The 54159-nt window shown below is 63.6% G+C and carries 57 protein-coding genes, 1 pseudogene and 1 riboswitch (2 of these 59 only partly in view); of the genes and pseudogenes, 29 read left to right on the plus strand and 29 right to left on the minus strand.

The window, feature by feature from the left end:
• The 4 genes in view from OHD62_RS20275 to OHD62_RS20290 are tightly spaced (at most 35 nt apart) and all read right to left on the minus strand, a layout consistent with a single transcriptional unit that may run on beyond the window.
• On the minus strand, positions 1–711 hold the 5' portion of the coding sequence (locus tag OHD62_RS20275; protein ID WP_263786821.1) for a FecCD family ABC transporter permease. Its footprint begins 276 nt before the window's first position; only the first 711 of its 987 coding nucleotides appear in the window; the start codon lies at positions 709–711; its stop codon lies off the left edge, out of view.
• 35 nt (positions 712–746) lie between these two features.
• Positions 747–1694, minus strand: coding sequence for an ABC transporter substrate-binding protein (locus OHD62_RS20280; RefSeq protein ID WP_263785342.1), 948 nt, complete (start codon positions 1692–1694; stop codon positions 747–749).
• A gap of 30 nt (positions 1695–1724) precedes the next feature.
• The gene (locus tag OHD62_RS20285) at positions 1725–2513 is read right to left on the minus strand and encodes an ABC transporter ATP-binding protein (RefSeq protein ID WP_263785344.1); all 789 of its coding nucleotides are present in this window, start codon (positions 2511–2513) and stop codon (positions 1725–1727) included.
• Complete coding sequence (locus tag OHD62_RS20290) at positions 2513–2905, minus strand: DUF1636 family protein (RefSeq protein ID WP_263785346.1); 393 nt, start codon at positions 2903–2905, stop codon at positions 2513–2515. The genes OHD62_RS20285 and OHD62_RS20290 overlap by 1 nt, the downstream gene beginning before the upstream one ends.
• 93 nt (positions 2906–2998) lie before the next feature.
• A riboswitch (cobalamin riboswitch) is annotated at positions 2999–3204 on the minus strand.
• 366 nt (positions 3205–3570) lie between these two features.
• Here OHD62_RS20290 and OHD62_RS20295 point away from each other — a divergent pair.
• The 5 genes from OHD62_RS20295 to OHD62_RS20315 all read left to right on the plus strand — a co-directional run bounded on the left by OHD62_RS20295 (position 3571) and on the right by OHD62_RS20315 (position 10355).
• The gene (locus OHD62_RS20295) at positions 3571–4710 is read left to right on the plus strand and encodes an efflux RND transporter periplasmic adaptor subunit (RefSeq protein WP_263785348.1); all 1140 of its coding nucleotides are present in this window, start codon (positions 3571–3573) and stop codon (positions 4708–4710) included.
• Positions 4707–6281 carry an FAD-dependent monooxygenase gene (locus OHD62_RS20300; protein ID WP_263785350.1) on the plus strand — a complete coding sequence of 525 codons (1575 nt, stop codon included), beginning with the start codon at positions 4707–4709 and terminating at the stop codon, positions 6279–6281. The genes OHD62_RS20295 and OHD62_RS20300 overlap by 4 nt, the downstream gene beginning before the upstream one ends.
• A gap of 116 nt (positions 6282–6397) precedes the next feature.
• Complete coding sequence (locus OHD62_RS20305; RefSeq protein WP_318528642.1) at positions 6398–9499, plus strand: efflux RND transporter permease subunit; 3102 nt, start codon at positions 6398–6400, stop codon at positions 9497–9499.
• An 84-nt stretch (positions 9500–9583) separates the two neighbouring features.
• Positions 9584–9994, plus strand: a complete 411-nt coding sequence (locus tag OHD62_RS20310; RefSeq protein WP_263785354.1) for a hypothetical protein — start codon at positions 9584–9586, stop codon at positions 9992–9994.
• A 28-nt stretch (positions 9995–10022) separates the two neighbouring features.
• Positions 10023–10355: a hypothetical protein gene (locus tag OHD62_RS20315; RefSeq protein WP_263785356.1), complete on the plus strand. Its 333-nt coding sequence runs from the start codon at positions 10023–10025 to the stop codon at positions 10353–10355.
• Here the strand turns inward: OHD62_RS20315 and OHD62_RS20320 are convergent.
• Positions 10331–11863: a winged helix-turn-helix domain-containing tetratricopeptide repeat protein gene (locus OHD62_RS20320; RefSeq protein WP_263785358.1), complete on the minus strand. Its 1533-nt coding sequence runs from the start codon at positions 11861–11863 to the stop codon at positions 10331–10333. The two genes, OHD62_RS20315 and OHD62_RS20320, sit on opposite strands and share 25 nt — an antisense overlap.
• A gap of 156 nt (positions 11864–12019) precedes the next feature.
• Between OHD62_RS20320 and OHD62_RS20325 the strand changes: the two genes are divergently transcribed.
• Positions 12020–12853, plus strand: a complete 834-nt coding sequence (locus tag OHD62_RS20325; protein ID WP_263786825.1) for an AraC family transcriptional regulator — start codon at positions 12020–12022, stop codon at positions 12851–12853.
• Here the strand turns inward: OHD62_RS20325 and OHD62_RS20330 are convergent.
• The gene (locus tag OHD62_RS20330; RefSeq protein ID WP_263785360.1) at positions 12850–13788 is read right to left on the minus strand and encodes a helix-turn-helix domain-containing GNAT family N-acetyltransferase; all 939 of its coding nucleotides are present in this window, start codon (positions 13786–13788) and stop codon (positions 12850–12852) included. The two genes, OHD62_RS20325 and OHD62_RS20330, sit on opposite strands and share 4 nt — an antisense overlap.
• An 87-nt stretch (positions 13789–13875) precedes the next feature.
• Entirely contained in the window at positions 13876–14727 is an 852-nt protein-coding gene (locus OHD62_RS20335) for a hypothetical protein (protein ID WP_263785362.1), read from the minus strand.
• An 86-nt stretch (positions 14728–14813) separates the two neighbouring features.
• On the opposite strand from OHD62_RS20335, the gene OHD62_RS20340 reads away from it, so the two are divergent.
• From OHD62_RS20340 to groL, 3 genes are all read left to right on the plus strand, one after another.
• Positions 14814–15611, plus strand: coding sequence for a class I SAM-dependent methyltransferase (locus OHD62_RS20340; RefSeq protein WP_263785364.1), 798 nt, complete (start codon positions 14814–14816; stop codon positions 15609–15611).
• Between the two features lie 204 nt (positions 15612–15815).
• The gene (groES, locus tag OHD62_RS20345) at positions 15816–16112 is read left to right on the plus strand and encodes a co-chaperone GroES (protein WP_006203049.1); all 297 of its coding nucleotides are present in this window, start codon (positions 15816–15818) and stop codon (positions 16110–16112) included.
• Between the two features lie 62 nt (positions 16113–16174).
• The gene (gene groL, locus OHD62_RS20350) at positions 16175–17827 is read left to right on the plus strand and encodes a chaperonin GroEL (protein ID WP_263785604.1); all 1653 of its coding nucleotides are present in this window, start codon (positions 16175–16177) and stop codon (positions 17825–17827) included.
• Between the two features lie 210 nt (positions 17828–18037).
• Here groL and OHD62_RS20355 read toward each other — a convergent pair whose 3' ends face one another.
• Positions 18038–18640, minus strand: a complete 603-nt coding sequence (locus tag OHD62_RS20355) for a TetR/AcrR family transcriptional regulator (RefSeq protein WP_263785606.1) — start codon at positions 18638–18640, stop codon at positions 18038–18040.
• Between the two features lie 103 nt (positions 18641–18743).
• Between OHD62_RS20355 and OHD62_RS20360 the strand changes: the two genes are divergently transcribed.
• Together OHD62_RS20360 and OHD62_RS20365 are read left to right on the plus strand one after the other, a co-directional pair.
• The gene (locus OHD62_RS20360) at positions 18744–19181 is read left to right on the plus strand and encodes an OsmC family protein (protein ID WP_263785608.1); all 438 of its coding nucleotides are present in this window, start codon (positions 18744–18746) and stop codon (positions 19179–19181) included.
• 15 nt (positions 19182–19196) lie between these two features.
• Positions 19197–19583, plus strand: coding sequence for a nuclear transport factor 2 family protein (locus OHD62_RS20365; RefSeq protein ID WP_263785610.1), 387 nt, complete (start codon positions 19197–19199; stop codon positions 19581–19583).
• A gap of 11 nt (positions 19584–19594) precedes the next feature.
• Here OHD62_RS20365 and OHD62_RS20370 read toward each other — a convergent pair whose 3' ends face one another.
• The 10 genes from OHD62_RS20370 to OHD62_RS20415 form a co-directional block, all read right to left on the minus strand.
• Positions 19595–20206, minus strand: coding sequence for a LysE family translocator (locus OHD62_RS20370; protein WP_263785612.1), 612 nt, complete (start codon positions 20204–20206; stop codon positions 19595–19597).
• Between the two features lie 78 nt (positions 20207–20284).
• Positions 20285–20668 carry a YkgJ family cysteine cluster protein gene (locus OHD62_RS20375; protein ID WP_263785615.1) on the minus strand — a complete coding sequence of 128 codons (384 nt, stop codon included), beginning with the start codon at positions 20666–20668 and terminating at the stop codon, positions 20285–20287.
• A gap of 5 nt (positions 20669–20673) precedes the next feature.
• Positions 20674–20841, minus strand: a complete 168-nt coding sequence (locus OHD62_RS20380; RefSeq protein WP_263785617.1) for a hypothetical protein — start codon at positions 20839–20841, stop codon at positions 20674–20676.
• Position 20842: 1 nt separating this feature from the next.
• Positions 20843–21250: a hypothetical protein gene (locus OHD62_RS20385; protein ID WP_263785619.1), complete on the minus strand. Its 408-nt coding sequence runs from the start codon at positions 21248–21250 to the stop codon at positions 20843–20845.
• The gene (locus OHD62_RS20390; protein ID WP_263785621.1) at positions 21250–21477 is read right to left on the minus strand and encodes a hypothetical protein; all 228 of its coding nucleotides are present in this window, start codon (positions 21475–21477) and stop codon (positions 21250–21252) included. The genes OHD62_RS20385 and OHD62_RS20390 overlap by 1 nt, the downstream gene beginning before the upstream one ends.
• A 241-nt stretch (positions 21478–21718) precedes the next feature.
• Positions 21719–21928, minus strand: a complete 210-nt coding sequence (locus tag OHD62_RS20395) for a cold-shock protein (RefSeq protein ID WP_010915421.1) — start codon at positions 21926–21928, stop codon at positions 21719–21721.
• Between the two features lie 86 nt (positions 21929–22014).
• Positions 22015–22218: a hypothetical protein gene (locus OHD62_RS20400; protein WP_263785797.1), complete on the minus strand. Its 204-nt coding sequence runs from the start codon at positions 22216–22218 to the stop codon at positions 22015–22017.
• A gap of 148 nt (positions 22219–22366) precedes the next feature.
• The gene (locus OHD62_RS20405) at positions 22367–23122 is read right to left on the minus strand and encodes an SDR family NAD(P)-dependent oxidoreductase (RefSeq protein WP_263785799.1); all 756 of its coding nucleotides are present in this window, start codon (positions 23120–23122) and stop codon (positions 22367–22369) included.
• 68 nt (positions 23123–23190) lie between these two features.
• Positions 23191–23865: a glutathione S-transferase family protein gene (locus OHD62_RS20410; RefSeq protein WP_263785801.1), complete on the minus strand. Its 675-nt coding sequence runs from the start codon at positions 23863–23865 to the stop codon at positions 23191–23193.
• Between the two features lie 84 nt (positions 23866–23949).
• Positions 23950–25392: a patatin-like phospholipase family protein gene (locus OHD62_RS20415; protein WP_263785802.1), complete on the minus strand. Its 1443-nt coding sequence runs from the start codon at positions 25390–25392 to the stop codon at positions 23950–23952.
• 162 nt (positions 25393–25554) lie between these two features.
• Here OHD62_RS20415 and OHD62_RS20420 point away from each other — a divergent pair, with 162 nt between their 5' ends.
• The gene (locus OHD62_RS20420) at positions 25555–25743 is read left to right on the plus strand and encodes a CsbD family protein (protein WP_263785804.1); all 189 of its coding nucleotides are present in this window, start codon (positions 25555–25557) and stop codon (positions 25741–25743) included.
• Between the two features lie 117 nt (positions 25744–25860).
• Here the strand turns inward: OHD62_RS20420 and OHD62_RS20425 are convergent, their stop codons facing one another.
• The gene (locus OHD62_RS20425; protein WP_263785806.1) at positions 25861–26988 is read right to left on the minus strand and encodes a metallophosphoesterase; all 1128 of its coding nucleotides are present in this window, start codon (positions 26986–26988) and stop codon (positions 25861–25863) included.
• A 132-nt stretch (positions 26989–27120) separates the two neighbouring features.
• Here OHD62_RS20425 and OHD62_RS20430 point away from each other — a divergent pair, with 132 nt between their 5' ends.
• Positions 27121–27714, plus strand: coding sequence for a hypothetical protein (locus OHD62_RS20430; RefSeq protein WP_263785808.1), 594 nt, complete (start codon positions 27121–27123; stop codon positions 27712–27714).
• Positions 27715–27761: 47 nt separating this feature from the next.
• Here OHD62_RS20430 and OHD62_RS20435 read toward each other — a convergent pair whose 3' ends face one another.
• On the minus strand, positions 27762–28382 hold the full coding sequence (locus tag OHD62_RS20435) for a TetR/AcrR family transcriptional regulator (protein ID WP_263785812.1): 621 nt from the start codon (positions 28380–28382) through the stop codon (positions 27762–27764).
• Between the two features lie 148 nt (positions 28383–28530).
• Between OHD62_RS20435 and OHD62_RS20440 the strand changes: the two genes are divergently transcribed.
• The 4 genes from OHD62_RS20440 (at position 28531) to OHD62_RS20455 (ending at position 32360) form a co-directional block, all read left to right on the plus strand.
• Complete coding sequence (locus tag OHD62_RS20440) at positions 28531–29298, plus strand: NIPSNAP family protein (RefSeq protein ID WP_263785814.1); 768 nt, start codon at positions 28531–28533, stop codon at positions 29296–29298.
• Positions 29299–29860: 562 nt separating this feature from the next.
• The gene (gene fumC, locus OHD62_RS20445) at positions 29861–31258 is read left to right on the plus strand and encodes a class II fumarate hydratase (protein ID WP_263785816.1); all 1398 of its coding nucleotides are present in this window, start codon (positions 29861–29863) and stop codon (positions 31256–31258) included.
• A 113-nt stretch (positions 31259–31371) separates the two neighbouring features.
• The gene (locus tag OHD62_RS20450; RefSeq protein ID WP_263785818.1) at positions 31372–31794 is read left to right on the plus strand and encodes a DoxX family protein; all 423 of its coding nucleotides are present in this window, start codon (positions 31372–31374) and stop codon (positions 31792–31794) included.
• A 143-nt stretch (positions 31795–31937) separates the two neighbouring features.
• A complete protein-coding gene (locus OHD62_RS20455; RefSeq protein ID WP_263785820.1) occupies positions 31938–32360 on the plus strand; it encodes a DoxX family protein in 423 nt (140 codons plus the stop codon).
• A gap of 10 nt (positions 32361–32370) precedes the next feature.
• On the opposite strand, the gene ppx is transcribed toward OHD62_RS20455, so the two are convergent.
• A complete protein-coding gene (gene ppx, locus OHD62_RS20460; RefSeq protein WP_263785822.1) occupies positions 32371–33906 on the minus strand; it encodes an exopolyphosphatase in 1536 nt (511 codons plus the stop codon).
• Positions 33906–36107 (minus strand): RNA degradosome polyphosphate kinase, encoded by a 2202-nt coding sequence (locus OHD62_RS20465; protein ID WP_263785824.1) that lies wholly within the window; start codon positions 36105–36107, stop codon positions 33906–33908. Before OHD62_RS20465 ends, ppx begins: the two co-directional genes overlap by 1 nt.
• 247 nt (positions 36108–36354) lie before the next feature.
• On the opposite strand from OHD62_RS20465, the gene OHD62_RS20470 reads away from it, so the two are divergent.
• Together OHD62_RS20470 and OHD62_RS20475 are read left to right on the plus strand one after the other, a co-directional pair.
• Positions 36355–36600, plus strand: coding sequence for a zinc-finger domain-containing protein (locus OHD62_RS20470; protein WP_140755724.1), 246 nt, complete (start codon positions 36355–36357; stop codon positions 36598–36600).
• Positions 36601–36631: 31 nt separating this feature from the next.
• Positions 36632–37888 carry an FAD-dependent monooxygenase gene (locus tag OHD62_RS20475; protein WP_263785830.1) on the plus strand — a complete coding sequence of 419 codons (1257 nt, stop codon included), beginning with the start codon at positions 36632–36634 and terminating at the stop codon, positions 37886–37888.
• Between the two features lie 77 nt (positions 37889–37965).
• Here OHD62_RS20475 and OHD62_RS20480 read toward each other — a convergent pair whose 3' ends face one another.
• The 5 genes from OHD62_RS20480 to OHD62_RS20500 form a co-directional block, all read right to left on the minus strand.
• Entirely contained in the window at positions 37966–38634 is a 669-nt protein-coding gene (locus OHD62_RS20480; RefSeq protein ID WP_263785832.1) for a TIGR02117 family protein, read from the minus strand.
• Between the two features lie 118 nt (positions 38635–38752).
• Complete coding sequence (locus OHD62_RS20485) at positions 38753–39502, minus strand: amino acid ABC transporter ATP-binding protein (RefSeq protein ID WP_263786827.1); 750 nt, start codon at positions 39500–39502, stop codon at positions 38753–38755.
• A 78-nt stretch (positions 39503–39580) separates the two neighbouring features.
• A complete protein-coding gene (locus OHD62_RS20490; RefSeq protein WP_263785834.1) occupies positions 39581–40738 on the minus strand; it encodes an amino acid ABC transporter permease in 1158 nt (385 codons plus the stop codon).
• Positions 40739–40742: 4 nt separating this feature from the next.
• Positions 40743–41930 carry an amino acid ABC transporter permease gene (locus OHD62_RS20495; RefSeq protein ID WP_263785836.1) on the minus strand — a complete coding sequence of 396 codons (1188 nt, stop codon included), beginning with the start codon at positions 41928–41930 and terminating at the stop codon, positions 40743–40745.
• A gap of 75 nt (positions 41931–42005) precedes the next feature.
• Positions 42006–43034 (minus strand): amino acid ABC transporter substrate-binding protein, encoded by a 1029-nt coding sequence (locus OHD62_RS20500; protein ID WP_263785838.1) that lies wholly within the window; start codon positions 43032–43034, stop codon positions 42006–42008.
• Between the two features lie 443 nt (positions 43035–43477).
• Between OHD62_RS20500 and OHD62_RS20505 the strand changes: the two genes are divergently transcribed.
• The 5 genes and pseudogenes from OHD62_RS20505 (at position 43478) to OHD62_RS20525 (ending at position 46947) form a co-directional block, all read left to right on the plus strand.
• On the plus strand, positions 43478–44647 hold the full coding sequence (locus OHD62_RS20505) for a cystathionine beta-lyase (protein WP_263785839.1): 1170 nt from the start codon (positions 43478–43480) through the stop codon (positions 44645–44647).
• A 94-nt stretch (positions 44648–44741) separates the two neighbouring features.
• Positions 44742–45236 (plus strand): annotated as a pseudogene (locus OHD62_RS20510) (HPP family protein); the annotation flags it as partial.
• Positions 45237–45339: 103 nt separating this feature from the next.
• On the plus strand, positions 45340–46008 hold the full coding sequence (locus tag OHD62_RS20515; RefSeq protein ID WP_263785841.1) for an RNA polymerase sigma factor: 669 nt from the start codon (positions 45340–45342) through the stop codon (positions 46006–46008).
• Positions 46009–46099: 91 nt separating this feature from the next.
• Positions 46100–46624, plus strand: a complete 525-nt coding sequence (locus OHD62_RS20520; RefSeq protein WP_263785843.1) for a DUF4142 domain-containing protein — start codon at positions 46100–46102, stop codon at positions 46622–46624.
• Positions 46621–46947 (plus strand): cupredoxin family copper-binding protein, encoded by a 327-nt coding sequence (locus OHD62_RS20525; protein ID WP_263785845.1) that lies wholly within the window; start codon positions 46621–46623, stop codon positions 46945–46947. Before OHD62_RS20520 ends, OHD62_RS20525 begins: the two co-directional genes overlap by 4 nt.
• Here OHD62_RS20525 and OHD62_RS20530 read toward each other — a convergent pair.
• Positions 46893–47807, minus strand: coding sequence for a crotonase/enoyl-CoA hydratase family protein (locus tag OHD62_RS20530; protein WP_263785847.1), 915 nt, complete (start codon positions 47805–47807; stop codon positions 46893–46895). The two genes, OHD62_RS20525 and OHD62_RS20530, sit on opposite strands and share 55 nt — an antisense overlap.
• A gap of 83 nt (positions 47808–47890) precedes the next feature.
• Between OHD62_RS20530 and OHD62_RS20535 the strand changes: the two genes are divergently transcribed.
• The 5 genes from OHD62_RS20535 (at position 47891) to cyoD (ending at position 53034) form a co-directional block, all read left to right on the plus strand.
• The gene (locus OHD62_RS20535) at positions 47891–48472 is read left to right on the plus strand and encodes a TetR/AcrR family transcriptional regulator (RefSeq protein WP_263785850.1); all 582 of its coding nucleotides are present in this window, start codon (positions 47891–47893) and stop codon (positions 48470–48472) included.
• A 506-nt stretch (positions 48473–48978) separates the two neighbouring features.
• Entirely contained in the window at positions 48979–49932 is a 954-nt protein-coding gene (gene cyoA / locus OHD62_RS20540) for a ubiquinol oxidase subunit II (protein ID WP_263785852.1), read from the plus strand.
• A gap of 2 nt (positions 49933–49934) precedes the next feature.
• Positions 49935–51938: a cytochrome o ubiquinol oxidase subunit I gene (gene cyoB, locus OHD62_RS20545; RefSeq protein WP_263786829.1), complete on the plus strand. Its 2004-nt coding sequence runs from the start codon at positions 49935–49937 to the stop codon at positions 51936–51938.
• Positions 51935–52627: a cytochrome (ubi)quinol oxidase subunit III gene (locus OHD62_RS20550; RefSeq protein WP_263785854.1), complete on the plus strand. Its 693-nt coding sequence runs from the start codon at positions 51935–51937 to the stop codon at positions 52625–52627. Before cyoB ends, OHD62_RS20550 begins: the two co-directional genes overlap by 4 nt.
• Complete coding sequence (cyoD, locus tag OHD62_RS20555) at positions 52624–53034, plus strand: cytochrome o ubiquinol oxidase subunit IV (protein ID WP_263785856.1); 411 nt, start codon at positions 52624–52626, stop codon at positions 53032–53034. Before OHD62_RS20550 ends, cyoD begins: the two co-directional genes overlap by 4 nt.
• Positions 53035–53040: 6 nt before the next feature.
• On the opposite strand, the gene OHD62_RS20560 is transcribed toward cyoD, so the two are convergent.
• Positions 53041–54159: the 3' portion of an anion transporter gene (locus tag OHD62_RS20560; protein WP_263785857.1), read on the minus strand. Its footprint extends 108 nt past the window's final position; 1119 of the gene's 1227 nt are visible here — the last part of the coding sequence; the start codon falls outside the window, past its right edge — the gene reads right to left on this strand; its stop codon occupies positions 53041–53043.

The raw sequence follows: 54159 nt of genomic DNA on the forward strand, positions 1-54159 counted from the left end.
GGTGGTGCGGCGCATCCGTGCCACCGGCACGCCGAGGCTTTCGGCGGCGTTTTCACCGGCGAGGAAGGCGTCGAACCTGCGGTGGTTCCACAACCCGTAGGCAAGGATGATGGCCGCGCCGAGCGCGGCCAAACCAATATTGTCCCAGCGCGCCAGCCCGAGCCCGCCCATGGTCCAGAACAGCACCGAATGGGCGGCGCGCTGGTCGCCGGCGAAGACGAGATAGTTGGTGAGCGCGGTAAAGATGAAGGAGACGGCAAGCCCGGCCAGAATCAATCGCTCCGGACCCTGCCCCCTCACCCGCGAGACCAGCAGAAGGACAATGCCAGCGGCCAGCATGCCGCCGGTGAAGGCGGCAATGGGCAAGGTCCAGATGCCGAAACTGTCGCCGAAAACGGTGATGACGGAAACCGCGCCAGCGGCCGCGCCGGAGGAGAGGCCGAACAGGAACGGGTCGGCGAGGTCGTTGCGCGTCACGGTCTGGAGCAAGACGCCAACGACGCCCAGTCCAGCGCCGACCGCGATCGCCAGCAGCGTGCGCGGCAGCCTGAGGTCGACGACGATCTTGCCGACCGGTCCAGGCACCGGATGCGCGTCCAGTCCAACCGCATGCGCCAGCGCGCCAACGACATCCGCCAGCGGGATCACCGTCGAGCCATAGGCGATCGACAACAGCGCCAGAGCGGCCATCGCTGCCGCTCCAGCCACCATGGCCGGTACGAATGGCTTGTGCAGCAGCAGCAAGCTCAGAACGCTTCCGGGTGCATCGCCCTGGCGATCTTGCCGATCGCCTCGATATTGGCGGGTCCTGGCGTCAGTTCGGCATAGCGCAGCGCCACGAAGCGCTCGTTCTTGACCGCGTCGGTCTCCTTCATCGCTGGATGCGCCTTGAGGAAATCAAGCAGTTTCCTGTAGCCGGCACCATCCTGGTAATCGAGCAGGATGAGGAATTGCGGGTTGCGGGCTGCTACCGTCTCCCAATCCGTATCGCCCCAGCTCGTCTCCATATCGGCCATGATGTTGTCGCCGCCGGCAGCAGCGATCATGGCGCTCGGGATCGCGAACTTGCCCGCGGTGAAGGGTTTGTCTTCGCCGGAATCATAGAGGAAGACGCGCGTGCCCTTGCGGTCGCCGACCTTCGCGGTGATCTCCGAGAGTTGCGCTTTCCAGCCCGAAACAAGCTTTTCCGCCTCGGCCTCCTTGCCGAAGATCTTGCCCAGCTTTTCGACGTCTCCATAGAGCAGGTCCATCGAGGCGGCGGGCCGGTGCTTGTCGAGATGGACGCAGCTTTCCGTCAGTACCAGTGTCTTGATGCCGTGCGGGGCGAGCGTATCGGGCGTCACCTCGCCGCCCGGCTTCATGCCGTAATACCAGCCGGCGAAGAAGAAATCCGGCTGGACGGCGATCAGGTTCTCCAATGTCGGATATTTTGGTGCCAGCTCCGGGATCGAGCCTTGCTCGGCCTTGAATTCGGGGCCGACCTTGTACCAACCGGTGATGCCGGTCAGGCCGACGATCGACGGCTGCAGCTTCAGCGCGAAGGCCATCTCGGCCATGTTGAGATCCTGAATGATGGCGCGCTTGGGCGGCGTGTCGAAGCTCAGCGGCTTGCCGCAACTGTCAACGGTGGCCGGATAGGCGAAGGCCGCCGAAGCCAGCAGCGAAAAGGCAAGAGAGAGGGCGAAACGCTTCACGGATGTTGCTCCTTGGGTTCAGGAAGGTTGTCAGGATGGCGAGGCGGCATGGTTGGGAACGTCGAAAACGGTAAGCTCGCGGTCTTCGGTCGGGTGGCGCAGGCGCAACACATCGATGCCGAACACGTCGTGGATCAACTGCTGGGTCAGCGCGTCGTGCGGAGCGGCCAGCGTTTGCAGTCGGGCATTGTTCATCACCGCCACCTTGGTGGCGAAAGGTGCCACCAGCGCCAGGTCGTGCAGCACCGCCACAACGGTCATGCCGAAACCGGCGACCAGTTCGAGAAGCTCGCCGCGGGCGCGCGGATCGAGGTGGTTGGTCGGCTCGTCGAGGAACAGGATTTTTGGCTGCTGGGCGATGGCGCGCGCCAGCTGGGCGCGCTGGCGCTCGCCGCCGGAGAGCGAGCCGATGGTGCGACCAAGCAGCGGCAGCAGGCCCGTCCTGCGCAGCGCCTCGACGACGATGTCGCACTCTTCGTGCCTGCGTCTGAGGCCGGCATGCGGGACGCGGCCAAGTTCGACATAATCGATCAAAGCGAGCCTGGGATCGGGCTGATCGGTCTGGCCGACGACCGCCATGTTGAGCGCCCGCTCGGCGGGCGTGATCCTGTCGAGAGGGCGCCCCGACAGACGCACCTCGCCGGTGCTCGGCGGCAGTGCGCCGCACAGCATGCGCAAAAGCGTGGTCTTGCCGGCGCCGTTGGGGCCGATGATGGCCAGGCGCTCCCCCGCCGACACCGAAAGGCTCACCGCATCCACCATGCGACGACCATTCGCCGTCGCGGCCACCGCACGGGCTTCAAGCAAGGCCACGGTCATCAGCCACGCCCCGGCGGATTGGCCGCGGCAGGGATGCGCGCCAGCGTCTTGCCGGCGAGCCTTGGCGGGCGCTGTCCGGAATTGCACCAGCCATCGGCCAGCGAGATATAGAGCCTGGCGAACTCCACGAGCGCGCCGGCATCGGTGCCCCTGTCTATGGAGCCGAAGAGGTAGGAGGCCTTGCCGTTCGCCTGGAAAGCGACGGTCAGCGGCCGCGCGCAACCGGCCATGCAGTCGACAGTTTCGATTGCATAATCGAGCGCCTGACTTTCGGGGGCGGAAAGCCTGGAGCGCAGATCGGCGCACAGATCCTCGCCGGACCTGAGCCCGGTTGCGGATTCGCGGCACAGCGAGCACACGATGATGCGATGGGTGAAATCCGTAGAGCCCAACGTTCCGTCACTTTCCAAAACTGGCGACGGAAGGAAGCTCCAGCCAATCGGACGACAGACCGATGGCTTACGTCTCCTCCCGGCACACCCCGTCCGGTCAACTCAGTTGATGGCAGGTCTCCTGGCTCGCGGGTCTTAGCTTCATCCTGCCTTCCCAGCCTTGCCGGCCAGTGGCATTTCCGGATGTTGCTCGCCGCTTACAGTTGCGGGGGCAGCCACGGCCTCGACCCGAGGGTCTCACCGTGTTCCCTTTTCACCCCTCGCCTTTCGACTCGGGGACCATCACCCTTTCACCCTAGATTTCCGCCAACCGCGCCGCAACGGTTTTTTGAGGACACTTCAAGCAGCTGCAATCACCGATTTTTTGATATGTAATAACGTTACAAAACTGCATCGGCCGCTGTCAACACCGGTGGGCAGGTTCCGATTCGAATTTCCCCTCTATCCCCAAGTTTGAGGAACCGGTCGAAGGCCGGCGCAGCAGAGGTCAGTCGCCAAAACATCGGAAAATTTTCAGAAACGGATCGGGATTTCGCGGCCTGGAAATCACAAAACGCTGGGGCTGGCGAAAGACAGGCCGATCACCCAGCCGTCCTCCCAGTCAACCCATTCCGGCCGCCAGCGCCATTCCCGGCGCCGGCCGCAACATTGGTCATGGAGACAACATGATTGCCGCACTCTTCCACAACAGGTCGCTGAAGCGCCGCCTCGTCGGTGCCTCGATCGCGGCGCTTGCCTGCGCCACCGCAATCGTCTGGCACGGTGCAACAAGCGAAGCCTCCAGTGCTGCGCCGAGCGCACCGGAATTGAAGCTCGTCAAGACAGTGGCCGTGAAGACGAGTGCCCGCGCCGACGCCCGCGTCGCGATTGGCGAAATACGGCCGCGGCGCGAAAGCGATCTCGGATTTCGCGTCTCCGGCAAGCTCGTCGAACGCATCGCCGAAATCGGCTCGACGGTGAGCAAAGGCGATGTCCTGGCGCGCATCGAAGACCAGGATTACCGCAACCGCCTGCGCAGCGCCGAAGCCGATGTCGCGGCGGCACAGGCCGTCATGGCCGAGGCGAGCGCCGGCGAGAGCCGCATCGGAGCACTTCTGCGCAAAGGCTATGCGACGCGCGCCAATTACGATGCGACACTGAAGAATTTGCGCTCGGCGCAAGCCAAGCTGCAATCGGCCAACATCGCCTTCGAGATGGCCAGGGATCAGCTCGGCTACACCGAACTGCATGCCGATTTCGACGGCATCGTCACCGCGACCGGCGCCGAAGCGGGCCAGTCCGTCAATGTCGGACAGATGGTCATTCGCGTCGCCGACCCTGAGGCTCGCGACGCCGTCTTCTCGATCGCGGAAGCCGTCCTCTCGAACGCGCCCCATGGCGCGCGGCCGCCGGAGGTCACGGTATCACTGCTGAGCAATCCGGCAATCGCCACGGCCGGAACCATACGCGAAATCGCACCGGTGGCGGATGCCGCGACCCGCACCTTCCAGGTCAAGGTCACATTGCAGAACGCGCCTCGCGAAATGCGCTTCGGCTCAAGCGTCGCCGGCCGCGTCGATGCGACGGGCAAACCAGTCGTCGTGCTGCCCGGCAGCGCGCTTTTCGACAAGGAGGGCAAGCCGGCCGTCTGGGTCGTCACCGCCGCGTCGGCGGTGGAGCTCAAGCCCGTCACCGTCAAACGATACGAGACCGACCGCGTCGTCGTCAGCGACGGTCTTTCCGAAGGCGACATCGTCGTCACCGCCGGTGTCAACCGCTTGCGTGAACATGAAAAAGTCCGCACCATTGAAGGAGAAGCAAAATGAGCGTGTCTCAGACAAAGATCCTCATCGCCGGCGCCGGCCCGACCGGCCTGACGCTCGCGCTTTGGCTGACTCGCCTCGGCGTCCCGGTCCGCATTTTCGACAAGGCCGCCGGTCCCGGCGAGACCTCGCGCGCGTTGGCCGTCCAGGCCCGCACGCTGGAATTCCATCGGCAGATCGGCATCGTCGACGATATTCTGTCGGCGGGAGTGAAGCTGGAGCGACTCACGCTGCACACGCCGGCCGGCGTCGCCGCCCGGCTGCCGCTTTCCGACTTCGGCCGCGGCGTCAGCCCTTACTCCTTCGCCTTCGCGCTGCCGCAGGACATTCACGAGCGTGTGCTGATCACGCATCTGCAGCGCGCCGGCGTCGAGGTCGAGCGCAATACGGAGCTTGTCGCCTTCGAGGACAACGGCAATTCGATCGTCGCCACCTTGCACAAGAACGGCACGGCCGAGACCGTCAGCGCCGCCTATCTCGTTGGCAGCGACGGCGCCCGCAGCGCCGTGCGGCATGGGCTGAATATCGGCTTTCCCGGCGGCACCTACGAACAGGCCTTTTACGTCGCCGACGTCAGGGGCCGCGGCGCGGTGACCCCCAACGGCATGGACACCACCATCAGCACTTACGGCTTCGCCATCGTCATGCCGGTCAGGCAATCCGGATCGCTGCGTCTGATCGGCATTGTGCCGAAGGCGCATGAGGCCAACGAGACGATCACCTTCGAGGCGATCCGCGCCGAGGTCGAGCGCGACATCGGCATCACAGTGGACGAGGTCAACTGGTTCTCGACCTATCGCGTCCATCACCGCGTCGCCGAGCGCTTCCGCGTCGGCCGCGTGTTCCTCTGCGGCGATGCCGGCCACATCCACAGTCCGGCCGGCGGCCAGGGCATGAACACCGGCATGGGTGATGCGGTCAATCTGGCATGGAAGCTCGCCGCCGTGGTGCAGGGGCGCGCCGACCAGCGCCTGCTGGACAGCTACGAGCCGGAGCGCATCGCCTTTGCCCACAAGCTGATCGAGAGCACGGACCGGGTGTTCCGTTTCGTCACCAGCGGCTCGCGCCTGATCGGACTGTTCCGTCGCTATCTGATGCCGAGGGTCCTGAATTTCCTGCTGCACACGTCGTTCGGCTCGCGCCGCTTTTTCGGCCTGATTTCGCAGACCGCGATCGAGTACCGCGCCGGCCCGATCAGCACGGGTAGCGCCGGGCGAGTCCAGGGCGGCGATCGCTTGCCCTATGTCGCCTTCGACAACAGCGACAATTTCGAGCCGCTGCGTTCGCTGGACTGGCAGGTGCATGTCTATGGCGAGGCCAATGCCGAGTTCAGGGCCATGCTCGCCTCGACCGGCATTCCCGTCCACGTCTTCGCCTGGTCGGACACGGCGAACGCCGCGGGACTCCACCGCAACGGCGCCTATCTCGTCAGGCCCGACGGTCACGTCGCGCTGGCCTCGACGGTCCAGGAGGCGGCCGCGTTCCAGCGTTACCTTGCAGGCCTCGCCATCAGGCCAAGGCTGGCCGAGCGCGCGCCGTACCGGATCTCAGGCACCATGCACAGCCTGGCCTGAAAGCCGCTGGCACCGGCCTGACGGCCGGCGCCGCTCAAAACCCCAATCGTTAGGAAACGTCAGTCGGCGCAGGCCGGCCGCGCGCGGGTCCGCGCGTTCTGAAAAGGAGTTGCATCATGACCAGCTTCAATCTTTCCGACTGGGCACTGCGCCACAAGAGCTTCGTCATCTATCTGATGATCGCGGCAGCGCTGGCCGGCATGTTCGCCTATACCGGCCTCGGCCGCGAGGAGGATCCGCCCTTCACCATCAAGACCATGGTGGTGAAGACCATGTGGCCAGGCGCCACGACCAGCGACACGGTCAAGCAGATCACCGACCGCATCGAGAAGAAGCTCGAGGAGCTTCCCAAGCTCGACTACGTCAAGAGCTACACCAAGCCCGGCGAATCCGTGGTGTTCGTCAACCTGAAGGACACGGTCGCGGGCGATGAGGTGCAGCCACTCTGGTACCAGGTGCGCAAGAAGCTCGACGACATCAAGCCGACCTTGCCTTCCGGCGTCCAAGGCCCCTTCTACAATGACGAGTTCGGCGACACCTATTCGCTGATCTATGCGCTCACCTCCGACGGCATTAGCCATCGCGAGATGAAGGATCTGGCCACCAGCCTGCGCGCCGGGCTGCTGACGGTGCCGGACGTCGCCAAGGTCGAGCTGATCGGCCAGGAGGACGAGAAGATCTATCTCGAATTCTCGACGCAGAAGGTCGCCGCCCTTGGGCTCGACGTCGGCACGCTGTCGCAGGCGCTGCAGGCGCAGAACGCGCTGACGCCGAGCGGCACGGTCGATGCCGGCCCCGAGCGCATTGCCATCCGGGTCTCGGGCAGCTTTACCTCCGAGGAGAGCCTGAAGGCGATCAACTTCTACGCCAACGGCCATTATTTCAGGCTTGGCGACGTGGCCGAGGTCAAGCGCGCCTATTCGGACCCGCCGCAGCCGATGTTCCGCTTCAACGGCAAGCCGGCTCTCGGCATTGCCATCTCGATGACCTCAGGCGGCGACGCGCTGGCGCTCGGCGAGAACGTCAAGGAGAAGATGCACGAGATGGCAGCCGAACTGCCGCTCGGCGTCGAACTCGGCCTGGTCGCCGACCAGTCGCATGTGGTGGAAGAGTCCGTCGGCGAGTTCACCAAGAGCCTCGGCGAAGCGATCGCCATTGTGCTTGCGGTCAGCTTTCTGGCGCTCGGCTGGCGTCCCGGCATCGTGGTGGCCGTCGCCATCCCGCTGGTGCTCGCCATCACCTTCGTCACCATGGAGTATTTCGACATCTCGCTGCAGCGCATCTCGCTCGGCGCACTGATCATCGCGCTCGGCCTGTTGGTCGACGATGCGATGATCGCGGTCGAGATGATGATCTCGAAGATGGAGGAAGGCTACGACAAGATCTCGGCCGCGACCTACGCCTACACGTCTACCGCTTTCCCGATGTTGACGGGAACGCTGGTGACGATCGCCGGCTTCGTGCCGGTCGGCTTCGCCAAGAGCGGCGCCGGCGAATACTGCTTCTCGCTGTTTGCGGTCGTCGGCATAGCGCTGGTCGTCTCCTGGGTGGTGGCGGTGCTGTTCACGCCGCTGACCGGCGTCGCCCTTTTGCCTGAACGCATCAAGGGCCATGACAGCCACCAGCCCTCGCGCCTGTCGCGTGGCTTCCAGGCGCTGCTCGAAATGGCGATGCGGGCGAAGTGGCTCGTGCTATCGGCGACCGCCGGGCTGTTCGCGCTGTCGGTCGTGGCCATGGGCTTTGTCGGGCAGGAGTTTTTCCCGAAATCCGACCGGCCGGAAGTCATGGTCGACCTCACCCTGCCGCAGACGGCGTCGATCAAGGCGACCGGCGAGGTTGTGGCGCGTGTCGAAAAGCTGCTCGCGGCCGATCCAGACATCGACCATTGGAGCTTCTATGTCGGCCAGGGCGCGGTGCGCTTCTACCTGCCGCTTGACGCGCAGCTCGCCAACGACTTCTTCGCCCAGGCAGTGGTCGTGACCAAGGGTCACGCCGTGCGCCAGGCCGTGATCGACCGGCTCGAAAAGTCGCTCAGCGTCGGCTTCGAGGACGTCATGACGCGCGTCACGCCGCTCGAGCTTGGACCACCGGTCGGCTGGCCGCTGAAGTTCCGCGTCAGCGGGCCGGACCCGGACAAGACGCGCGCTCTGGCGCAGCAGTTCGCGCAGGTGCTGGGCAGCGATGCCGCCGTGCGCAACATCAACTACGACTGGAACGAGCCGGCCAAGGTCATCAAGGTCGAGGTCGACCAGGACAGGGCGCGTGCTCTCGGCATCTCCTCGCAGCAGCTGTCCGACACGATCAACTCGATCCTGTCGGGGTCGAAGATCACGCAGATGCGCGACGACACCTATCTCGTCGACATCGTGGCCCGTGCCGTGCAGTCGGAACGCGCCGACATCGACACGCTGCGCACGCTGACGATCAGCGCGTCGGGCGGACGCCGCGTGCCGCTCGACCAGGTCGCGACGCTGTCCTACCAGACCGAGCCGCCGCTGATCTGGCGCCGCGGCCGCGTGCCGACGGTGACCGTGCAGGCCGACGTCGTGCCGGGCATCGCGCCCACCTCCGTGGTGCGCAAGCTCGACAGCGCGATCGCTGCCTTCAAGGCGGAACTGCCGGCCCGCTACAGCGTCGAACAGGGCGGCGTCATGGAAGACAGCGCCAAGGCCCAGGCAAGCATCTTCGTGGTCTTCCCGCTGATGCTGTTCATCATGGCGACCGTGCTGATGATCCAGCTGATGAGCTTCCAGCGCCTGGTGCTGGTGCTGCTCACCGCTCCGCTGGCGCTGATCGGCGTCGCCGGCGCGCTGCTCTTGTCAGGCGCACCGATGGGCTTCGTTGCCATCCTCGGCGTGATGTCGCTGATCGGCATGGTCATCCGCAACTCGGTTATCCTGATCACGCAGATCGACCAGCACATCGCCTCCGGCGAGGAGCCGTGGGCGGCGGTGATCAGCGCCACAGCCCACCGGCTGCGGCCGATCCTGTTGACGGCGGCGGCGGCCATCCTTGGCATGATCCCGATTGCGCCGACGGTGTTCTGGGGTCCGATGGCCTATGCGGTGATGGGTGGTCTGCTGGTGGCGACCGTGCTGACGCTGATCTTCCTGCCGACCCTCTATGTCGCGTGGTTCGGCATCAAGGCACCGGCGGAAGCCATCCCGGCAGCCGAGCCCGTCGAGGCGATCGCCGAACCGCGGCCGCTGGCCGCCTGACGCGGCCAGCATCCCGGCAAAGGCCACGGCGGAAAGACCGCCGGGGCAGCCGCCCTGCAATATTCAAAACTGAAAGGAATGAACATGACCCCCGCTTTCGGAAACATTCTCATCCGTGTCAACGCCGGCTTCCTGATCCTCGCATCGGCAGGCGGCCTGATAACCGACATAGCCGGCTCCTTCTTCGGACGCGGCGCCGAGGCCGCCCTGCTTGCCGACGCGCCGGGCGCAGGCATCGGCTTCATCGAGGCGCATGGCCTAGCCCTGATCATCGGGCTGACCATGTGGCGCATCGCCTATTCCGCGAACTGGCACGCCTTCCTGGCGGCCGTCCATGCACTGCTTGGAACCGCAAACCTTCTGTTCTGGCAGTTCTTCATCGCCGCCGACGTGCTCATCGTCGGTTACGCGACAACCGCGGCACATTTTCTGTTCGTGGTTGCCCACCTCGCGGCGCTGGCGGGCGCTGCCCGGCTGGCCGCGCCATCCCGTTAGACTTCCATCAAACAGCAGGAGAGAGAATATGCCTACCAAGTCCGTCAAGAAAATCAGCGCGATCGCCACGGCGGCCGCAATCGGCCTGGCGGCCGTCGAAATCATCGGCAGCACCGTGCCCGCCCTGTCGCTGGTCAGCCAGGCCGAGGCCCGCATCGGCCAGCCCTGGACGCCGCGCAGTGCCGCGGGCGTCGCGCGGCGCAATACGACATGGCGCGTGCTCAGGCACACCACAGCCTGGGTCCCGGCCTTGCCGGCCGGCTGCGTGCGCACCAAGGTCAACGGCTTCGCCGTCTGGCGTTGCGGCGGCACCTATTATCGGGCCTATCAGGGCCGCTATATCGTCGTTGTCGTCGATTGACCGGCCTGAGCCCGCTCGCCAAGGGCAAGCATGACCCCTTCGGCGAGATGGTCCGCGTCGGCCTGGTTCTCAAACGGGACGCCGCGCTTTGCATAGTCGACCGGCGAAAACGGATCGCCCTCGTCAATGAGGGCGATCTGCCGCCGCGCCCGTTCCATGTCGCCCATCTGGGCGTAGCAGGCGGCGAGCCGTGTGCGGATCCACGGCGCCGGGCGCGTGGCAAGTTCAAGCGCGTCCGCGGCCTGCCGGTATTCGCCCATCATGTAGAGCGCCAGCGCGCGATCGAACTGGTACCAGTGCGGGTGCAAGGGATCGATGCTTATGCCGCGCGCTAGCCAGGTCATCGCATCGAGCGGGCGCCCGCGCATGGTGAGCAGCATGCCCATCTGCTCGATACTGTCGGCATCATAAGGGTTGAGCTGCAGCGCAATGCGCATGTGGTGTTCGGCCGCCTCGTGGTCGCGCATATAAAGCCGCACGAGCGACTGCACCCGGTGGCCGGTCGCCTGGTCGGGTGACAGCGAAAGACCCTTGTCGGCAAGGTCGCGCGCGTTTTGCAGCACCGCGTCGCTGGCACGTCCGAATTCTCCATCCAAGGCGCGGGCCAAGGCGAGGTAGGTATAGGCCAGGCCATAGGTCGGATCCTTGGCGATCGCCGCCTCGAACAAGGCCTCCGCGCCCCGCTGGTCGGTCTGGGCGGGATCGCGCAACAGCGCGAAGCCGCGCAGCGCCAGTTCATAGGCGGCAAGGCTGGTGACCGGCTTGCGCGAGGCCTGCTCCAGGCCGGCATTGGTGACACGCGTGACCAGCCGGCTGACGATCTGCTCGACGATCTCCCGCTCGATCGCGAACAGGCCCGTTCCTTGCGACTGGTAGCGGTCGCCCCAGAGCTGGCTGGCGGTCGCGGTATCGATGAGGTTGACGGCCGTCACGACATGCTCGCCCTGCCGGCGCAGCGAGCCTTCGACGAGGTAGTCCGCGCCGATGCGGGCGCGGATCTCGGGCCATTCGGCGCGTCCGAAGGAGGCGAAGGAAAAACTCGAATTGCGCGCCAGCACGGTGACCGTGCCGAAACGCGCCAGCCCGTTGATGATGTCCTCGGCAAAACCGTCGACGACCGCCTCGTCAGCCGGATCGCCGCTCTCGTTGCGGAAGCGCACCACCGCCACCACCGGCTGCGCGCCGATCTCGGGCGCGGCCTCGGCCTCGGCGGCAAGCATGTAGCCGCGTTTGGAAACGGTGCGCACCATGTCGTCGCCAAGCACCTTGCGGATTTCGCGGATCGACTGGGTCAGCGAATCCTCGGTGACGAAGACGCCGGGCCAGACCACGTCCATCAGTTCCGATTTCGGCACCACGCGCCCCATGTTGCGGGCAAGATGGGTGAGCAGCGCATAGGCTTTCGGGCGCAGGAACAGCGGCTGGTTGACGCCGCGCAGCGTTCCCATGGCAAGATCCAGCGTGAATCCGCCAAATCGAAAGATCTGATCGGCAGGCGCGATCGCCACGGGGACACCCCTCCCTGACATAGCGCATTCACATGCCAGACGGACACCGCGTCAAGAGCCGTCGGCATGAGGAAGCATTATTGCGCGATGCGCAATTTCGATCAAACTGGCCTCGCCAGGAAGCGGCAGCATGATCCGGCCAATGCGAGGAGACAGATGAACCCGACCGAGAAAGCGCTGTGGTTCGTCGAGAGCCATCTGCCGGAAGCGATCTCGCTCGATGACATCGCGCAAAGCAGCGGCGTGTCGCGCTTCCATGTGACGCGGGCCTTTGGTGTGGCGACCGGCCGCTCGGTGATGGGCTATATGCGTTCGCGCCGGTTGAGCGAAGCGGCGAGAAAACTCGCCGCCGGCGCGCCCGACATCCTCTCGGTCGCGCTCGACGCCGGCTACAACTCGCATGAGGCCTTCACCCGCGCCTTCCGCGACCAGTTCGGTACCACGCCGGAACTGGTGCGCGCGCAAGGTTCGACCAGGACGCTTGATCTCGTGGAGCCCATTCTGATGGACCAGTCCCTGCTTGATACTCTTGAGCCGCCGCGCTTCGAAACCAGCCGCCCCTTCCTCATCGCCGGCCTCGGCGAGCGCTACAGTTGCGAGACCAGCGCCGGCATTCCGATGCAATGGCAGCGCTTCGGTCCCTATATCGGCAACATTCCGGGCGAAATCGGCGACGCCGCCTACGGCGCCTGCGTCAATGGCGACGACGCCGGCAATTTCGACTACATCGCCGGTGTCGAGGTCTCGGATTTTTCCGATCTGCCGAAAGAACTCAGCCGGGTGCGCGTGCCGGCGCAGAAATATGCCGTCTTCGCGCATCGCGAGCACATTTCGACGATCCGCCGCACGGTCAACACGATCTGGAACAAATGGCTGCCGGCCTCGGGCCATGAGGTCGCCGACGCGCCCGAATTCGAACGCTACGGTCCCGAATTCGATCCGCGCAGCGGCAATGGCGGGCTGGAGATCTGGATACCTGTCAAGGGTTAGAGCTCCAGGTTCCAGTTCTGGCCGACCAGATCCTTGCCGAAGGAATGGTGGCGCTCCTCCTCGGCAAGCTTGAAGCCCGCCGCCTCGTAGATGCGGCGCGCCGAGACGAGAATGTCGTTGGTCCACAGCGTCAGCGTCTTGTAGCCCTTGGCGCGGGCGAAGCCGATGCACTCCTCGACCAGCCGCTTGCCGATGCCAAGGCCGCGCGCCGAAGGCTCGACATAGAGCAGGCGGAGTTTTGCCACCGTGTCCGACTGATGTACGACGAAGACCGAACCGACGACTTCGCCTTCCCGCTCGGCGATCCAGCTTCGCTCCCATTTCGGATCGAAGGATTTCACGAACGCGCCGAGGATCTCGGCGACCAGCGCCTCATAGGTTTCGTCCCAGCCATAGTCCTGCGCGTAGATGAGGCCCTGGCGACGCACGACCCAGCCGACGTCGCCGACCTGCAAAGGCCGCAGCAGATAGGGAATTTTCGGCTCGGCACTGTCGCCGCCCAGCAGGCGCTGCACCGTCTGCATGGCCTTGACCAGCCTGTCCTGGTCCGATGCCGCCAACCGATCGAGCAAAGCCGCGACCTGATCGTGCGAATCCCGGTTCAGCGGCGCGAAGGCCTGCCGTCCGGCCGACGTCAGCGCGATCGACGAACGCCGCGCGTCGGCTTCGGTCGCGGCGCGCTCGACCAGGCCGCGCTCCTCGAACTTCTTCAGCAGCCGGCTGAGATAGCCGGGGTCGAGACCGAGATCGCGCGCAAGGTCGGTGGCGGTCAGGCCATCGCGATGCGCCAGTTCATAGAGCACCCGCGCCTCGGTCAGCGAGAAGGCGCTTTTCAGCAGCCCTTCGTCGAGCAGCCCGATCTGGCGGGTGTAGAAGCGATTGAAGCTCCGCACCGCGTCAATCCGTTCCTTGCCGGGGTGATGATGAATCGTCATGGGATTCTCCTGCCCGCACAGAATCAATCATTTATTTGACTTAGTCAAGTATCTGGAGGCAGGGCCAGAACATCGCGATTTGGACGATTATCCGAATTGCCGGATCAGCCCCTCGAAACCATCGGCCAGATGAGCGGCGCCGGCCGCGAACATCTTCACCAGGTTCTTGGGGCGCCCAGGGGTCTTGTTGGCATCGAGCAGCACGGCCCTGCCCTCATGCATGACGAAATCGAACTTGCCGTAGTCGAAGCCAAGTTCGCGTCGCAGCTCGCGTATTTCCTGGGGAACAGGCACCGGCTCGCGGCGGATCGTTTCGGACGCCTTGACCAGGGCATTCGGCGAGATGTAGCGGGTGCATCGTTCGCTCTCGCCGCAAAACACCCAGAACCGCGCCGCGAAGCCGTCTGGCTCCCTTTCCGGAATGAACTTTTCCACGACCAGATCATCGCGCTCGAAGGCGCCATCCGGAACATCGCCTAGGGAATCATAGACCTCATATGGCTGCAGTGCCGGCACGTCCGGAAAAGGCGGTGGTTTGCCAGCCCGCTCCGAACGCCGATTGAGGAACCTCTCCGGAATGCCCTGATTGTTGAGATTGCTTTTGACAATGACCGGGCCTTGCCAGGCGTCTCCCTCCTCCACCAGCGCTCCGCTGACCCGTCGCTTGGATATGTCGGCCGTCCCGGCATTGAGGCAGAATGGAAAACTTCGGGCATAGTCGAGGTATTCCGCCGGCGTTATCGTCGCATCGACATGCAGAACGGCGATGTCGGCGCTGGATGTCTTAGACAGACCTTGCTCGATCCGCACCGAGTGGCCGCGTCTTTTCAGCGCCCCTAGAACGTCGAAAAGCAGATAAGGGCTGTCCCTGCGCAGCAGGATATCGCGCTTGCCCGCGAACTGGTCGTGTTCGTGCGTTATGACGATGATCCGCGCCACGAGTATCTCCGCTTGGCTTGCCTGTCCATTTCCATTAAGCGGCTATGGGCAATGGACGCCAGACTTCTTTGGTCCGACGGGCTTGCATGACAAATCACTGGGACAATTATCACCGTCACTGGACGCTTCTGGGCGCGCCACTCCGGCCGACCCCGGAGACTGTCGGCATTGTCGAACGCGCGCTTGATCTGGACGAGGCGGACGTTCTCCTGCTGGGCGTTACGCCGGAGCTGGCCGGTCTCGGCAAGACGATGCTGGCCATCGATGGATCCGCCGCCATGGTTTCCGGCGTATGGCCGGGCGACAGTGCTGGCCGCAGGGCGATCACCGGGAATTGGCTCGACCTTCCGCTCAGCAGAGCCAGCGTCGGCGCGGTGATCGGCGACGGCTGCCTGACGGTCGTCGATTCCGCGCAGGCCCGCCATGCCCTGCTCGGCGAGGTCGCCAGAGTGCTGAAGCCCGAAGGGAGCGCGGTGATCCGCGTTTTCGCCGGCCTCGAGGCTTTCGAGGATCTGGCTGATATCAAGGCCGAGGCTTTGGCCGGCGAGATCGGGAATTTCCACGCGCTCAAATGGCGTATCGCGATGGCGTGTGCGACAAGCGATGCCGATCGCGCCATAAAAGTGCAAGCGATCCGCGACGCTTTTGACAAGACCTTCCCGGACCGCGAAGCCCTTGCCGCACGAACGGGCTGGAGCATGGCCTCGATCGGCACGATCGATGTCTATGCGGGTTCGGAAACGACCTATTGCTTCGCGACGCTGGCCATGCTGATCAATGAGGCGCGCGACTGGTTCGGCGACGTCCACGTCGTCCCGAGCGGCTCCTATCCGCTGGCGGAACGATGCCCGCTTCTGATGCTTGAATCGCCGAAGCGCCGGTAAGGACATTATCGGCGGCGGGCATGATCTCGATTTGGCTTCCGCCAGCCTTGACTCTCGCAAGCCGCCGGCCTATCTCACCGCCACGTTAGCACTCGCCAATGGTGAGTGCTAACCAAGTGCCCGGCTCCGCCGGACGTTTATTAGTTTGTCCGGCTCCGCCGGACGGAGGAACTGTTCTCACCAGTCTCATTCGAGGAAGAAAAAATGGCAAAGTCGAAGTTCCGCCCGCTTCATGACCGTGTGGTCGTACGCCGGGTCGAATCCGAATCCAAGACCGCCGGCGGGATCATCATCCCGGATACGGCGAAGGAAAAGCCGCAGGAAGGCGAGATCATCGCTGTCGGCTCCGGCGCCCGCGACGAAGCCGGCAAGCTCGTGCCGCTGGACGTCAAGGCCGGCGACCGCATCCTGTTCGGCAAGTGGTCGGGCACCGAAGTCAAGCTCAATGGCGAGGACCTTCTGATCATGAAGGAATCCGACATCATGGGCATCATCGGCTGATCATCGGCCTCACCTTCATTTAAATCTTCGGGCTCGATCCGAGCCTCTGCCAGGAGTTAAACATGGCTGCCAAAGACGTAAAATTCTCCCGCGATGCCCGTGAGCGCATGCTGCGCGGCGTCAACATCCTCGCCGACGCGGTGAAGGTCACGCTCGGCCCCAAGGGCCGCAACGTCGTCATCGACAAGTCGTTCGGCGCCCCGCGCATCACCAAGGACGGCGTCACCGTCGCCAAGGAAATCGAGCTTGAGGACAAGTTCGAGAACATGGGCGCGCAGATGGTCCGCGAAGTCGCTTCCAAGACCAACGATATCGCCGGCGACGGCACCACGACCGCGACCGTTCTGGCGCAGTCGATCGTCCAGGAAGGCCACAAGGCGGTTGCCGCCGGCATGAACCCAATGGACCTGAAGCGCGGCATCGACCTCGCCGTCACCGACGTCGTCGCGACGCTGATCAAGAACGCCAAGAAGATCAAGACCTCCGAAGAGGTTGCCCAGGTCGGCACGATCGCTGGCAACGGCGATGCTTCGGTCGGCTCGATGATCGCCGAAGCGATGCAGAAGGTCGGCAATGAGGGCGTCATCACGGTCGAGGAAGCCAAGACCGCCGAGACCGAACTCGAAGTCGTCGAAGGCATGCAGTTCGACCGCGGCTATCTCTCGCCCTACTTTGTCACCAACGCCGACAAGATGGTCGCGGATCTGGAAGACGCCTACATCCTTCTCCACGAGAAGAAGCTCTCCAACCTGCAGGCCATGCTGCCGATCCTCGAGGCTGTCGTACAGACCTCGAAGCCGCTGGTCATCATCTCGGAAGACGTCGAAGGCGAGGCCCTGGCCACGCTGGTCGTCAACAAGCTGCGTGGCGGCCTGAAGATCGCCGCCGTCAAGGCACCGGGCTTCGGTGATCGCCGCAAGGCCATGCTGGAAGACATCGCCATCCTCACCGGTGGCCAGGTCATTTCCGAAGACCTCGGCATCAAGCTCGAGAATGTCGGCCTCAACATGCTCGGCCGCGCCAAGAAGGTGTCGATCTCCAAGGAGAACACCACCATCGTCGACGGCGCCGGCAAGAAGGCCGAGATCCAGGGCCGCGTCGCCCAGATCAAGCAGCAGATCGAGGAGACCACCTCGGACTACGACAAGGAGAAGCTGCAGGAACGTCTCGCCAAGCTGGCGGGCGGCGTTGCGGTGATCCGCGTCGGCGGTGCGACCGAGGTCGAAGTCAAGGAAAAGAAGGACCGCGTCGACGACGCTCTCAACGCGACCCGCGCGGCCGTCGAAGAAGGCATCGTTCCCGGCGGCGGCGTCGCCCTGCTGCGCGCTTCGCTGAACATCAAGGCCACCGGCGCCAACTCCGACCAGACCGCTGGCATCAACATCGTGCGTCGCGCGCTGCAGGCTCCGGCCCGCCAGATCGCGGCCAACGCCGGTGCGGAAGCATCGATCGTTGCTGGCAAGATCCTCGAGAACAAGGGCGCGACCTACGGTTACAACGCCCAGACCGGCGAATATGGCGACATGATCGCCATGGGTATCGTCGACCCGGTCAAGGTCGTGCGCACGGCTCTCCAGGACGCGGCCTCGGTTGCCGGCCTCTTGGTCACCACCGAAGCCATGATCGCCGAGGCTCCCAAGAAGGAGTCGGCTGGCGGCATGCCGGGCGGTATGCCTGGCGGCGGCATGGGCGGCATGGGCGGCATGGACTTCTAATTGCCGAATGATCCCGAAAAGTTGCAGACTTTTCGGACAAGATCATTCGCAATGTGAACTCCATAAAGCACGTCCATCAACCAACATTGCTCAAGCCCGCAAGCGGGCTTGAGCGGCGGTATGGATTTCTAATCCAGCCCCTGTCAGCTTTAATTACGGAAAGGGCGCTGAAAGGCGCCCTTTTTTGCCTACACCTCGGTCACTTATTCCTCACACGGCCGCATCAGCGCGCCGCCGCGCTTGGCCGGCAAGCACGGCGGCTTCGATCAGCGCCGCGACCTCGTCGGCCACCGCCAGCACCGGGGCACGGTCGCGGGTGGCGCGCGCGATCACCATCAGCCCTTCCAGCGAGGATTCGACAAGCAGCGCCAGAACGTGCGCGCGGCGCTCCGGCACCCCTGCCCTGACGAAGGCCTCCCGCAGCAGGCCTATCCATTGCTCGAAGGCCGTGCGGCACAGTTCCGCCAGTTCCGGCGTCGGCGAATCCAGCACGACAGGTGCGATCGGACAGCCGATTGAGAACTGGCTGTCCTCCAGCATGCGCGCCACCGACTGATAGATATGATGAACGGCCACCGCCGGATCGCGCTCGGCGGCGAGCGCCTCGGTGAGCCCCTCCGTCACCCTGGCGATGCTGTCGCGCGTCACCTCGATGACCAACTGGTCCTTGCCGCCCGGAAAATGGAAGTAGAGCGAGCCACGTGGTGCTGCGCTGGCGCTCAATATGTCGTTGAGCGAGGTGCCGTGATAGCCCCGCTGCCTCAGCAGCAGTCCAGTCGTCTCGAGTATGCGGGTCCGGGTGTCTTTTGCCATGTCAGCCTCTGTCAGGAGACATCATTATAGGCCTTGTCGAGAATATGACAACCGGTCTATATAATATGTAGATCGGTCCATATATATCGGAAGGAGAGATCCAATGACAATCCGTGAAGCCTCGGCCGAATGGCAAGGCACGCTGAAGGAAGGCTCGGGACGCTTGCGGCTCGGCAGCGGCGTCTTCGAAGGCGCCTATTCGTTTCCGTCGCGTTTCGAGAATGGCCCCGGCACCAACCCGGAAGAGCTGATCGCCGCCGCGCATGCCGGCTGCTTCTCGATGGCGCTGACCGCCATCCTCGGCCGGGACGGCCATATCCCGCACAGCATCCGCACCATCGCCAAGGTGCATCTCGGTGCGACCGAGGCGGGGCCGACGATCACGCGCATCGAGCTCGAAACCGAGGCGGAAATCGCGGATCTCGCGGAAGACGAATTCGAGCGCCTTGCGCAGTCCGCCAAGGCAGGCTGCCTCGTCTCGCGCGCGCTGGCCGGCGTGCCCCGGATCACGCTCAAGGCCACGCTCGTCAAGGGTAAATGAAACCAGGAAATGAAGATGACACAGGAGCTTATCATGGACAGGGCTGCGAACGAGCTGTCCGGGCAAACGGCAGAGATCATGCGGCGCTTCAACGACGTGTTCCAGCGCCACGACCCGTCGGCGCTCGCCGAGCTGGTGGCTGAGGATTGCGTAATCGAGAACACCGTGCCGGCGCCGGATGGCGCCCGCCACACAGGCCGCGAAGCCTGCGTCGGGTTGTGGTCGGCGATCGCCACCCAGGCCGGCACCCGCTTCGACCTCGAAGAAACCTTCGTCGCTGGCGAGCGGGCGACAATCCGCTGGCGCTATTTCATGGCCGACGGCAATTCCGTCCGCGGCGTCAACCTGATGCGTGTTGCCGGCGGGCGGATCGTCGAGGCGATGGGCTACGTCAAGGGGTAGCGCCGGCTGCGCTACCTCTCAGCCAGCGCCAGCTTGGCGCCAAGCATGACGAAGGCGCCGGCGAAGGTGCGGCGCATCCAGGTCAGCACTTTTGGCCGCGACACAACATGGCTGCGGATCGAGGCGGCGAAAATGCCGTAACCGACAAAGACGACGAAGGTCAAAAGCATGAAGACGCTCGAGAGTTCGAGCATCTTCGACAGCGCATGCGGCTCGGTGGTGCTGACGAATTGCGGCAGGAAGGCGAAGAAGAAGATCGACAGTTTCGGATTGAGGATGTTGATCAGTATGCCGGAGGTGATCACCTTGCCGGCCGAGCGTGGCGCTACATTCTGCTCGACGCTCAAGCCGCCCGTTTCCTTCAACGTGTTCCAGGCCATGTAGAGCAGGTAGGCGACGCCCAGATATTTCAGCGTCTCGAAGGCGACCGCGCTGGTGTGCAGCAGCGCGGCCAGCCCGGTGATGGCGGCCGCCATATGCGGGATGATGCCCAGCGTGCAGCCGAAAGCGGCAATGACGCTGGCTCTGGCACCACGCGAAAGACCGGCGCTCAGCGTATAGAGAACGCCGGTGCCGGGCGAGGCCACGACAATCAGCGACGTCAACAGAAATTCGATGCTCACGATTGATCCTCCGCTGCCCTGCCTGCCGGCAAGGTAGCTAGCCAGGGCACGCCGCACAAGCGGGGCTAGAAGACCGTGCTAGAGCGGCAGCCCATGTGCTTGGCGCGCCATCAGGCAATCGTCGCCGCCGGGCATGCAGGCTTGGCAGACATCCGGGCGGAGTTCGTAGATACCGCAAGCAGTGTGCTTGCCGACCTCACCGGAGAGCGCCGAGCAGCGCACGCCGTCGCAGCGCATGCCAGATTCATCGGCCGCGACATATTTTTGCGGGATCCGGTCGAGCTGCGCGTCATCCTCAGTGGAAAAGCGCGGCCATTCGGCCGAATAGGAGCAGCAGGCGCCACAGCTCTGGCAGTCAAAAAGAGAGGCGGCGGCAGCCTCCTGCAGGGAAGAAAAGTCCGTGGCGATCGCGACGGCAAGCTGCCCTGGCCGGACAGGATTGCGATCGGCGTTGCGCGGCAAGGCTGCTATTTCTTCTTCTTGGTTTTGCGCGACGGCACTTCGGCCGGCGTTTCGAACAGATCGATCGCGGCCTCGGCGGCTTCGCCTGCTTTCAGGGCGGCGGCCGGCTTGGCCGGCTTTGCGGCGGCAGCGGGTGCTGGCGGCTGGTCCTTGGCGGAAAACTTGATGGCCATATCAATCCTCGTCGGCGAAACGCGATGACGGCGCGCGCGGATTGCGCAGGCGCCCGATCAGCGCCGAGACCGCCGTGATGTTCATTTCCTCCGGCGACCAATTCCTGGCCTCCGCGATATGATGCGGCGCCAGCTCGCGATGCGTGCTGCCGCTATAGGCGGCATCCTGATAGGTCTCACGCTCACGGGTCTTGGCATTTTCCCGCGCATATTCGATCAGATAGTTCGGGGCCTCGGCTCGGCCGCGCACGCCGACCCGCACCTGGGCGTCGCCATGGGCGCGCTTGCAGCGCTCCAGCTTTTCCAGCACACGCCGGACATATTCGACCGGCTTGTCCAGGGCACCGACCATGTCGGCGATGGTCGCATCGGCGGCGATCGGGGTTTGCGGCACGCGCTTGGTGGCCATCAACGTCTGCCCGCGCGTTTCGGCGAGGCGGCAAGGGCCGCGGCGGCAGCCATGTCTTCGGCTTCCCTCTCCAGACGCAGTTCGCGCAGCCGGGCCGTCTTGGCTTCCCGGGCCTGGCTGACTGCATCCTGCTCGGAAATGATGCGGTTAAGCGACATGGATTGGGTGCGGGTCTTGCTGAAAATGGATTCGGCCTGATCGCGGGATTTGTTCGAAGGGGCGGTCAAAGTCTTCCTCCTGTCCGGAGCGTGATGCCGAAACATGCAAGACCGGTCTTTCGGCCAAGACCAGGCACAAAGCAATACGGCGTCGGATTCAAATTGTCTAAACGTCTTAGCACATCCAGGCGGACGGGCGGTGCTCTTTTGATCTGTGCCTGAAACGGAAAAAGGCCAGGCATTGCCTGACCCCTCCTCCGCCAATCACCGGTGCCAGTACATCCGTGGTCACCGGCGAGGCTGAATCGTTTTACGCCGCTTTCAACTGGTCGGCCGACATCTTGCCCGACTTGTTGTCGCGGACCATCTCGTAGCCGAGCTTCTGGCCTTCGACGATATCGCGCATGCCGGCGCGCTCGACGGCCGAGATGTGGACGAAAACGTCTGCCGAGCCATCGTCAGGCTGAATAAAACCAAAACCCTTTGTAGCGTTGAACCATTTAACTGTGCCGGTGGACATGAAGAACCCTTTCCCTGGCAAATATTCGTTCGCCGTCGCGCGACTGCACAACAGCGTTTGTCTCGATTTTTGATGGGAGAAGTTCGTCAAAGGCGCGCATGCGTGCGCGGATAACAAAAGTCGGTCAAACAAATATCGACAAACTTCTTATAGACTTCTTTTGACACCGTGTCAATTTTTGGTTTCGCCGCCCGGCGAACAGGGTCACCGCGAGCTTGTCCCAGCAGTGGCCCAACGACGGATCTGGCCGGCGTCAGCGCCCCAAAAAAATCGCGCCTGCCGGGAACCATTTTAGCATCCGTGCATTTTGCGTATCGTCAGCAGTTCATGAGAGCAATCCAGGAAAGGCTGACACAAAGGACGCCTCCCGTGCAATAAAACGCGCGAGGGGCGTTCTTGTATGGGCCGAACAAATCGTTGTAGCGAAAGCCGAGCTGCTCAGCGTTCCTGATCGGTCGGGCGGATGACGATCTCGTTGACGTTGACGCGCGGGTGCTGGCTCACCGCGTAGAGGATGGCGGCCGCTATATCCTCGGCGGTCAGCGCCTCCATGGTGGCGAGCCGCTTGCCCAGATCGGCCTTGAACGCCGCATTGGTGATGTGGTCGCCAAGCTCGGTGCGCACCAGGCCGGGTTCGATGACGGTGACGCGGACCTTGTCGGCATAGACTTCGCGGCGCAGCGATTCGGAAAAGCCGACGACGCCGAACTTGGTCGCGGCATAGCCGCTGGCGCCGGGATTGGCGACGCGGCCGGCGACCGACGAGACATTGACGATATGGCCTTTGGCCGCCTTCAGATGCGGAAGTGCCGCCTTGGTGACGCCCATCAGCGCCAGCAGATTGAGCTCGACCATGCGGCGCCAGTCGTCGAGTGTCGCTTCCGCCGCAGACGACAAAAGCATGATACCGGCATTGTTGACGAGGATGTCGAGACGGCCCCAATCGGAAACGACCTTATCGACCATGGCGGTAACATCGCCGGCGTTGGTGACGTCGGCCTCGATGCGAAGGGCCGTGCCACCGGCCTTCTCGATGCGTGCGGCCAGCGCTTCGAGGCGATCAACGCGGCGGGCGGCAACCGCCACCTTTGCCCCGGCGGCGGCGAGTGCGGCGGCCGTTGCCTCGCCGATGCCCGATGATGCGCCGGTGACGAGGCCGACCTTGCCGGCAAGTGGGGAATTAGCGGATGTCATGAGAAATCTCCAAGTGCCCGGCCCGCCCCTTCAGATAGGTCGCGAACGGCATTCTTGAAGTCCCGTCATCAGTCCTGTTCGTGTGGGCCAGGCTCTGGCCAGGTCTCCTTGGCAGCCTCCGCATACCAGTGCCGCATCGCCGGCGTCGCCAGCACGGCGTCGACATAGGCGCGGGTGACTGGCGCCAGCTCGCCACCATAAGTGTCGAAGCGGGTGACGATTGGCGCGTACATCGCATCGGCCGCGGTAAAATGACCGAACAGGAACGGCCCGCCCTTGCCATATTGCTCCCGGCACTGGCGCCAGATCGCCTCGATGCGCGTCCGTTGCGCTTCGCCTTCGGCATCGAGCAGCTTGTGAGCTTTTGGCCGGCGCAGATTCATCGGCCAGCCATAACGCACTTCGCGAAAGCCGGAATGCATCTCGGTCGCCACCGAGCGCGCCAGTGCGCGGGCTTCGATATCGACCGGCCACAACTTCTTCTCAGGATAGAGATCGGCAAGGTATTCAAGGATCGCAAGGGTTTCCCAGATGATCCTGGCCCCGCCATTCGACAGTTTGTGATTCAGCACCGGTACCAGCCCGGTGGGAGATACCTTGGCCAGGTTGGCAGCGGTTTGCGGCGTGCGCAGGCGCACGAAACCCTCCTCGAACGGGATCTCCAGATGCTTCATCGCCACCCATGGCCTGAGCGACCATGACGAAAAGCATTTGTTGCCGATGAAGAGTGTGAATTCAGCCAAGGTGGTCTCTCCGTGTTGAGCGCGTTGGCTTATCGCATCGGCCCGAAAATCGGAATCGATTTTCGGAAGTGGCCGCACGTCGCTCTAATCTGCCTGTGCCGCAGCTATTTGTGCTGCCGGTGCGACACCGGTGCGAGCACGAATGGCAGCGACCGCCTTGGCGATATCCGCATTGACCAGGACCGCCTTGCGGCCGGCCTCAATGGTGAGATCGACCTGCTCGACCGGCAGCCTCAGCCTGGTCGGGATGGCGTTCAGCTTGACCTCCGTTGCCTTGTCGACATCGGCGAAGGACAGATGCTGGACCACGAGCCGGACATCGCGGCAGTTCCAGCCGGCCGCCGAGCCGCGATAGGCGGAGACGGTCGAGGCAGGCAGGCCGCAGCGATAGCGGACGAGTTCGCCTTTCCATTGCGAGACAGCCAGCGTCAGCGCATCGAATTCGTCGCGCACCGAGGCGGCGAGCGTGGTGCTGGTCGTGACGTCGAGCAGTTCGCTGGCCTTCGGCCCGTGCAGCGACTTGGCCCAGCTGCGGTCGCTGCCACTGCCGGCATCAGCGACGATGAAGAGCAGCGTCGTCAGCCGAACGGCGGCCGACGGCGACAGCGGGCCGTAAGGCGTACCGGCGGCGTAGCGTTCGAGCGCGAAGCCGGTGACGCCGATATTGTCTGTCAGGCCACCGTCCAGCAGCTTCACATAGTCGTGCGGGCCGGCATTCTGATAGGCATCGAGCGCGGCGGCGTAAGCCTTCAACCTCAGCGAAGCGTTGTGGTCGGCAAGCGCCTGGCTCAGCCATTGCGGCCGGTGGTAACCGCAATCCGGGCTGGTGGCGGCGACGACGATCGGCGCGAAGACGACCGGCACCGCGGCGGAGGCCGCCACCGCATCGGCAAGCCGCACCTTGTCGAGGTCGCTGCACAGAGCCGCGAAAGTGTCGTAGGTGAACAGGAACGGCGTGCGGTTGTAGATGTCGGTAGCATTGATCCAGACGATAGGGCCGCCGGGCCTGCGGAAAGCGTCGAATGTCGCGCCGTCGAAGAGATGGTCGTTCAGCCATTTGGCGAAGCCGCTGCGGTCGTTGACGCCGCCATAGTAGGCGCGCACGAGATTGACCGGCGAAATCCTTTCCCTGAGGTTGGCTTCCGCGTTCTGGATCAGGAAGCGCTCGCGAAAATCGCGGTAGCCGTCCTTGCCCTTGTAGCCGAAATAGGCAGCAGCCACCGCGCCACCGGACGCACCCGAGATCATCCTGACATCATCGACCAGGGTGCGCCGCCGTGGCTGCTCGTCGATGACGATATCATCCAGCGCCCGCAAGACACCGTAGGAGAAGGCCGCAGCCCTTGTACCACCGCCGGAAAAGGCGAGACCGACCACGGTCGAGCCGTCGTCGCCCGCATCGGGAAGGAAGGTCGGCGACGGCTGGCCGGCTTCGGGCGTGAAGACGTTGATCGGCCCGACATCGTCGGCGACGCAGCCGGCCAGAAGCACGGAGGCCACAACGACACAGACAAGGCGAAACCGCATCGAACTCCCCCAGCCTGCCCTCACACGCAAGCCGGGGCAGAACCTAGCCGCATTGCCGCGTCCGGCGCAACCGGTCGCCTTGTAACAGATTGCAAGGCATGGAACCGAAGTCGCACCGACCCGTTTGCCCTTTGCGGACGAAATCCCCGAAAATCCCAGGAGATGCGGACAATGGTGAACAAGGATCAGGTTGCGGGCGTGGCCAAGCAGGTCAAGGGCTCGGTCAAGCAAACCGCCGGCAAGGCCACCGGCAACCGGCAGACCGAGGCCGAGGGCGCAGCCGACAAGATGGCCGGCAAGGTGCAGAAGGCCTATGGCGACGTGAAGGACAAGGTGAAGAAGGCGCTCTGATTAGGTATTTGCCCCACGGCGACAACGAAGGCGGCTTAGGCTGCCTTTTTTGTTATGCTTCTTGTTCCTGTGCATGTCGTTATCGCAAAACCGCTGTGCACTTTTGCGCGACATGCACTAGAAGCTCTTTGAGAAAGCGTTGGTGAAGGCGACTTCGCCGTGGTCGCCGGTTGCCTCGCCCAGCACCACATCCATGCTGTCATTGGTCACCCGCGCCAGCGCGAAGCCGCCCATATAGGCGGCTTTCGGCTTGAACAGATCGACTCCGTCGGCGCGATAGATCATAGGCACCTCATGCTGGTGGCCGTGAAAGATGGCGATGACATTATAGCCCTTCAGCGTTGCCAGCAGCGCCTGCCGGTCCGCTTCGCTCCACCAGTGCGGCGCGCCGGCGCCATCATCGTCAAAGGTCGTTTTGGCCGGATCCCACCGTTCAATGGAGAAGGTATCCCAGCCATAGTGCTGGAACAGGATGACGGGGCGGCCGTCGCCGGCATAGGTAGCCAGATCCTGCTTCAGCCATGGCAGGCTGGAGACCGCGCCGTGGCCGGTGTCGCCGGCGAAGCGGTGCGTCTGGATAAGATGCAGGCCACCCCAGTCCCAGGAATAGCAGTCGGTGTCGACATCGTATTCGGTCGCCGGCACCGGCGGCTTGAAAAACACGCCCGGGCGGTGGTTGACTTCGACATAGTCGCGCAATTCGCGCCGATACCAGTCGACATGAGGTGGCGGGCCATTCTGGTCGAGATCATGGTTGCCGAGCCCGACATAGACCGGCATATGCACGCGATCGGGGCCGACGCCTTGCTGATAGCGCTGGCTGAACTGGAGAAGCTGCGTGCCCTCGCTTGGCTCTGTGATCTGGCCGCCGCCATCGTCGGTCATGTCACCGCCGACGACGAGGCCAAGCGGCGTGGCGATGCGGCTGCCGGCCGAGCGCAAGCCGGTGGCGACGCCGCCGATTTCGGCAGGCCATTGCTTGTCGCTGATGCCGTTCAAAGCGGCGACACTGCGCAGCAAGGCAGCGTCGGTCTTGCCTTCCTGCTGGCAATTCGGGCTCAAGCCGCTGGCCATGCGACAGGCATGGACATCGGCGATGAACAGGAAAGTGGCGTCGATGGACTGAATGCGCTGCCCGGTCTGACTGAGCGCCGGGCGCGCAACGAAGCCTGCTGCAGCAAACCCTGCCGCTTGCGCCAGGAAGCAGCGCCGGGAGACCGATTTCGACGAGCGGCAATTCTTCATGCACTGAAATTCGCATGACCAGAGCCCTGCCGTCCAGTCTCGCACGGAATTCCCCGGCCATCGACAGCGTGGCGTCAGTCTGGCATTTCTTTCGGACTAACGCCCAAGTTGTGAAGAAGAGAGGAGGCCCTCATGAGAGTTGCCGCCATCGGCATTACACTTGTCAACCTCGCTGCGGCGAGCGCCGCGCACGGCGCCGAATGCATCGACGCCAAGGCCGCCAAGGCCGGTTTCATCCTTTCGAAGCCCGGCATAAGCAGTGAGTTTCGACCCGCGGCTGGCGGAATGATGCATATCGCCAACACATACGAATCCGCCTCGCCGCAGACGCAATTCCTGTTTGGCGGTCTGATTGAGGTGTTTCGCGACAGCAATACAGGTCAGCTTGCGATGATCCCGTTTTCCGATCTCAGAAAGCTGTTTCCGCTCAAGGCAGGGGCGAAAAGCAAGACGATTTTCGTTCGCCTGGCGCCAAACAAGCAGCCGAAAGGCACGGAGACGCTGGAACTCGCCGTCAGAGGCAAGGAGACGTTCAGCCTGGGTTCCTGCAAATACAATGTGCTGGCCGTCAAGGAGACGACAAAGAACCAGGACGGCGAAACACTGGATGAATTCACCGCGCTCTACGCGCCCGACCTGCAGGCCGTTCTCGCCAAACGCTATGACGAGGGCACAAGCGCCGAAAGCGTGGTTGGATATGAGGTGATAAAGCCGCTGGCGAAATAGGGGCTTTGAAGGTGATTGGACAGAGGCAGCGTGCCGTCACCTCGGCATCAAAGGGATCTTGGCGCCAGCAGCACCCGGCGACGTCGCTTCGCTCCGCTCCTGGAGGTTGGGGAAGCTCCCTGCTCCAGCGCGTTCAGGCAATCGCGCAGCACGCCGGCGTCCTGCGCTGTCTTGGCCATCGACATGGCGCCGGAATAGGTAGCCACCGCGAGTGCCGCGAAGCGCTGCGCATCGGTGCCTTGCTCCCCGCCTGCCTGCTGGTCTGCTCCGACCTTGTCGGCGATGGCCTGGCGCCATGCGGCAAAGATGCCGGCAAGGGCGATACGGAAATCCGGATCGGCGAGCGATAATTCATGCGCCAGATTGTTGAGCTGGCAGCCGCGCACGAAACCTTGCCGTTCCAGCTCTGTCGCCACGGCCTCGAACACCGTGCGCACGCCCTCGCGGGCCGAGCCCGCCGCCTGCATCGGCGCGATCCAGGTCTCTTCGACGGCGGCCGCCACCCGCTCCTCGATCACGGCCAGTGCCAGTGCCTTCTTGGTGGGGAAATGGTGGTGCAGCGCGCCACCGGTGACGCCTGCCGCAGCCATCAGGTCGCCGATGCTTGAGGCGTGATAGCCGCGCGCCTGGAACGATGCTTCGGCGACATCGAGCACGCGTTTGCGCATGCCTTCGGGATCGTTGGTGCGTTTTTTGTGCCGCCGTGTTGCGGGAGACTTGTTCTCTGCTGACATCTCCTAGAGATAGCAGATTGACAAAACAGGACAACCGGTCTGTTTTAAAAACAGGATGATCACCCTGTTTTGGAGTCGAGCGATGAACCTGCCCCTGAATGCGCCGCCGAAATCCCGCCTCAACGCCTCGCCTGTCGTCGAACTCAGGCAATATGTGCTGAAACCCGGCCAGCGCGAGACGCTGATCGGCATCTTCGACGGCAAGCTGATCGAGGGCCAGGAGGCGGCCGGGATGACCATCATCGGCCAGTTCCGCGATCTCGACCGCCCCGATATGTTCGTCTGGCTGCGCGGCTTCGACGGCATGGTTGCGAGGAAGGACGCACTGACCGCCTTCTACGGAGGGCCGGTATGGGCTGCCTGGCGCGACGCCGCCAACGCGACGATGATCTCGTCAGACGATGTGTTGTTGCTGAAACCAGCATGGCCAGGCGCTGGCTTCGATCTGCCGGGTTCGCGACGAGCAGGTTTTCCCGGCAACGAAAAGACAAGCGGGGACAGCCGCTTGGCGGACATTGTTGTCATCCGGATTCATCATTTGCGACCGGGCACGGAGACCGATTTTGCCAAAGACTTCGCGACCGAAGCCGTGCCGGTGCTTGATGCACTCGGTGCAAAACTGCTGGGCGCCTTCGTCAGCGAGCATGCCGAGAACAGCTTTCCGCGCCTGCCGGTTCGGGCTGGCGAAAATGTCTTCCTCGCCGTCACCGGTTTCAACAGCATCGAGGCGCATGCCCGCCATGAAGCGGCCCTTGCGGCCTCGCCCGAATGGCAGGCGCTACAAGCAGACCTGGCAAGACCGATCGAGACTTTGCGGCTGTCGCCGACCGCGCAATCGCTGCTCGGTTGAAGTTCATACGCTGAGATAGGCCGACGGCTTGACCTTGGCTGCCGGCATGCGGCGCTCCAGCCGTCACGAGGCGCGACTGGGAGCTGCTTATCTCCCCCCTCGAGGGGGAGATGGCCGGCAGGCCAGAGGGGGTCGCCTCGCGTAGAGCACCAGCCCCTCCTCTGTCGATAAGGAGAGTCGCGCCAAGTCGCACGGACCCCCTCTGTCGCCTTCGGCGACATCTCCCCCTCGAGGGCAGGGCCATCGCATATGGCGCTCCCCCACTCCGTCTCGGCTTCGCCGAGCCACCTCTCCCCCACATTCGTGGGGGAAGAGGAAATGCCAACCGCCGAGGTTGCTGCCTTGAAAAGCTTGGGTTTCCTCTCCCCCATGGACATGGGGGAGAGGTGGCCGCGCAGCGGCCGGAGTGGGGGCTGGCGCTGCCATATGCGATAGCCCTGCCCTCGAGGGGGAGATGCCAGCGCCTTCAACCGATTTGCATCACCGGCGTCCGCAATCTCCGCTTGAAGCCTTTTGTGCAACGCGATACGCCGTTGCCGAATTCGACAGACCGGAGAGACAAGTGAGCGCGCCAAAGACCAGAACCGAAACCGATACATTCGGTCCCATCGAGGTCGCCGCCGACCGTTATTGGGGCGCGCAGGCGCAGCGTTCGCTTGGCAACTTCAAGATCGGCTGGGAAAAGCAACCGGTCTCGATCGTGCGCGCGCTTGGCATCGTCAAGCGGGCGGCTGCCGAAGCCAATATGGAGCTGAAGCGGCTCGATCCGGCGATCGGCAAGGTCATCATCGAAGCCTCGCAGGAGGTCATCGACGGCAAGCTGAACGAGCACTTCCCGCTGGTCGTCTGGCAGACTGGCTCGGGTACGCAGTCCAACATGAACGCCAATGAGGTGATTTCCAACCGGGCGATCGAACTTTTGGGAGGCGTCCTGGGGTCGAAGAAGCCGGTGCACCCCAACGACCATGTCAATATGAGCCAGTCGTCGAATGACACCTATCCGACGGCCATGCATATCGCCTGCGCGGAGCGCATCGTGCACGACCTCTTGCCAGCGCTGAAGCATCTGCACAAAGCACTCGAGGCCAAGACAAAGGCGTTCGCTCACATCATCAAGATCGGCCGCACCCACACCCAGGACGCCACGCCGCTGACGCTTGGCCAGGAATTCTCCGGCTATGCCGCGCAGGTCGCATCGTCGATCAAGCGCATCGAGTTGACGCTGCCCGGCCTGCAGGAACTGGCGCAGGGCGGCACGGCCGTCGGCACCGGGCTCAACGCCCCGGTCGGCTTCGCCGAAAGGGTGGCGGACCGTATCGCCGCCATCACCGGCATCGCTTTCGTCACCGCGCCGAACAAGTTCGAGGCGCTGGCGGCCCATGATTCCATGGTGTTTTCGCATGGCGCCATCAACGCCTGCGCCGGCGCCCTGTTCAAGATCGCCAACGACATCCGTCTGCTCGGCTCCGGCCCGCGCTCCGGCCTCGGCGAATTGTCGCTGCCGGAAAACGAGCCGGGCTCCTCGATCATGCCTGGCAAGGTCAACCCGACCCAGTGCGAGGCGTTGACGCAGGTCTGCATCCAGGTGTTCGGCAACAATGCCGCGGTGACCTTCGCCGGCAGCCAGGGCCATTTCGAGCTCAACGTATACAATCCGCTGATGGCCTATAATTTCTTGCAGTCGGTGCAGCTTCTGGCCGACGCCTCGATCTCGTTCACCGACAATTGCGTCGTCGGCATCGAGGCGCGGGAGGACAATATCAAGGCGGCGCTCAACCGCTCGCTGATGCTGGTGACGGCGCTGGCGCCGACCATCGGCTACGACAACGCCGCCAAGATCGCCAAGACCGCGCACAAGAACGGAACCACGCTGCGCGAGGAGGCTTTGGCCACCGGGCTGGTCAGCGAGGCCGATTACGACCGGCTAGTGCGGCCGGAAGACATGACGCATCCGGGGTAAGCTAGTATCGTCGATGTAACCATGTGAACGATCTGTCGCCAGATCGACGTCTTTGGTGAACAGTCGGGCTCCTCTATCTCAGGAGGGATTGTAACCTTCCGGAGAGACCCGCCATGTCCATCAACACTTCAGTTGCCGCTTCCGGCACCACATCCAACAATTCCGTCACGATCCTGCTCGGCCGCATCCTGCTGTCCGTCATTTTCCTGCTTTCCGGTTTCGGCAAGCTCACCGCGATTGCCGGCACCGCTGGCTATTTCGGCAGCCTCGGTCTGCCGCTGCCGACCGTAACCGCCATTGTCGTCGGCCTGATCGAGCTGGTCGGCGGCCTTGCCATCCTGGTCGGCTTCCAGACGCGAATCGCAGCCTGGGTGCTGGCGATCTTCACCGTCGCCACGGGCCTGGTTGCCCATACCGGCTGGGCCGATCAAATGCAGATGATCAGCTTCATGAAGAACCTGGGGATTGCCGGCGGCTTCCTCGTGCTGGCTTCCTCGGGCGCCGGCTCGCTCTCGGTCGACGCCAAGCGCGGCTAAAACAGACCGGAGATTTCCACGGCAAAAGGGGCGCGGAATTTTCCGCGCCCCTTTTTCGTTGTCTGTGCATGCGCCCCGACCTGCAGTGTCTGCTAGACTGGATACCTGAACAGGCCAACCCGTCCGCCGAAACGGAGGTGACCATGCCTCGTAATGTGCTGCTTCTCATGTCCCGGCTGCTGCTCGCCGCGCTGTTTGTCCCGTCCGGATTCCACGCGCTTGCCGATATTGCCGGCACCTCAGGCTATTTTGCCGGGCTCGGCCTGCCGCTGCCGACGCTTGTGGCCTGGGCGACCGGCCTGTTCGAGCTGATCGCCGGGCTCGCCATAGCAGTCGGTTTCAAGACGCCGATCGTGGCGCCGCTGCTCGCCGCCTTTTGCATTGCCGCCGGCTTCATTGGCCATTACGGCCAAGGCGGCGGCGATCCGACGCTGACGTTCCTGCATTCACAGATGCTGATGAAGGACATTGCCATCGCTGGCGGTTTTCTGGCGCTGGCGATGGCAGGCGCCGGGGCGTACTCAATCGACGGTCGAGCGTTTGGAATCGGCGCCGACGTCACGTGACCGAAACGACCTATTTCACCGAAACGCCAGCGCCACCCTCTACCGCCAGCACCAGCCGGCGGTTGGTTACTCTCGCCAGTTGCGCCAGGCGCCCGGCCGGCCGCTCACCGTAAAGGTCGGCCAGCGGCGCCGGCAGCACCAGCGCCAACGCCCCATTGGCGCGATTTTCCCATTTCAGCCGCGGCATGACGCCAGGCATCGCCGCGGTCAGCAGGTAGACGACGCGCATCGTGGCGGCCAGCACACGGGCGCGCTCGAGGTAGCGCGGGCTCGCCAACGCCTTGATTTCGGGCGCGATGGATTCGTTGAAGATACCATCGTGGCGATAGGCATTGGTCAGCGCCAGGAAGGCGCGGCCGGGATGGTCGACGCCGATGAAGGAGGCGTGAGCGATGATGTTGAGCGACTGCCTGCCGCGATATTCGGGATGCGCGCGCCAACCGATGTCGGCAAGCAGGCAAGCCGCCTGTCGGTAGCGCGTCTCGTTCTCGGTCTCGTCCAGCCCGAAGGCGGCAAAGGTCTTGCCCGTCCATTCGACCAGCTCATGCGCATGGGTGACTGAGCGCGAGCGCAGCCGGGCGAGTTCCTCCGAGGCGGAAATCAGCGGATCGGCCTTCTGCTCGGTCTTATCGAGCAGCGAATAGAGAAAGCCTTCGCGCACGCCGAGTGCCGAGACGATGATCCTGGACGGCTGCATCACCGCCATGATCTCCTGCAGCACGATGGCGCCGTAAGGCAGCAGCGAGCGGCGGTTCTTCGAGACGCCCTCGATACCCTTCACCTTCTCGATCTCGCCCTTGGCCACCTGCTTGAGGAAGCTGGCAGCGCTGTCGATGCCGATCTCGTAATGGTGCATGACGGCCAGCGGATAGTTGGTCATTTCCATGTGCAGCCGGGCGAGGTTTCGCCAGGTGCCGCCGACCGCATAGAATGGCCGGCCCTGCCCGCCTTTCAGCAATTTGGCCTTGGCGAGCTCGTCGCGCGTGATCTTTGCTGCCTGAGCCAGCGAATTCTTCGCCATATCCTGCAAGCGCAGGCCGCCCAGCGGCAGCGTGATGCCGTCGCCGATCGCCTCGCCTTCGACATCGACCAGTTCGAGGCTGCCGCCGCCAAGGTCGCCGGCAATGCCGTCGGCCGGATGGAAGCCGGAAATGACGCCGAGCGCCGAATAATGGGCCTCCTGGCGCCCGCTCAGTACCTGGACTTCGGTCTTGAGCACGTCTTCGGCGCGGTGGATGAAGTCGGGACCGTTGACCGCCTCGCGGGCAGCGGCGGTCGCCAGCACATACATGCGCTCGGCGCCGGCCTGTTCGGAGAGCGCGCGGAACCGCCGGAACTCCTCCATCGAGCGGGTCACGCCCTCGGGGTCGAGCTTTCCGGTCGAAACGATGCCACGGCCAAGGCCGGCAAGCATCTTTTCGTTGAACAAGGTGGTCGGCGAGCGCGCCAGCCCCTCATAGACGACAAGACGGATCGAGTTCGACCCGATGTCGATGATGGACAGCGGTCGGCGATCCTGAAGCCGGCCCTGGGACGTTGAAATCATCAGCTGGTCGCTGCGCCGTTTTTCTTGCGGCGCTTGAACTGCGCGATGCGCTTGGGCGCGTGCGACTTCAGCGCATCGCCCCGTCCGGACAGGCTCGGATTGGTCATGAAATATTCCTGCGCGTTGAACGGTTCCTCGCCCTCCTCCAGCACGACGCGCCGGGAGGTTCCGTCAGCCAATACGTCGAAACTTTGCTGGTTGTCCATGATATTGCCCAGCATGATCTGGCCAAGAACCTGTTCATGCACAGTTGGATTGGTGATCGGCACCATGGTCTCGACGCGGCGATCGAGATTGCGCGGCATCAGGTCGGCCGATGAGATGTAGACGATCGCCCCGTCCGACGGCAGGCCATGACCGTTGCCAAAGCAATAGATGCGGCTGTGCTCGAGGAAACGGCCGACGATCGACTTGACCCTGATGTTCTCCGACAGGCCCGGCACCTGCGGCCTCAGGCAGCAGATGCCGCGCACGACGAGGTCGATCTCGACGCCGGCACGGCTGGCATCATAGAGCGCGTCGATGATGATCGGATCGACGAGCGAATTCATTTTCATCCAGATGCGCGCCGGCCGGCCTTCCAGCGCGTGGCCAATCTCGTCGGAAATGTGCTTGAGGATGCGGTTACGCAGCGTGAAAGGCGAGATCGCCAGACGCATTTCCTCGGCGGGCTCGGCATAGCCGGTGATGAAATTGAACAGCTGGGCGACATCGCGGGCGATCGTCGGATCGGTGGTGAAGAAGGACAGGTCGGTGTAGATGCGCGCGGTGACCGGATGGTAGTTGCCGGTGCCGAGATGCACATAGTTGCGCAGCTTGCCGTCCTCGCGCCGCACCACCAGCGACATCTTGGCGTGGGTCTTCAGTTCGAGGAAGCCGAACACGACCTGGACGCCGGCGCGCTCGAGGTCGCGCGCCCAGCGGATATTGGCTTCCTCATCGAAGCGGGCCTTGAGCTCGACCAGCGCCGTCACCGATTTTCCTGCCTCTGCCGCGTCGACCAGAGCGCGCACGATCGGGCTGTCGTTGGAGGTGCGGTAGAGCGTCTGCTTGATCGCCACCACTTCCGGGTCGGCCATCGCCTGGCGCAGGAACTGCACGACCACGTCGAAGGATTCATACGGGTGGTGAACAACGATGTCCTTTTCGCGAATGGCGGCGAAACAGTCGCCGCCATGCTCGCGGATGCGCTCTGGGAAGCGCGGATTGTAAGGCCTGAACTTGAGATCGTCGCGGGGGACGGCGACGATCTCGGAAATCTGGCTAAGCGCCAGCGGACCGGTGAGCACGCTGATACGGCTCGACGACACGCCAAGCTCGCCGGCGACGAAGTCGCGCAGTTCGGCGGGCATCAAAATGTCGAACTCGATCCGAATAACCGAGCCGCGGCGCCGCCGCTTCAGCGCCGTCTCGAACAGGCGCACGAGATCCTCGGACTCCTCCTCGACCTCGATATCGCTGTCACGGATGATGCGGAACGTGCCGGAACCCTTGACCTCGTAGCCAGGGAACAGCTTGCCGATATAGAGGCCGACTGCCTCTTCGAGCGGGATGAAGCGGACATGCTGCTTGCGGTCCGGCAGACGGATGAAGCGCTTCAGCGCCACCGGCAGGCGCAAAAGCGCGCTCATCTCCTCGCCATTCTTGCGGTGACGCAACTGCAGCGCCATCGAGAAGCCGAGATTGGGAATGAAGGGGAATGGATGCGCCGGGTCGATCGATAGCGGGGTCAGCACTGGAAAGACCTGCTCCTGGAAATGGTCCTCCAGCCAGGTCTTTTCATCCTTGGTCAGGCCATCGCGGGTGATGCTCTCTATGCCCTCCTTGTTGAGCAGCAGCATCAACGCCGAGAGGCTGCTCTGCTGGTCCTCCTGCAGGCGCTCGACCTCGCGCAGCAACTGTTCGAGCTGCTGCTCGGGCGTGCGGCCGTCGGGGCTCTTCAGCGCGATACCCTCGCGCACCTGGCCGGCGAGGCCGGCGACGCGGACCATGAAGAACTCGTCGAGATTGGCCGCCGATATCGACAGGAAGCGGACACGCTCGAGCAGCGGATGATTGACGTTCTGCGATTCCTCAAGGACGCGCCGGTTGAACTGCAGCCAGGAAAACTCGCGATTGACGAAACGGTCCGGATTGCCGCCTTCGGGGCTTGCCGTCTCGACGTTGATGAATTCGCTCTGGACCGGCTTCAGTTCGTTCATGGTTCCTGCTTTTCCCCCGCGCTCAGCCTGCTGAAGCGCCGCGCGTCCCTTCGGGCGCGCAAAGGCCGCTCTACCCAATATGAGGCGACGCACGATCCCCAGCGAAAACCGAAATCGGTTTTCGGAGTCATGCGTTATCCGGCTTAGCTTATCCTCTGACAGGCTTTTGCGACAGTTTCATTTCATCGATCTTGCAAAGAGACCGGTTATGATCCAGATGCAATTGCACGATATGAAGGAGATGACGATGGCAGGCGGTTCCATTCCCCACTTCCAGAACGATGCGGGCCATCCGGCAATCGACATCGGCGTCAAGGAATTCATGTGCACCGGCGCCAACCCGCCTTTCGACCATCCGCATGTGTTCCTCGACATGGGCGACGACAATGAAAAAGTCTGTCCCTATTGCTCGACGCTCTATCGCTATTCACCGAAGCTGAAGGCGACGGAAACGCAGCCGGCGGGATGCCTGTATATCGACCAGGCTGCCTGAAGCGCCTGCCACGCCCCCCTCTGCCACGCCCATGGACGACTCGCGGTCCCGGCAGGTCCTCATCGCCGGGGCTGGCATTGCCGGACTGACCGCAGCACTGGCATTTTCCGAACGCGGCTACCTGGTGCGGCTGTTCGAACAGGCGCCGCGCCTCGAGGCGGCCGGCGCCGGCATCCAGCTTTCACCCAATGCGACACGCATTCTTCGCCAGCTCGGCGTGCTCGAGCAGCTGTTGCCGGCGGCGGTGCGGCCGGAGGCGGTCGTGCTCAGGGATGCCGCCACCTTGCGCGAGCTGGCGCGGGTGCCGCTTGGCGAAGCTGCCGAAAGGCGCTGGCAGGCGCCCTATCTCGTCGCCCACCGCGCCGACCTGCAAGGCGCGTTGATGACGCGGTTGACCGAACGGCCCGACATCAGCCTCGTCACCGATGCGCGCGTCAGCGGCGTCGTCCCGGGGCCGCATGTAACGGCGACGGCCGAGATTGCCGGCAACACCGTCGAAGCCGGTGGCTTTCTGCTGATCGGGGCCGATGGCGTCTGGTCGAACATCCGCAATCTCAGCGCTTCGGCCAGGAGCGGGTCGGCTGGGAGCGGAGCCCAAAGCGCCTCAAGCCGGTTTTCGGGCGAGCTTGCCTGGCGCGCCACGGTTCGAGCCGACAGCGCTGCCGGAGAAGCCTTTGCGGCGGTGGGCTCCGCCAATTGCGTGACCACCTTCCTGCATCCCGGATTCCATATGGTCGCCTATCCCGTCAGCCGTGGCAGGGCGTTCAACATGGTCGCCTTCACCGCGGGTGAGATCATGGCCGAGAGCTGGTCCGGCCGCGCCGACCCGGAGATTCTCGCCGGCGCTATGCGCGGCACGGCTGCAGCGCTGGTTCGGCTTGCCGAGGATGCCGGTCCGTGGACCGCATGGCCGATCCATACCGTAGACAAGCGCCAGCCCTGGACGACACCCGGCGGGATCGCGCTGATCGGCGACGCGGCGCATGCCATGACGCCGTTTGCGGCGCAGGGCGCGGCAATGGCGATAGAGGACGCCGCAACCCTTGCCGGTTTTGTCGCCGCCTCGCCCGCCGATCCCGCGGCCGCGCTTGCGGCCTGGGAAAAGATGCGACGGCCGCGCGTCGCCAAGGTCGCCCGCCGCGGCGCGCTCAACCGTCTCGCCTGGCACGCTTCGGGCCCGGTGGCGGTCGCCCGCAATCTGTTCCTGAGATTGCGAGGGCCGGAAAGGCTCGGGGCGGATTTGGACTGGCTTTATGGGTGGCGGGCACCGGAGGCTGGTGCGCGATGATAGGCTCGATAGGGCGGACAGAGGGGGCGCGAAGGAATGAGGCGGCTCGCATTCGACAGCTGCGCCCACACCAACCGTCAATTATACAGCCGCATCGACAGGCCGAGCGAGGCCGGTAGCGGGTTCCACCAGCCTGTGCGCAGGCCGGCGGTGCGCAAGGCCGCCGCCGTCCAGGTGTTGCAGCCGACCAAGGCGTTGAAACGGCCGTTCGCCTCGTAGAAGCGATCGAAACGAGAATGGGCGGTATTCTCGACCACGATCGGGCCGTTTGGCCCTTGCTGGAAACTCGCCGCGATGAAATCGAGCAGTGCTGCAAAACGCTCCTCGCCGATGTCGAAACCGGCGACATCAGGATGCGGCTCCGCGATGGCGCCGGCGACATCGACATGCATCACCGAAGCGTCCGATGTTAGCGCCTTCATCACCGGCACGGCTTTGAGCTCCGACCAGGTCGGCGTCTCCAGATAGAAGGCACGGCCACCCCAGCCGAAGACGATGTAACGGACCTCCGCCGCGTCGGCCGGAATGCCGGCATCGACCAGGAAACCGAAGCGCTGGCGCACGCGGTCGTCGACAGGAATGGCGATATCGGTGTGAATCTGGTTCTTCAGCACGAGGATGTGCCGCGTCGTGGCAGGATTGGCGGCGGCCGCTTGCCATAGCGGCTGCGGCACCAGCGTGCCCAGTGTCACGGCAAGCACGATTGCCACTGCCAATATGCCGAGAAAACGCCCGACCTTTTTCATCCGGCGCGGCCTTGCAATCTGGCCCCGACGCAGTGGGGCGCGATCGCCGGCAGGCCATCGGGACGCAAAAGAACCCGGCCGGGGTCCGGCCGGGCTCTTTCGATCTGCATGAGACCGATCAGTGCAGGATCTGCGACAGGAACAGTTTCGTGCGCTCGTGGCGCGGATGGTCGAAGAACTCGGCCGGCGTGTTCTGCTCGACGATCTGGCCCTGATCCATGAAGATCACCCGATTGGCGACCTTGCGGGCAAAGCCCATCTCATGTGTAACGCAGAGCATGGTCATGCCCTCTTCGGCCAGCCCGACCATGGTCTCCAGCACTTCCTTGATCATTTCCGGGTCGAGTGCGGAGGTCGGCTCATCGAACAGCATGATGCGCGGGTTCATGCACAGCGAACGGGCGATGGCGACGCGCTGCTGCTGACCACCGGAAAGCTGGCCGGGATATTTGTTGGCCTGTTCGGGGATCTTGACGCGCTTGAGGAAGTGCATGGCGATTTCGTCAGCCTGCTTCTTCGGCGTCTTGCGCACCCAGATCGGCGCCAGCGTGCAGTTCTCCAGGATAGTCAGATGCGGGAACAGATTGAAGTGCTGGAACACCATGCCGACCTCGCGACGCACCTCGTCGATCTTCTTCAGATCGTTGGTCAATTCCTTGCCGTCGACGATGATCTTGCCCTTCTGGTGCTCCTCCAGCCGGTTGATGCAGCGGATCATCGTCGATTTGCCCGAGCCCGAAGGGCCGCAGATGACGATGCGCTCACCGCGCATCACCTTCAGATTGATGTCCTTCAGCACATGGAATTCGCCATACCATTTGTGCATGGCGATGATGTCGATGGCGACATCGGTGTCGGAGATGTGCATCTTGGCGGCGTTGACCTTGATCTCTTCCGCGCTGACGGCATTTTCGATGGCCATGACAGGGTTCCCTTGTTCTTTTGTTTAGCGTTTGTGGCCGGTGTCGAGCCGGCGTTCCGTGTACATTGAATAGCGCGACATGCCGAAGCAGAACAGCCAGAAGACGAAGGCGGCGAACACCAGGCCTGACCTGGCCGTCTGCGGCGTTGCCCAATTGGCGTCGGAGAAGTTCTGTTTGACGATGCCGAGCAGGTCGAAGATCGAGATGATAAGGACCAGGCTGGTGTCCTTGAACATGCCGATGAAGGTGTTGACGATGCCTGGAATAACCAGCTTCACCGCCTGCGGCAGCACGATCAGGCCCATCTTTTGCCAGTAGCCGAGGCCGAGCGAATCCGCGCCCTCATACTGGCCCTTGGGGATCGCCTGCAAGCCGCCGCGTATCACCTCGGCCATATAGGCCGCGGCGAACAACGACACGCCGATCAGCGCCCTGAGAAACTTGTCGAAGGTGACGCCGGCTGGCAGGAACAGCGGCAGCATGACGCTGGCCATGAACAGCACGGTGATCAGCGGGATGCCGCGCACCGTCTCGATGAAGATAATGCACAGCATCTTGACGATCGGCATCTTCGAGCGCCGGCCAAGCGCCAGCACGATGCCGACCGGCAGCGACACGGCAATGCCGACGAAAGACAGGCTGAGCGTCACCAAGAGCCCGCCCCACCGCGAGGTCTCGACATGCGGCAGGCCGAACGTGCCGCCGACCAGCAGGACGAAGGAAACGATCGGCAGCACCAGGAACAGCAGGATGGCGTTCAAACCCTTGCGCGGTATGCGCGGGATCAGCATCGGCACCAGCAGCGCCACGAACAGGATGGCGACCACGATCGGCCGCCAGCGTTCCTCGATCGGATAGGTGCCGAACATGAACTGGCCGAACTTGGCGTTGACGAAGGCCCAGCAGGCGCCGCTCCAGCCATCCGACTGGATGCCGCCCTGCGCCACCGTGGCGCAGACGGTGCGGTCCGGCCCCGTCCACTGGGCGTTGATGAAGGCCCAGTTGATGATCTGCGGCAGGATCATCGCGACCAATGCGATACCGATGATGGTCAGGATGGCGTCGCCGACCGAACCGACCAGGTTCGTGCGCACCCAGGCTCCCATACCGCGCACGCTAGCCGGCGCCGGCTGTGCCAACGCCATTTCGGTGCGCACCCAGGACATGTCGTGTTCCTGCATGGCCTTACCTCTCCACCAGCGCCATTCTGGCATTGACCAAGTTCATGACGGCCGAGGTCACCAGGCTGAGTACGAGATAGACGGCCATCATGATCAGCACGCCCTCGACCGCCTGGCCGGTCTGGTTGAGCACGGTACCCGCCGTGGCGGTCAGATCTGGATAGCCGATGGCGATCGCCAGAGAAGAATTCTTGGTCAGGTTAAGATACTGGCTGGTCAGCGGCGGAATGATGATGCGCATGGCCTGCGGAACGACGACCAGCCGCAGGATCGAACCCGACCGCAGCCCAACCGCGGCGGCGGCTTCGGTCTGGCCCTTGCTGACGCCCCTGATGCCAGCGCGCACGATCTCGGCAATGAAGGCGGCCGTATAACAGGATAGCGCCAGGTAAAGCGACAGGAACTCGGGGCTGACCTGGAAGCCACCCGTCAGGTTGAAGGTCGATTGCTTTGGATAATCAAAGCTCAAGGGGAAGCCGCTCAGCGCATAGGCAAGCAGCGGCAGCCCGACGATCAGCGCGGTGGAAGTCCAGAACACCGGGAATTGCTGGCCGGTCGCCATCTGCCGCTGATGCGCCTTGCGGGCGACAAACCACGCCATGGCGATGCCGACAAGCAAGGCAACGAAGATCAGCCAGGAGCCGTCGCCCCATAAGGCGCGCGGAAAGTAGAAGCCGCGCTGGTTGAGAAAAGAGCCGAACGGCAGGTGGATGCTGTCGCGTGGCGGTGGCAGCACCGCAAGCACGCCGGAATACCAGAAGAAGATGACCAGCAGTGGCGGGATGTTGCGAAACACCTCGACATAGACCGTGCAGATCTTACGGATCAGCCAATTGTGCGAAAGCCGGCCGATGCCGATGATGAAGCCGATGATGGTCGCGGTGATGATGCCGACGACGGCAACGATCACGGTATTGATCAAGCCGACCAAAATGGCGCGGCCATAGGTCGAATCCGATGAATAAGCGATAGCGCTCTCGCTTATGTCGAAACCGGCGCGACCCTTGAGGAAGCCGAAGCCTGAAGCAATGTGCAGGCGCGTCAGATTGGCAATGACGTTTTGGGCGATCCACCAGACGCCCGCCACCAGCAAGACGACGACCAGCGCCTGAAAGAAGAGACTGCGTACCTTCGGATCGTTGACGAAGGAACCACGGCTTGGCTCCTCGCGAAGAATTTCCTGCGATGCCATTCGACCCTCCTGGCGACCATCCCCTGGAAAGAGAAACCGGAAGGCAGACGATCTGCCTTCCGGATCACATCTCGATCAGCGGATTGGCGGAGCGTATTGCAGGCCGCCCTTGGTCCACAGCGCGTTGATGCCGCGCGCGATCTTCAGCGGGCTGCCCGAACCGACATTGCGCTCGAACAGTTCGCCGTAATTGCCGACGGCCTTCACGATGTTGACGACCCAGTCGTTGGAGACGCCAAGATCGGTGCCGATCTTGGTATCCGCTTCCTGGCCGAGCACGCGCTTGATCTCGGGATTGTCCGAGGTCTTCATCTCCTCGACATTGGCCTTGGTGATGCCGAGTTCCTCTGCCTGCAACAGCGCGAAATAAGTCCACTTGACGATGTGGTACCACTGGTCGTCGCCCTGGCGCACGGCCGGTCCGAGCGGCTCCTTGGAGATGATTTCGGGCAGCACGACATGGTCGGCAGGTGCTGCGAGCGTCAGGCGGATGCCGTAGAGGCCGGACTGGTCGGTGGTGTAGACGTCGCAGCGGCCTGCGTCATAGGCGGCGTTGACCTCTTCCAGCTTTTCGAAGACGACCGGATTGTACTCCATCTTGTTCGACTTGAAATAGTCGGCAAGGTTGAGCTCGGTGGTGGTGCCGCTCTGCACGCAAACCGCCGCGCCCGAAAGCTGCAGCGCCGAATTGACGCCCGGCAGTTTCTTGGCGTTGATCATGAAGCCCTGGCCGTCATAGTAGGTGACGCCGATGAAGTTCAGGCCAAGTGCTGTGTCGCGGTTGATGGTCCAGGTAGTGTTGCGCGACAGTATGTCGATTTCGCCGGATTGCAGCGCGGTGAAGCGCTCCTTGGCGCTGAGCGGGGTGAACTTGACCTTGGAGCCGTCGCCGAAGACGGCGGCCGCGACTGCGCGGCAGAAATCCGCATCGATGCCTTGCCAGTCACCCTTGTCGTCCGGCGCCGAGAAGCCGGCCAAACCGGTCGAGACACCGCATTGGATGAAGCCCTTGGCCTTGACATCGTCGAGCGTGCTCGCCGATGCGGCCGAAGCCATCACTCCAAGCGTGGCGGCGCCGAGAATGCCGATTGCAATGTGTTTCATGACCCACAGACCCTTTTCTGTTTTCAGGCAAAGCCCGATCTTTTTCCCGTGTGAACGCAGCTCCGGTTCCGGCCCATTTCCGAAACCCCGCATCGTAACCGACGCGATGCCTCCCATTCACAAACTGCATCGAAGGCGATTATTCCTGTGAGGTCAAGGGAAATGACCGAAAGCGAAAGAGTTTGAAAACCAATTGCCTGAAATGCCTGAATTGCAGACAAACGCATCGGAAAGTAGCAAGCCACGCAAACAGAATTGGCAGAATCCGATCGGTGCCAATCCGGGTTTCCCCAAGGGAATTCATCCTTCGGACCTACCGCGCATTACTGCCAATTCGCCAAGAGAGTTGGCGTATTCGAAGTCCGCTGCTTGGCCGATGCCTGGCGGTTGCACGGCCCGTGCCGCCACACTATGGCTAGCGCTTCACCAGAGAGCGAAAAGCAATGGCAAAAAACGGCGACGACATTGGCATCAACACGCGGCTTGCCCACTCGGGCAACAATCCGCACGACTATTTCGGCTTCATCAATCCGCCCGTCGTGCATGCCTCGACCGTGCTCTATCCCAATGCGGCGGCGATGGCGGCGCGCAGCCAGAAATACACCTACGGCTTGCGCGGCACGCCGACCACCGATGCGCTGGCCGCCGCCGTCGACGCGCTGGAGGGTTCGGCCGGCACGATCATGGTGCCTTCGGGCCTGGCGGCGGTGACGGTGCCGTTGCTGGCCTTCCTGTCGTCGGGCGATCATGTCCTGATCGTCGATAGCGTCTATCACCCGACCCGCAATTTCGCCGACACGATGCTGAAACGGCTGGGCGTTGACGTCGAATATTACGATCCGCATGCCGGCGCCGGCATCGCAGCATTGATCAAGCCCAACACAAGGGTGGTGTTCACCGAATCGCCGGCGTCCAATACTTTCGAGGTCCAGGACATACCGGCCATCGCCAAGGCAGCACATGCCGCGGGCGCGATCGTCATGATGGACAACACCTGGGCGACGCCGCTCTACTTCCGCCCGCTCGACCACGGCGTCGACATCTCGATCCACGCGGCGACGAAGTATCCGGCCGGCCATTCCGACGTCCTACTGGGTACGGTTTCGGCCAATGCGGCGTGCTGGAAACAGCTTTGCGAGACCTTCTACACGATGGGGTGCTGCGCCGGACCTGACGACGTCTACCAGGTGTTGCGCGGCCTGCGCACGATGGGCGTGCGCCTCGACCACCATCAGCGCAGCGCACTCGCCATCGCCGGCTGGCTCGAGGGCCAGTCGGGCGTGGCACGCGTCCTGCACCCTGCCCTTCCAAGCCATCCCGACCACGGGTTGTGGAAGCGCGATTTCTGCGGCTCGAGCGGCATCTTTTCGATCGTTCTGGCAGGCGGCGGCCAGAAACAGCAGCACGCCTTCCTCGATGCGCTGAAGATATTCGGCCTCGGCTATTCCTGGGGCGGCTATGAGAGCCTTGCGGTGCCGGTCTTCCTCGGCGACCGCACCGTCGCCAAAGGTCCCTATGACGGACCACTGATCCGCCTGCAGATCGGGCTCGAGGATGTCGACGACCTCAGGGGCGATCTGGCGCGCGGCCTGGCAGCGGCGGCTGCCGCCTGAGACGCTGTTTGCCAAACCGATTCCGCCAATTGGCGTAACATCCTCAAAAGATTGGTGAAAGGCTCGGCGCCACCCGACCATTCGGCGGCGCCACGATGCCGCGCTCGGTGCGCTGGAGGAAACCTTCGACATCGACCGCAACGATCTCGAACGGCTGCTGCGGCAGGTCGAATTGCAGGCGATGGTGCGCTCGCACCGGACCTTGCTGTGCGAAGACATCATGTCGCGTGATGTGATTTCTGTCGATGAGCAGGCGTCAGCCGACGAGGCCCGTCATTTTCTGGTCGACCACAACATCCGCACGCTGCCGGTCGTGGATGGCGAAGCGAGGCTGGTCGGCGCCGTCGGGCTTCGGGAACTGACGCGAGCGGCGGAGGCTGTGAAAAGCGTGACATCGACGGCGGCGACCGCTTCGGCAAGCGCGCCGGTGATGAGCCTGCTGCCCGTGCTCACTGACGGGCGCAGCCACGCTGTCGTTATCGTCGACGACGACCGGCGCATCCTGGGCCTGATCACGCAGACCGATCTCCTGGCGGCGACGGCGCGCACGCAGGCCGCAGACAAGCCGCCAGCGGAAGCGCTACAATAATCACTGGCGGTAAAGATGTTCGGGAACCTTTTCCCGGCAAGGCCATCCAATGTTTCGATCGGGGTTCCGTTCAGGAGATTGGGTCGCGATGAGGAAACTGGCCATGCCAGCTGTTTTGGCGGCAGCGCCTGCCGCGGCGCCCGGCGACATGCAGCTTGTCTGCCGCGCGCTGGCGCGCGAAGGCGATGCCTTCCGCTCGATCATGAAGGCCCACAACCAACGGCTCTACCGCATCGCGCGTGGCGTGGTACGCAATGACAGCGAGGCCGAGGATATCGTCCAGGAGGCCTATGTCAGGGCCTTTGCCAATCTCGATGCCTTTCGCGGCGATGCGTCGCTTGCCACGTGGCTGTCGCGCATCGTCATCAACGAGGCACTCGGCCGTCTGCGCAAGAAGCGGCGAACGGTGGCGCTGCCCGAGAACCGGCAAGCCGAGATCATCCGGTTTCCCCTCAGCGACGATCCGGAGCGGACAATGGCGCAACGGCAGATCCTCCAACTGGTCGAACGGGCAACCGACAGCCTGCCCGATATCTACCGCACCGTGTTCGTGGCGCGCGTTATCGAGGGACTGAGCATGGAAGAGACCGCCGACCTGCTCAGCGTCAAACCGGAGACGGTCAAGACCAGGCTGCATCGGGCGCGTGCCCTGGTGCGCAAGGCGCTGGACGACCAGATTGGCCCGGTGCTGCTCGACGCCTTTCCCTTCGCCGGTCGGCGCTGCGAAAGGCTGACCGAGGCGGTGTTGAAGCGCCTGGGCTTCGAGGACTGATTTTCCCAGGAACGTTTCGCCCCTCCCCGCATCCAATGCGCGTCAACCCAGATGAAGCCCGGCGCGTTCGCGACCGGGCGAAGGAGATGCCATGTTTACCCGATCGACCGTAGCCGTTGCTACCCTGCTCCTCATGGGCGCGGCCCCGCTGGCACAAGCCGCCGACAAGCCGACCGACCCGCAGATCGCCCATATCGCCTACACCGCCGGCGTGATCGACGTCGAGGCGGCCAAGCTGGCGATCGAGAAGTCCAGGAACAAGGAGGTCGTCGACTTCGCCAACGACATGGTGCGCGACCACGAAGCCGTAAATGTCCAGGCGCTCGACCTGGTCAAAAAGCTCAAAGTCACGCCGGAAGACAACGCCACCAGCCAGGCGCTGAGCAAGGCTGCCGCCGACGAGCGGGTCAAGCTCGCCAAGCTCGACGGTGCCGCTTTCGACAAGGCCTATGTCGACAACGAGGTTGCCTACCACAAGCAGGTCAATGGAGCGCTGGAAACCGTGCTGATCCCGTCGGCCGAGAACGCCGAGCTGAAGAGCCTGCTGGAAACCGGGCTGAAGATATTCCAGGGCCATCAACAGCATGCCGAACATGTCGCTGGCATGCTGAAATGAGAACAGCATTGCCGGTGCCGAAACGGTGTCTGTGGATTGCGCTGGCGCTGACGATCGTCGCCGCGCCAGTCCAGGCCGAAACGATCGAGGTGACGATCGACAAGCTTGTCTTCTCGCCAGCCAGCATCGAAGCAAAGGTCGGCGACACGATCGAGTGGGTGAACAAGGACGCGTTCGCCCACACGGCGACCGTCAAGGGCGGCTGGGAGGTGATGATCCCGCCGAAGGCATCGGCGAGCCTGACGCTGAAGACAGCGGAAGCGGTCGACTATTTCTGCCGCTTCCATCCCAACATGAAGGGCCGTCTCGTGGTCTGGCCCTGATCCTGCTCCGCTGCCCCGTCCAGTGCCAGTGAGGCGCGCCTGGCTTCGTCAGGCCGCGTGACATGCGTCCACGAGCCGTCATAGCTCGGCGGGCGCCGCGCGATCCAGGCGTCCAGGCCTTCGCGCAGGTCGGCGGTCGGGGCCATGCGGGCGAACTGCTCGGCCTCGACCAGCAAGCCCTCGGCGATGCTGAGGTTGATGCCGCGCGCTACTGCCGTGAGGATGCTCGCGACTGCCGCCTGCGAGTGGCGGCCGATGCGACGGGCGAGATCGATCGCGGCCGGCATCAGATCCTCATGCGGCACCACCTGGTTGACGAGGCCGAGCTCCAATGCGCGCTGCGGCGAGAATGCCTCACCCGTCAGCAGCAATTCGAGCGCGCGCTTGCGCCCGGCCAGCCGCGGCAAGCGCTGTGTTCCGCCGAAGGTCGGCGGCATGGCAAGATTGATCTCGGGCTTGGCGAAGGAGGCGCGCTCGCTGGCGATGGCGAGTGGCACCGCCTCGGTGATCTCGCAGCCGCCACCAAAGGCGAGGCCATTGACCGCCGCGACGACGGGTTTGCGGAAGGCCTCCAGCCGCGCCGTCAGCCGCTGGCCTCGCGTGACGAAGTCGCGCAGCGCGATATCGGCGCCGCCGGCAATGCTGGCCGAGAATTCGGGAATGTCGCCGCCGGCGGAGAAGGCGCGCTCGCCCGCGCCGGTGAGGACGACCGCATGGACGGCATCGTCGACTTCAATGTCGTCGAGAACCGCAAGCAGCCGGTCGATCAGGGCATAGTTCAAGGCGTTGAGTTTTTCGGGGCGATTGAGGGTGAGCACCGCGATCCCGTCGCAGCTTTCGCTCAGTACAAGGTCGGTCATGTCTTTCCTTTCCGGCATGCGATGGCCGCAAGGGATCAGGTTCCTCATTGTATGTATATTCACTAGTCGGTATACATGGCGGCATGCCTGAAGCCACAAGCCCTACCCGCAAGCGCATTGTCGACGCCGCGACGAAGCTCTTCTATGGCGAAGGCATCGGCCGCGTCAGCGTCGATGCGGTGGCCGAAAAGGCAGGCCTGACCAAACGCACGCTTTACTATCACTTCAAGAGCAAGGACGAGCTGATCGCCGCCTATCTCGATGGCCGCGATCAGCCCAATCTGAAACAGATGGCCGGCTGGTTCGACGACGCCGAAGGCGGCGCGGACAAGAAGGTGGAAGCGATCTTCACCAATCTGGCGCGCGCGGCCCGCCATCCCAAATGGAAAGGCTGCGGCTTCCTGCGCACGGCGGCGGAACTGGCCTCAATGCCTGGACATCCCGCGGTCAAGGCCGGGGCGCGGCACAAGACCAGGTTCGAGACATGGCTGGCCGGCGAATTGTCGACCCAAGGCATCGGTGAGCCGCAAATACTGGCGCGCGAGATCGTGCTGCTCATGGACGGGGCCTTCTCGATCATGCTTATCCACCGCAATCCCGACTATGTCGAAGCGGCCGGACGCGCGGCCGGTGTGTTGGTCAAGGTGAGGATGGGGGCGGCTTAGATATCGGCCTCCAACGCCTCGGTCTCAATGAACTGCCGGTGAGCGCCATACCTTCTCGAACGTGGCCATGACGGAGGCGCTCCCCTGGCCGCTCGTCTTCGCCTGTTGCTGGACAAAGTCCTCGCAATGCGCGAGCATGCAAGGCCTTCGAGCAAGAGCGGTCATTGATGCCTTCGCCATGGCGGATGCGATATCCGAAATCGACTGTGGCCTTGGTGGCGTGGATGGGCGGGCTCGGCGCAGACGGGTAGTTTTAGCGCCTAGGCTGGAAAATTTCAGGGGTAAGCGGAATCCCTGGTGAAAGCGCCTTGTTCAGGCCAGACAGGCGCCCTATCTGTCGCCGGCCGTCGGGCAAGAGACGGCCTTTGCGGAACAGTTATGTGCCCTGTTCAGCAGTTGGATGGTGCCACAGCAGTGCCTCAAGGTCTGCATCTGGGAGACGTCAGATGAAAGATGCCGAAGAACGCGCCCGCGACCTCTTCAAGATCGCATGACGGATGCCAGTGTTGCCCTGTAAATCCAGGCCGGCACGCTCGTTTTTCTGGGTGCTTGCGGCTGCAAGCCTGTCCGGCTGCGCGGGCGGGGTGCTTGATCCGCAAGGCCCGATCGGTGCAGGCAACCGCACGATCCTGCTCAACTCGCTGGCCGTGATGCTGGTCATCGTCATTCCAACGCTGGTGGCGCTGCTTGCCTTTGCCTGGAGGTTCCGCGCCTCCAACAGCAAGGCCCGCTACGACCCGGAATTCACCTATTCCGGCCGCATCGAGCTGATCGTCTGGTCGATCCCCACGCTCACCATCCTCTTTCTTGGCGGCCTGATCTATTACGGATCCTATCATCTCGATCCGCGCAGGCCGATCGCCTCCAGCCAGCCGCCCCTCGAGATCCAGGTGGTGGCGCTCGACTGGAAGTGGCTGTTCCTCTACCCGGAGCAGGGCGTCGGAACGGTCAACCAGCTGGTCATCCCGGCCGGCGTGCCGGTGCATTTCAAGCTGACTTCGGCCAGCGTGATGAACACGTTCTTCGTGCCCCAGCTCGGCAGCATGATCTATGTCATGAACGGCATGCAGACCGAACTGCATCTGCAGGCCGACCGCGAGGGCGATTATTTCGGCCAGTCGGCGCATTTCAGCGGCGACGGTTTTTCGGACATGAATTTCCGCGTGCGGGCGGTCTCGGCCGACGCCTTCTCCAGCTGGATCTCGACCGTGCGTGGCGGTGGTGGCGTGCTGAACGCCAGCGCCTATCGCGACCTTGCCCGGCAGAGCATCAAAGTGCCACCGGCGTCGTTCGGCCATGTGCAGCCCGGCCTGTTCGAGGCGGTGGTGCGCCAGACGCTGCCGCCGGGTCCGGGTCCGACTGAGACCGCCGCCGGCGAGCCGCATGTAAGCCTGAAAGCGCAACCGGCGGCGGGCGCGCCAGCCATGGCCCACCAGCCGCAGTCTGAAGAGGGAGAATGACGATGCTCGGCAAGCTCGACTGGTCGGCCATTCCCTTCGATCAGCCCATCCCGCTCGGCGCCGCACTCATCGTCTTCCTGGCGGCCGCCGCGGTACTGGGCTGGATAACGGTGAAGGGATACTGGCCCTATCTCTGGCACGAGTGGATAACGTCCGTCGACCACAAGCGCATCGGCGTGATGTATATCGTGCTGGCGATGCTGATGCTGCTGCGCGGTTTCGTCGACGCCATTATGATGCGCACCCAGCAAGTGCTGGCCATTCACGGGCCGGGCTATCTGCCGCCGGAGCATTACGACCAGATCTTTTCGGCTCACGGCACGATCATGATCTTCTTCGCGGCGATGCCCTTCGTGATCGGGCTGATGAATTTCGTCGTGCCGCTGCAGCTCGGCATCCGCGATGTCGCCTTCCCGACGCTCAATTCGGTCAGCTTCTGGCTGACGGCGACCGGCGCCCTTTTGGTCAACATCTCGCTCGTCGTCGGCGAGTTCGCGCGCACCGGCTGGCTGCCCTACGCTCCGCTGTCGGAGACGACCTATTCGCCGGGCGTCGGCGTCGACTACTATCTATGGTCGATCCAGATCTCCGGCGTCGGCACGCTGCTGACCGGCGTCAACCTGGTGACGACCATTCTCAAGATGCGCGCACCGGGCATGGGGTACCTGCGCATGCCGATGTTCTGCTGGACCTCGCTTGCCTCCAACCTGCTCATCGTCGCGGCGTTCCCGATCCTGACCGCGACGCTCGCCATGCTGACGCTCGACCGCTATCTCGGCTTCCACTTCTTCACCAACGAAGCCGGCGGCAACCAGATGATGTTCGTGAACCTCATCTGGGCGTGGGGTCATCCGGAGGTCTATATCCTCGTGCTCCCCGCTTTCGGGCTGTATTCCGAAATCTTCTCGACCTTCTCCTCGAAGCCACTGTTCGGTTACCGCTCTATGGTGGCGGCGACGTTGTTCATCTGCGTCGTCTCCTTCATGGTCTGGCTGCACCACTTCTTCACCATGGGCGCGGGAGCCGACGTCAACGCGGCCTTCGGCATCGCCACCTCGGTCATCGCCGTCGGCACCGGCGTCAAGGTCTACAACTGGCTCTTCACCATGTATGGCGGGCGCGTCCGTTTCGACACGCCGATGCTGTGGGCGCTGGGCTTCGTGACCACCTTCACCATCGGCGGCATGACGGGCGTTCTGCTCGCCGTCCCGCCGGCCGACTTCATGCTGCACAATTCGCTCTTCCTGGTCGCGCATTTCCACAACGTCATCATCTCGGGCGTGCTGTTCGGCGCCTTCGCCGGCTTCACCTACTGGTTCCCCAAGGCCTTCGGCTTCCGGCTGCATGAGGGCTGGGGAAAGGCGGCGTTCTGGTTCACCCTTGCCGGCTACATGCTGGTCTTCGTGCCGCTCTACATCGTCGGCCTCTTGGGCATGACGCGCCGGCTCCAGCACATCGACATGGACATGTGGGCGCCGTATCTAGTCGTGGCGGCGTTCGGCATATTGGTGATGATCGTCGGCGCGGCATGCCAGATTACCCAACTTGTCGTCTCGATCCGGCGCCGCGACGAGCTGCGCGACGAGACGGGCGACCCCTGGGACGGACGTTCGCTGGAATGGTCGACCTCCTCCCCGCCGCCTGTCTTCAACTATGCGCGGCTGCCGCAGGTCGAGAACGAGGAGCCCTACTGGACTATCAAGCAGCGGGCTCTCGAGGAGCAGAGCCCGGACGACGAAGAGAGCTACGAGCCGATCGAGATGCCTCGAAACAGCCCGACAGGCTTCGTCACCGCCTTCTTCAGCACGCTGGTCGGCTTCGCGCTGATCTGGCACATCTGGTGGCTGGCGATCGTCGGCTTCATCGGCGCCTACGCCACCTTCGTCGTCTTCGCCTGGCGAGACCATGGCGACTATGAGATCCCCGCGGACGAGGTCGCGCGCATCGACGGCGACCGCAAGGCGGCGCAGCTTGCCTGGCTGCGCAGACGGGAGCGCGTGGCATGAGCGACGCGACGGGCGCCTTTACCAGCGACATCGCCGCCGGCGGCGCGACGCGCGATGTGTATCGGCCGGGCCATGGCCACGGAAGCGCGCATGGCTGGGCGACCGGCCACGGCCAGGGTGGCCCGGCCTCGAAATTCGTCACCGTGGCCTACGGCTTCTGGATCTTCCTGTTGTCCGACATCATCATGTTCTCGGCCTTCTTCGCCGCTTACGCCGTGCTCGCCAGGGCGACGGCCGGCGGACCGACCGGCAGGGAGCTGTTCGACCTTACGCGCGTTGCGGTGCAGACCGGGCTTCTGCTTACCTCGAGCTTCACCGGGGGGCTCGCGACGCTCGCGATCCACCGCCGTTCGATGGCGGGCACCCAGTTCTGGCTTCTCGTCACCGGCCTGCTCGGAGCGGCCTTCCTGTTCCTGGAGGTGCAGGAATTCGCGGCGATGGCCGCCGAGCAGGCCGGCCCCTCGCGCAGCGCCTTCCTGTCCGCCTTCTTCGCTCTCGTCGGCTGCCACGGCACCCATGTCAGCCTTGGCCTGCTCTGGCTCGGCACCATGATGGCGCAGCTTTGGGTCAAGGGCTTCCGGCCGGAAATATTGCGGCGGCTGCACTGCTTCGGCCTGTTCTGGCACGCGCTCGACATCATCTGGGTCGCCATCTTCACCCTGGTCTATCTGCTCGGAGCATCGCCATGACCGACATCGACAGCCGGATCGACGAAGACCTCGATCGCCGCGATTCGGCGCCGGGAGAGGAGACCATCACCGAGCACGAGCCGGCGGGAGGGCTTACGGGCTACCTGCTCGGCTTCGGCCTGGCGATCCTTTTGACCATCGCATCCTTCCTCGCGGCGCAAACCGACCTCATCTACCAGCCGGCGGTGATCTCGGCCCTGGTGGTGCTGGCGATAGCGCAGATGGGCGTGCACCTCGTGTTCTTCCTCCATTTGACCACGGGATCGGACAACACCAACAACGTGCTGGCGCTCGCCTTCGGCGTGCTGATCGTCGCGCTGGTCGTTCTGGGGTCGATATGGATCATGGGTCATCTCAACCAGAACATGGCTCCGATGAGCGCTCATCAGGCGGAGATGATGCCTTAGCGACAATCAAGGCATCGAGGCCAGCCACGCCGTCCCGGCCAGCAGCGTCACCAGCGTCAGCGGCAGGCCGACCTTGAAGAAGGCGCCGAAGGAGAGCTGCGTGCCTGCCGCCCGCGCCTGCTCGGCGACGATCAGATTGGCGACGGAACCGAGCAGCGTGAAATTGCCGGCCAATGTCGAGCTCATGGCCACCACCAGCCAGGCGCGCTCGGGGTTTTCCAGGCCGGGAATGAACGGACGCAGCGCCAGCACCGCCGGAACATTGCTCATGATGTTGGACAGCACCGCGGTGAAGCCGGACAGCCGCCAGACATCACCCAGCCCGAGGTCTTTTGCCGAGGCGATGATGTCGGGCGTGAGCAGCGTCTTCTCGGCGCCGGCAACGACGATGAACAGGCCGGCGAACATGAACAGCAGCGGCCCATCGATCTCGCGATAGATGCGCGACGGCTTGATGGCGCGGGTGACCAGAAGGATGGCGCCACCGATCAATGCCGCCTTGGCGACCGGAACCCCAGCAAAGAAGGCGATCGCCAGTCCGATGCAGACGACCACGGCTTTCAGCACCTGACCCGGCAGCATGCGGCCGCGATAGACTTCGAGGCTGAGCTCGGTCTGGCGCGCGAATTCGGCCCGGTAGACGATGCGCACGATGGCGATGACGGCGACAAGGCCGAACAGAGCCACCGGTGCAAGCGCCGCCGAAAAGGCCGGATAGGAAATTCCCGACAGCGCACCGATGACCATGTTCTGCGGGTTGCCGGTGATGGTGGCGACGCTGCCGCAATTCGACGCGGTGGCAGTGGCGATCAGGTAGGGAACCGGGTTGCGGTTGATGACGCGGGTGACATGGACGACGATCGGCGCCATGACCAGGCAGATCGCGTCGTTGACCAGGAAGGCGGACAAGACACCGGTCAGCACCGTCACCATGATCAGCAGCATGAAAGGCGCATGCGCATGCTCGATGGCAATGGCGCCGAGCGCGCGAAAGGCTCCGGAGACCTTCAGATGCGCGACCACGATCATCATGCCGAGCAGCAGCGTGATGGTGTCGAAACTGATGGCGCGGTAGGCGTCCTCCATGCCGAGCGCGCCGATGGCGATCATCGTAGCACCCCCGAG

The organism is Mesorhizobium sp. YC-39, assembly GCF_025753795.1.
Taxonomy (GTDB): domain Bacteria; phylum Pseudomonadota; class Alphaproteobacteria; order Rhizobiales; family Rhizobiaceae; genus Mesorhizobium.

What these genes read in the sequence shown, in the direction of transcription:
- OHD62_RS20285 (WP_263785344.1), bottom strand. Translation starts at nt 2,513, where the DNA reads ATGACCGTGGCCTTGCTTGAAGCCCGTGCGGTGGCCGCGACGGCGAAT.
- OHD62_RS20295 (WP_263785348.1), top strand. Translation starts at nt 3,571, where the DNA reads ATGATTGCCGCACTCTTCCACAACAGGTCGCTGAAGCGCCGCCTCGTC.
- OHD62_RS20300 (WP_263785350.1), top strand. Translation starts at nt 4,707, where the DNA reads ATGAGCGTGTCTCAGACAAAGATCCTCATCGCCGGCGCCGGCCCGACC.
- OHD62_RS20305 (WP_318528642.1), top strand. Translation starts at nt 6,398, where the DNA reads ATGACCAGCTTCAATCTTTCCGACTGGGCACTGCGCCACAAGAGCTTC.
- OHD62_RS20310 (WP_263785354.1), top strand. Translation starts at nt 9,584, where the DNA reads ATGACCCCCGCTTTCGGAAACATTCTCATCCGTGTCAACGCCGGCTTC.
- OHD62_RS20315 (WP_263785356.1), top strand. Translation starts at nt 10,023, where the DNA reads ATGCCTACCAAGTCCGTCAAGAAAATCAGCGCGATCGCCACGGCGGCC.
- OHD62_RS20325 (WP_263786825.1), top strand. Translation starts at nt 12,020, where the DNA reads ATGAACCCGACCGAGAAAGCGCTGTGGTTCGTCGAGAGCCATCTGCCG.
- OHD62_RS20330 (WP_263785360.1), bottom strand. Translation starts at nt 13,788, where the DNA reads ATGACGATTCATCATCACCCCGGCAAGGAACGGATTGACGCGGTGCGG.
- OHD62_RS20340 (WP_263785364.1), top strand. Translation starts at nt 14,814, where the DNA reads ATGACAAATCACTGGGACAATTATCACCGTCACTGGACGCTTCTGGGC.
- groES (WP_006203049.1), top strand. Translation starts at nt 15,816, where the DNA reads ATGGCAAAGTCGAAGTTCCGCCCGCTTCATGACCGTGTGGTCGTACGC.
- groL (WP_263785604.1), top strand. Translation starts at nt 16,175, where the DNA reads ATGGCTGCCAAAGACGTAAAATTCTCCCGCGATGCCCGTGAGCGCATG.
- OHD62_RS20355 (WP_263785606.1), bottom strand. Translation starts at nt 18,640, where the DNA reads ATGGCAAAAGACACCCGGACCCGCATACTCGAGACGACTGGACTGCTG.
- OHD62_RS20360 (WP_263785608.1), top strand. Translation starts at nt 18,744, where the DNA reads ATGACAATCCGTGAAGCCTCGGCCGAATGGCAAGGCACGCTGAAGGAA.
- OHD62_RS20365 (WP_263785610.1), top strand. Translation starts at nt 19,197, where the DNA reads ATGACACAGGAGCTTATCATGGACAGGGCTGCGAACGAGCTGTCCGGG.
- OHD62_RS20380 (WP_263785617.1), bottom strand. Translation starts at nt 20,841, where the DNA reads ATGGCCATCAAGTTTTCCGCCAAGGACCAGCCGCCAGCACCCGCTGCC.
- OHD62_RS20385 (WP_263785619.1), bottom strand. Translation starts at nt 21,250, where the DNA reads ATGGCCACCAAGCGCGTGCCGCAAACCCCGATCGCCGCCGATGCGACC.
- OHD62_RS20395 (WP_010915421.1), bottom strand. Translation starts at nt 21,928, where the DNA reads ATGTCCACCGGCACAGTTAAATGGTTCAACGCTACAAAGGGTTTTGGT.
- OHD62_RS20400 (WP_263785797.1), bottom strand. Translation starts at nt 22,218, where the DNA reads ATGGTTCCCGGCAGGCGCGATTTTTTTGGGGCGCTGACGCCGGCCAGA.
- OHD62_RS20405 (WP_263785799.1), bottom strand. Translation starts at nt 23,122, where the DNA reads ATGACATCCGCTAATTCCCCACTTGCCGGCAAGGTCGGCCTCGTCACC.
- OHD62_RS20415 (WP_263785802.1), bottom strand. Translation starts at nt 25,392, where the DNA reads ATGCGGTTTCGCCTTGTCTGTGTCGTTGTGGCCTCCGTGCTTCTGGCC.
- OHD62_RS20420 (WP_263785804.1), top strand. Translation starts at nt 25,555, where the DNA reads ATGCGGACAATGGTGAACAAGGATCAGGTTGCGGGCGTGGCCAAGCAG.
- OHD62_RS20425 (WP_263785806.1), bottom strand. Translation starts at nt 26,988, where the DNA reads ATGAAGAATTGCCGCTCGTCGAAATCGGTCTCCCGGCGCTGCTTCCTG.
- OHD62_RS20430 (WP_263785808.1), top strand. Translation starts at nt 27,121, where the DNA reads ATGAGAGTTGCCGCCATCGGCATTACACTTGTCAACCTCGCTGCGGCG.
- OHD62_RS20435 (WP_263785812.1), bottom strand. Translation starts at nt 28,382, where the DNA reads ATGCGCAAACGCGTGCTCGATGTCGCCGAAGCATCGTTCCAGGCGCGC.
- OHD62_RS20440 (WP_263785814.1), top strand. Translation starts at nt 28,531, where the DNA reads ATGAACCTGCCCCTGAATGCGCCGCCGAAATCCCGCCTCAACGCCTCG.
- OHD62_RS20450 (WP_263785818.1), top strand. Translation starts at nt 31,372, where the DNA reads ATGTCCATCAACACTTCAGTTGCCGCTTCCGGCACCACATCCAACAAT.
- OHD62_RS20455 (WP_263785820.1), top strand. Translation starts at nt 31,938, where the DNA reads ATGCCTCGTAATGTGCTGCTTCTCATGTCCCGGCTGCTGCTCGCCGCG.
- ppx (WP_263785822.1), bottom strand. Translation starts at nt 33,906, where the DNA reads ATGATTTCAACGTCCCAGGGCCGGCTTCAGGATCGCCGACCGCTGTCC.
- OHD62_RS20465 (WP_263785824.1), bottom strand. Translation starts at nt 36,107, where the DNA reads ATGAACGAACTGAAGCCGGTCCAGAGCGAATTCATCAACGTCGAGACG.
- OHD62_RS20470 (WP_140755724.1), top strand. Translation starts at nt 36,355, where the DNA reads ATGGCAGGCGGTTCCATTCCCCACTTCCAGAACGATGCGGGCCATCCG.
- OHD62_RS20475 (WP_263785830.1), top strand. Translation starts at nt 36,632, where the DNA reads ATGGACGACTCGCGGTCCCGGCAGGTCCTCATCGCCGGGGCTGGCATT.
- OHD62_RS20480 (WP_263785832.1), bottom strand. Translation starts at nt 38,634, where the DNA reads ATGAAAAAGGTCGGGCGTTTTCTCGGCATATTGGCAGTGGCAATCGTG.
- OHD62_RS20485 (WP_263786827.1), bottom strand. Translation starts at nt 39,502, where the DNA reads ATGCACATCTCCGACACCGATGTCGCCATCGACATCATCGCCATGCAC.
- OHD62_RS20490 (WP_263785834.1), bottom strand. Translation starts at nt 40,738, where the DNA reads ATGCAGGAACACGACATGTCCTGGGTGCGCACCGAAATGGCGTTGGCA.
- OHD62_RS20495 (WP_263785836.1), bottom strand. Translation starts at nt 41,930, where the DNA reads ATGGCATCGCAGGAAATTCTTCGCGAGGAGCCAAGCCGTGGTTCCTTC.
- OHD62_RS20500 (WP_263785838.1), bottom strand. Translation starts at nt 43,034, where the DNA reads ATGAAACACATTGCAATCGGCATTCTCGGCGCCGCCACGCTTGGAGTG.
- OHD62_RS20505 (WP_263785839.1), top strand. Translation starts at nt 43,478, where the DNA reads ATGGCAAAAAACGGCGACGACATTGGCATCAACACGCGGCTTGCCCAC.
- OHD62_RS20515 (WP_263785841.1), top strand. Translation starts at nt 45,340, where the DNA reads ATGCCAGCTGTTTTGGCGGCAGCGCCTGCCGCGGCGCCCGGCGACATG.
- OHD62_RS20520 (WP_263785843.1), top strand. Translation starts at nt 46,100, where the DNA reads ATGTTTACCCGATCGACCGTAGCCGTTGCTACCCTGCTCCTCATGGGC.
- OHD62_RS20525 (WP_263785845.1), top strand. Translation starts at nt 46,621, where the DNA reads ATGAGAACAGCATTGCCGGTGCCGAAACGGTGTCTGTGGATTGCGCTG.
- OHD62_RS20530 (WP_263785847.1), bottom strand. Translation starts at nt 47,807, where the DNA reads ATGACCGACCTTGTACTGAGCGAAAGCTGCGACGGGATCGCGGTGCTC.
- OHD62_RS20535 (WP_263785850.1), top strand. Translation starts at nt 47,891, where the DNA reads ATGCCTGAAGCCACAAGCCCTACCCGCAAGCGCATTGTCGACGCCGCG.
- cyoB (WP_263786829.1), top strand. Translation starts at nt 49,935, where the DNA reads ATGCTCGGCAAGCTCGACTGGTCGGCCATTCCCTTCGATCAGCCCATC.
- OHD62_RS20550 (WP_263785854.1), top strand. Translation starts at nt 51,935, where the DNA reads ATGAGCGACGCGACGGGCGCCTTTACCAGCGACATCGCCGCCGGCGGC.
- cyoD (WP_263785856.1), top strand. Translation starts at nt 52,624, where the DNA reads ATGACCGACATCGACAGCCGGATCGACGAAGACCTCGATCGCCGCGAT.